46 protein-coding genes (2 of these 46 only partly in view) are annotated in these 56,874 nt (G+C 68.6%); 9 read left to right on the forward strand and 37 right to left on the reverse strand.

What is annotated here, in order from left to right; all coding sequences use genetic code 11:
* On the forward strand, window positions 1-165 hold the final stretch of the coding sequence (locus QSJ95_RS00795) for a HupE/UreJ family protein (RefSeq protein ID WP_285639171.1). It extends 408 nt beyond the left edge of the window; 165 of the gene's 573 nt are visible here — the last part of the coding sequence; the start codon falls outside the window, past its left edge; it ends in the stop codon at window positions 163-165.
* 278 nt (window positions 166-443) lie between these two features.
* Here QSJ95_RS00795 and QSJ95_RS00800 read toward each other — a convergent pair whose 3' ends face one another.
* The 5 genes from QSJ95_RS00800 to mdlC all read right to left on the reverse strand — a co-directional run bounded on the left by QSJ95_RS00800 (window position 444) and on the right by mdlC (window position 7,327).
* On the reverse strand, window positions 444-1,694 hold the full coding sequence (locus QSJ95_RS00800) for an OprD family porin (protein WP_285639172.1): 1,251 nt from the start codon (window positions 1,692-1,694) through the stop codon (window positions 444-446).
* Window positions 1,695-1,791: 97 nt separating this feature from the next.
* Complete coding sequence (locus QSJ95_RS00805; protein ID WP_285639173.1) at window positions 1,792-3,267, reverse strand: aldehyde dehydrogenase family protein; 1,476 nt, start codon at window positions 3,265-3,267, stop codon at window positions 1,792-1,794.
* A gap of 25 nt (window positions 3,268-3,292) precedes the next feature.
* Window positions 3,293-4,261, reverse strand: coding sequence for a ketopantoate reductase family protein (locus QSJ95_RS00810; protein WP_069862400.1), 969 nt, complete (start codon window positions 4,259-4,261; stop codon window positions 3,293-3,295).
* A gap of 28 nt (window positions 4,262-4,289) precedes the next feature.
* The gene (locus QSJ95_RS00815) at window positions 4,290-5,681 is read right to left on the reverse strand and encodes an MFS transporter (protein ID WP_276215517.1); all 1,392 of its coding nucleotides are present in this window, start codon (window positions 5,679-5,681) and stop codon (window positions 4,290-4,292) included.
* A 59-nt stretch (window positions 5,682-5,740) separates the two neighbouring features.
* Window positions 5,741-7,327 (reverse strand): benzoylformate decarboxylase, encoded by a 1,587-nt coding sequence (gene mdlC / locus QSJ95_RS00820; RefSeq protein WP_285639178.1) that lies wholly within the window; start codon window positions 7,325-7,327, stop codon window positions 5,741-5,743.
* 109 nt (window positions 7,328-7,436) lie between these two features.
* On the opposite strand from mdlC, the gene QSJ95_RS00825 reads away from it, so the two are divergent.
* Window positions 7,437-8,333, forward strand: coding sequence for a LysR family transcriptional regulator (locus QSJ95_RS00825; RefSeq protein ID WP_269962215.1), 897 nt, complete (start codon window positions 7,437-7,439; stop codon window positions 8,331-8,333).
* A gap of 7 nt (window positions 8,334-8,340) precedes the next feature.
* Here QSJ95_RS00825 and QSJ95_RS00830 read toward each other — a convergent pair whose 3' ends face one another.
* Window positions 8,341-9,666, reverse strand: a complete 1,326-nt coding sequence (locus QSJ95_RS00830) for an MFS transporter (protein ID WP_285639182.1) — start codon at window positions 9,664-9,666, stop codon at window positions 8,341-8,343.
* Between the two features lie 335 nt (window positions 9,667-10,001).
* Between QSJ95_RS00830 and QSJ95_RS00835 the strand changes: the two genes are divergently transcribed.
* Both QSJ95_RS00835 and QSJ95_RS00840 read left to right on the forward strand, forming a co-directional pair.
* Window positions 10,002-11,060: a Rieske 2Fe-2S domain-containing protein gene (locus tag QSJ95_RS00835; RefSeq protein ID WP_285639184.1), complete on the forward strand. Its 1,059-nt coding sequence runs from the start codon at window positions 10,002-10,004 to the stop codon at window positions 11,058-11,060.
* A gap of 51 nt (window positions 11,061-11,111) precedes the next feature.
* Complete coding sequence (locus QSJ95_RS00840; protein ID WP_285639186.1) at window positions 11,112-12,056, forward strand: PDR/VanB family oxidoreductase; 945 nt, start codon at window positions 11,112-11,114, stop codon at window positions 12,054-12,056.
* 206 nt (window positions 12,057-12,262) lie between these two features.
* Here QSJ95_RS00840 and QSJ95_RS00845 read toward each other — a convergent pair whose 3' ends face one another.
* The 10 genes from QSJ95_RS00845 to amaB form a co-directional block, all read right to left on the reverse strand.
* Window positions 12,263-12,991, reverse strand: a complete 729-nt coding sequence (locus QSJ95_RS00845; protein WP_269962211.1) for a GntR family transcriptional regulator — start codon at window positions 12,989-12,991, stop codon at window positions 12,263-12,265.
* A 384-nt stretch (window positions 12,992-13,375) separates the two neighbouring features.
* Window positions 13,376-14,137, reverse strand: a complete 762-nt coding sequence (locus QSJ95_RS00850) for an SDR family oxidoreductase (RefSeq protein ID WP_043268632.1) — start codon at window positions 14,135-14,137, stop codon at window positions 13,376-13,378.
* Between the two features lie 357 nt (window positions 14,138-14,494).
* Entirely contained in the window at window positions 14,495-15,427 is a 933-nt protein-coding gene (lhpI, locus tag QSJ95_RS00855; RefSeq protein ID WP_285639190.1) for a bifunctional Delta(1)-pyrroline-2-carboxylate/Delta(1)-piperideine-2-carboxylate reductase, read from the reverse strand.
* Window positions 15,428-15,514: 87 nt separating this feature from the next.
* Window positions 15,515-16,231: an ABC transporter ATP-binding protein gene (locus QSJ95_RS00860; protein WP_009613406.1), complete on the reverse strand. Its 717-nt coding sequence runs from the start codon at window positions 16,229-16,231 to the stop codon at window positions 15,515-15,517.
* On the reverse strand, window positions 16,228-17,100 hold the full coding sequence (locus QSJ95_RS00865) for an ATP-binding cassette domain-containing protein (RefSeq protein WP_009613407.1): 873 nt from the start codon (window positions 17,098-17,100) through the stop codon (window positions 16,228-16,230). The genes QSJ95_RS00860 and QSJ95_RS00865 overlap by 4 nt, the downstream gene beginning before the upstream one ends.
* Complete coding sequence (livM, locus tag QSJ95_RS00870; RefSeq protein WP_058488222.1) at window positions 17,097-18,386, reverse strand: high-affinity branched-chain amino acid ABC transporter permease LivM; 1,290 nt, start codon at window positions 18,384-18,386, stop codon at window positions 17,097-17,099. The genes QSJ95_RS00865 and livM overlap by 4 nt, the downstream gene beginning before the upstream one ends.
* 2 nt (window positions 18,387-18,388) lie before the next feature.
* On the reverse strand, window positions 18,389-19,303 hold the full coding sequence (locus tag QSJ95_RS00875) for an ABC transporter permease subunit (protein WP_285639195.1): 915 nt from the start codon (window positions 19,301-19,303) through the stop codon (window positions 18,389-18,391).
* A 143-nt stretch (window positions 19,304-19,446) separates the two neighbouring features.
* Window positions 19,447-20,583: a branched-chain amino acid ABC transporter substrate-binding protein gene (locus QSJ95_RS00880; RefSeq protein WP_009613410.1), complete on the reverse strand. Its 1,137-nt coding sequence runs from the start codon at window positions 20,581-20,583 to the stop codon at window positions 19,447-19,449.
* Between the two features lie 387 nt (window positions 20,584-20,970).
* Window positions 20,971-22,254 (reverse strand): L-pipecolate oxidase, encoded by a 1,284-nt coding sequence (gene amaA / locus QSJ95_RS00885; RefSeq protein ID WP_285639196.1) that lies wholly within the window; start codon window positions 22,252-22,254, stop codon window positions 20,971-20,973.
* Window positions 22,255-22,410: 156 nt separating this feature from the next.
* Entirely contained in the window at window positions 22,411-23,901 is a 1,491-nt protein-coding gene (gene amaB, locus QSJ95_RS00890; RefSeq protein ID WP_285639197.1) for an L-piperidine-6-carboxylate dehydrogenase, read from the reverse strand.
* A 170-nt stretch (window positions 23,902-24,071) separates the two neighbouring features.
* Here amaB and QSJ95_RS00895 point away from each other — a divergent pair, with 170 nt between their 5' ends.
* Both QSJ95_RS00895 and nadE read left to right on the forward strand, forming a co-directional pair.
* On the forward strand, window positions 24,072-24,968 hold the full coding sequence (locus QSJ95_RS00895) for a LysR family transcriptional regulator (protein ID WP_009613413.1): 897 nt from the start codon (window positions 24,072-24,074) through the stop codon (window positions 24,966-24,968).
* 99 nt (window positions 24,969-25,067) lie between these two features.
* Window positions 25,068-25,895, forward strand: a complete 828-nt coding sequence (gene nadE, locus QSJ95_RS00900) for an NAD(+) synthase (RefSeq protein WP_009613414.1) — start codon at window positions 25,068-25,070, stop codon at window positions 25,893-25,895.
* A gap of 1,013 nt (window positions 25,896-26,908) precedes the next feature.
* On the opposite strand, the gene trhA is transcribed toward nadE, so the two are convergent.
* Together trhA and azu are read right to left on the reverse strand one after the other, a co-directional pair.
* The gene (gene trhA, locus QSJ95_RS00905) at window positions 26,909-27,541 is read right to left on the reverse strand and encodes a PAQR family membrane homeostasis protein TrhA (protein ID WP_043268620.1); all 633 of its coding nucleotides are present in this window, start codon (window positions 27,539-27,541) and stop codon (window positions 26,909-26,911) included.
* A gap of 104 nt (window positions 27,542-27,645) precedes the next feature.
* The gene (gene azu / locus QSJ95_RS00910) at window positions 27,646-28,092 is read right to left on the reverse strand and encodes an azurin (RefSeq protein WP_009613416.1); all 447 of its coding nucleotides are present in this window, start codon (window positions 28,090-28,092) and stop codon (window positions 27,646-27,648) included.
* 374 nt (window positions 28,093-28,466) lie between these two features.
* Between azu and QSJ95_RS00915 the strand changes: the two genes are divergently transcribed.
* Window positions 28,467-29,054 carry a cytokinin riboside 5'-monophosphate phosphoribohydrolase gene (locus QSJ95_RS00915; RefSeq protein ID WP_009613417.1) on the forward strand — a complete coding sequence of 196 codons (588 nt, stop codon included), beginning with the start codon at window positions 28,467-28,469 and terminating at the stop codon, window positions 29,052-29,054.
* On the opposite strand, the gene QSJ95_RS00920 is transcribed toward QSJ95_RS00915, so the two are convergent.
* The 13 genes from QSJ95_RS00920 to QSJ95_RS00980 form a co-directional block, all read right to left on the reverse strand.
* Window positions 29,051-29,446 (reverse strand): type IV pilin protein, encoded by a 396-nt coding sequence (locus QSJ95_RS00920; RefSeq protein ID WP_043316851.1) that lies wholly within the window; start codon window positions 29,444-29,446, stop codon window positions 29,051-29,053. The genes QSJ95_RS00915 and QSJ95_RS00920 overlap by 4 nt on opposite strands.
* On the reverse strand, window positions 29,443-33,120 hold the full coding sequence (locus tag QSJ95_RS00925) for a pilus assembly protein (RefSeq protein ID WP_285639204.1): 3,678 nt from the start codon (window positions 33,118-33,120) through the stop codon (window positions 29,443-29,445). Before QSJ95_RS00925 ends, QSJ95_RS00920 begins: the two co-directional genes overlap by 4 nt.
* Before the next feature lie 9 nt (window positions 33,121-33,129).
* Window positions 33,130-33,714: a pilus assembly PilX family protein gene (locus tag QSJ95_RS00930; protein WP_285639206.1), complete on the reverse strand. Its 585-nt coding sequence runs from the start codon at window positions 33,712-33,714 to the stop codon at window positions 33,130-33,132.
* Window positions 33,711-34,469: a PilW family protein gene (locus tag QSJ95_RS00935; RefSeq protein WP_281686085.1), complete on the reverse strand. Its 759-nt coding sequence runs from the start codon at window positions 34,467-34,469 to the stop codon at window positions 33,711-33,713. Before QSJ95_RS00935 ends, QSJ95_RS00930 begins: the two co-directional genes overlap by 4 nt.
* A gap of 1 nt (window position 34,470) precedes the next feature.
* Entirely contained in the window at window positions 34,471-35,004 is a 534-nt protein-coding gene (gene pilV / locus QSJ95_RS00940) for a type IV pilus modification protein PilV (RefSeq protein WP_269962202.1), read from the reverse strand.
* Window positions 35,001-35,465, reverse strand: a complete 465-nt coding sequence (locus QSJ95_RS00945) for a GspH/FimT family pseudopilin (protein WP_051878584.1) — start codon at window positions 35,463-35,465, stop codon at window positions 35,001-35,003. The genes pilV and QSJ95_RS00945 overlap by 4 nt, the downstream gene beginning before the upstream one ends.
* Before the next feature lie 278 nt (window positions 35,466-35,743).
* The gene (locus tag QSJ95_RS00950) at window positions 35,744-36,595 is read right to left on the reverse strand and encodes a mechanosensitive ion channel family protein (RefSeq protein WP_043269128.1); all 852 of its coding nucleotides are present in this window, start codon (window positions 36,593-36,595) and stop codon (window positions 35,744-35,746) included.
* Window positions 36,596-37,506: 911 nt separating this feature from the next.
* Window positions 37,507-38,436: a transglutaminase family protein gene (locus QSJ95_RS00955; RefSeq protein WP_285639212.1), complete on the reverse strand. Its 930-nt coding sequence runs from the start codon at window positions 38,434-38,436 to the stop codon at window positions 37,507-37,509.
* Window positions 38,436-40,934, reverse strand: a complete 2,499-nt coding sequence (locus tag QSJ95_RS00960) for a circularly permuted type 2 ATP-grasp protein (RefSeq protein ID WP_285639213.1) — start codon at window positions 40,932-40,934, stop codon at window positions 38,436-38,438. Before QSJ95_RS00960 ends, QSJ95_RS00955 begins: the two co-directional genes overlap by 1 nt.
* Before the next feature lie 50 nt (window positions 40,935-40,984).
* Window positions 40,985-44,269: a transglutaminase family protein gene (locus QSJ95_RS00965; RefSeq protein ID WP_285639215.1), complete on the reverse strand. Its 3,285-nt coding sequence runs from the start codon at window positions 44,267-44,269 to the stop codon at window positions 40,985-40,987.
* A gap of 484 nt (window positions 44,270-44,753) precedes the next feature.
* Window positions 44,754-45,881 carry an SO2930 family diheme c-type cytochrome gene (locus tag QSJ95_RS00970; RefSeq protein ID WP_285639217.1) on the reverse strand — a complete coding sequence of 376 codons (1,128 nt, stop codon included), beginning with the start codon at window positions 45,879-45,881 and terminating at the stop codon, window positions 44,754-44,756.
* Complete coding sequence (locus QSJ95_RS00975) at window positions 45,878-47,125, reverse strand: parallel beta-helix domain-containing protein (RefSeq protein ID WP_285639219.1); 1,248 nt, start codon at window positions 47,123-47,125, stop codon at window positions 45,878-45,880. Before QSJ95_RS00975 ends, QSJ95_RS00970 begins: the two co-directional genes overlap by 4 nt.
* 416 nt (window positions 47,126-47,541) lie before the next feature.
* The gene (locus QSJ95_RS00980) at window positions 47,542-49,797 is read right to left on the reverse strand and encodes a YgiQ family radical SAM protein (protein ID WP_285639221.1); all 2,256 of its coding nucleotides are present in this window, start codon (window positions 49,795-49,797) and stop codon (window positions 47,542-47,544) included.
* A 223-nt stretch (window positions 49,798-50,020) separates the two neighbouring features.
* On the opposite strand from QSJ95_RS00980, the gene QSJ95_RS00985 reads away from it, so the two are divergent.
* Complete coding sequence (locus QSJ95_RS00985; RefSeq protein ID WP_285639223.1) at window positions 50,021-51,901, forward strand: GGDEF domain-containing protein; 1,881 nt, start codon at window positions 50,021-50,023, stop codon at window positions 51,899-51,901.
* A 14-nt stretch (window positions 51,902-51,915) separates the two neighbouring features.
* Window positions 51,916-52,233 (forward strand): hypothetical protein, encoded by a 318-nt coding sequence (locus QSJ95_RS00990; RefSeq protein WP_236695212.1) that lies wholly within the window; start codon window positions 51,916-51,918, stop codon window positions 52,231-52,233.
* A gap of 2 nt (window positions 52,234-52,235) precedes the next feature.
* On the opposite strand, the gene alr is transcribed toward QSJ95_RS00990, so the two are convergent.
* From alr to rpsF, 6 genes are all read right to left on the reverse strand, one after another.
* Window positions 52,236-53,309, reverse strand: a complete 1,074-nt coding sequence (gene alr / locus QSJ95_RS00995; RefSeq protein WP_285639229.1) for an alanine racemase — start codon at window positions 53,307-53,309, stop codon at window positions 52,236-52,238.
* A gap of 161 nt (window positions 53,310-53,470) precedes the next feature.
* Window positions 53,471-54,865, reverse strand: coding sequence for a replicative DNA helicase (gene dnaB, locus QSJ95_RS01000; RefSeq protein WP_009613453.1), 1,395 nt, complete (start codon window positions 54,863-54,865; stop codon window positions 53,471-53,473).
* 130 nt (window positions 54,866-54,995) lie between these two features.
* Window positions 54,996-55,442 (reverse strand): 50S ribosomal protein L9, encoded by a 447-nt coding sequence (rplI, locus tag QSJ95_RS01005; RefSeq protein ID WP_009613455.1) that lies wholly within the window; start codon window positions 55,440-55,442, stop codon window positions 54,996-54,998.
* Between the two features lie 21 nt (window positions 55,443-55,463).
* Window positions 55,464-56,333, reverse strand: coding sequence for a hypothetical protein (locus tag QSJ95_RS01010; protein ID WP_285639233.1), 870 nt, complete (start codon window positions 56,331-56,333; stop codon window positions 55,464-55,466).
* A gap of 35 nt (window positions 56,334-56,368) precedes the next feature.
* Window positions 56,369-56,599: a 30S ribosomal protein S18 gene (gene rpsR / locus QSJ95_RS01015; RefSeq protein ID WP_009613459.1), complete on the reverse strand. Its 231-nt coding sequence runs from the start codon at window positions 56,597-56,599 to the stop codon at window positions 56,369-56,371.
* A gap of 28 nt (window positions 56,600-56,627) precedes the next feature.
* Window positions 56,628-56,874, reverse strand: partial view of a 30S ribosomal protein S6 gene (gene rpsF / locus QSJ95_RS01020; protein WP_009613460.1) — the 3' portion only. 170 nt of this gene lie beyond the right edge of the window; the window shows 247 of its 417 coding nt (coding positions 171-417); the start codon falls outside the window, past its right edge; it ends in the stop codon at window positions 56,628-56,630.

Here is a 56,874-nt window from a genome sequence, read left to right on the forward strand (position 1 = left end):
CTGTCCAGCCCCTGGGCCTACGCCGCCGGCTTCGTCTGCGCTACCGCTGCGTTGCACGCCGCGGGTTATGCGCTGGTGCGCTTCCTGCCGCAGGCTGCGGCGCCGTTGGTGCGTGTGGCAGGCCTGGCCTCGGCGGGTGCCGGGGTGTGGTTGCTGGCGGGTTGATCGCGAATCCGGATTGAGAATCGCGGACGGAGTCCGCTCCTACGAGGGGAGGAATACCGTGCCTCCCAGCAACCTGTAGGAGCGGGCCCTGCCCGCGATTCGCGCGCAGGGCGCGCTCCTACATGGGAATGAGCATGGGACTGAGCCAAGGTGCTCTTCGTAGGATGGGTTGAGCTTGCGAAACCCATGCGGTCACGGTGATGGGTATCGCTTCGCTCAACGCCATCCTACGACGGCGCTGAGGCTCTTCGTAGGAGCGAGCCATACGCACCGCCCCGTCAGAGCGAAATGGGGTAGTTGAAGATCACCCGCGTCTGGTCGAAATCGCTGTTGAAGCTGCGCCGGTTGCTGCCATGGTTGACGCGCACGTTGAGCTTCTTCAGCGGCCCGCTCTGCACCGTGTAGCCCAGCTCCAGGTCACGCTCCCATTCCTTGCCGCCGCTGCCAGCCTTGGTGGTGGCGTTGTCGCCCTTGCCGTAGCGCACCATGCTCACCAGGCCGGGCACGCCCATCGCGGCGAAGTCGTAGTCGTAGCGCAGCTGCCAGGAGCGTTCGTCCTCGTTGGTGAAGTTGCCGTTGAACATGTCGTTGCCCATGGTCCTGCCGCTGCTGCCGTAGACCGACTGCCAGCCACCCTCGCCGCCGACCTTCTGCAGGCCGAGGTAGAGGGTATGCCCGCCATGGTTGGCCGAGAGCAGCGCGTAGGCGGTGTGGCTGTCGATGTCGCCGGCCAGGGCGCGGCCGTCGTCGCGGTCGAAGAACAGGCCGAGGTTGGCGCCCAGCACCCAGTCGCCCACCGGCTGCTTGTGCAGCAGGTTGAAGTAGCGCTGGGTGTAGATGTCCTCCAGTTGCGCGTACCAGGCGCCGACCAGGGTGTGCTGGTCGTTGAAGCGGTATTCGCCGCCGGCGTAGTTGAAGGCGTCGGATTTCGCCGTGGGCGCCGACCAGGACGACAGGTCCTGCATGTCCGCCGAATTGCGCAGGCTGACCTGGTCGTAGCGCCCGCCGTACAGGCTCGTCCCGGCCCACTCGCGGGACACCAGCACCGCGCCGCGGAAGGTCTGCGGCAGCAGGCGGCCGTCGTCGTAGCGCAGCACCGGCACGTCCGGCAGCATCTCGCCGATCTTCAGCTCGCTGGCCGACAGCCGCAGCTTGACCGCCACCGCCACGCGCCCGTATTCGTCGGCGGCCTTGCCGTCGTCATGTACCGGCAGCAGTTCGGAGCCGCTCTGCTCGCGGCTGCTGTTCAGCTTCACGCCATACAGGCCCATGGCATCCACGCCGAAGCCCAGCGGCCCGCGGGTGTAGCCGGAGCTGAACTTGAGGATGAAGCCCTGGGCCCATTCGTTGATCAGGCTCTTGCCGGCGCTGTGGTCGCGGAAGTCGCGGTTGAACGCGTAGTTGCGCAGCACCAGGTCGGTGCGCGAATCCTCGAAGAAGCCGCCCTCCTCGGCCAGCGCGGGCGCGCACAACAGCGGCAGGGCCACGCAGGCGAGGGACGGCAATACGGCGGTGTGACGGTTTTGCATTGTTATTGTTCTCCGTTTTTTTTCGGGGTGCAGCGGCCCGCGGCGCGTCCGTGTGAGCGCGCCCTGGGCGGGATTGGTGGCAGAACCGGCTAGGCGATCAGAACGGGTAGCGGCGCGCCTCCCGTTGCACGCTCACCCAGTGGTCGCAGGTGAATTCGTCTATCGCCCAGTCGCCGTTGAAGCGGCCCAGGCCGGAGTTCTTCTCGCCGCCGAAGGGCGCATTGGCCTCGTCGTTGACCGGGATGTCGTTCACGTGGGTCATGCCCGCGCGGACCTTGCGGGCGAAGGCCACGCCGCGTTCCAGGTCGCGGCTGAACACGGCGCTGGACAGGCCGTACTCGCTGGCGTTGGCCAGCTCCAGGGCGTGGGCTTCGTCACGGGCGCGCAGCAGGCCGATCAGCGGGCCGAAGATTTCGTCGCGGGCGATCTCCATGTCCGGGCCGACCTCGCCGTACACGTGGGGCGCCAGCAGTTGGCCCTGCACGCCGCCTTCGTACAGCGGCCTGGCGCCTTCGCGGCGGGCCAGGGCGACCTTCTCCAGCAGGCCTTCGAGCTGGCGGGCGTTGATGATCGGGCCGATGGCGGTGTCCATCGACTGCGGGTCGCCGACCTTCACCTGCTTCACGCGCTCGACGAAGCGTTCGGCGAAGGCGTCGTACAGCGCGTCGACCACGATGATGCGGTTGATCGCCATGCAGATCTGCCCCTGGTGCAGGAACTTGCCGAACACCGCGGCGTTCACCGCCTGCTCCAGGTCGGCGTCCTCCAGCACCACGAAGGGGCTGTTGCCGCCCAGCTCCAGGGCCACGTGCTTGAGGTGCGCGCCGCCGCTGGCGATGCGCCCGATGTTGCGCCCCATCGGGGTGGAGCCGGTGAAGGTCACCAGGCCCGGCACCGGGTGCTCGACGAAGGCGTCTCCGATCTCGCTGCCGGCGCCGACCACCACGCCGAGCACGCCGGCCGGCAAGCCGGCCTCCTCGAAGATGCGCGCCAGCAGCAGGCCGCCGCACACCGGGGTGTCGCTAGCCGGCTTGACCACCACCGCGTTGCCCAGCGCCAGGGCCGGGGCCAGCGAGCGCTGGGTGAGGTGCAGCGGGAAGTTCCACGGGCTGATGACGCCGACCACGCCGATGGCGCTGCGGTACACGCGGCTCTCCTTGCCGGGGATGTTGGAGTCGACGATGCGCCCGTGCACGCGGCTGGGGAAGGACGCCGACTCCAAGGTGATGCCCCGCGCCGCGCCCCATTCCAGGGTGGCCTTCAGGCGGGTGCTGCCGGACTCGCGGACGATCCAGTCGATGATCTCCTCGCGGCGCCGGTCGAACACCTCCACCACCCGGTAGAGCAGCGCGGCGCGTTCCGCCGGCGGCAGCGCGGCCCAGGCCGGCTGTGCCTCGGCGGCCTTGCGGTAGGTGGCATCCAGGTCCTCGCGGCTGGCCTGGGGGATTTCCGCCAGCAGGCTGCCGTCGTAGGGGTTGCTGTCGCGCAGCACCTTGCCGGCGCTGCCGGTGCGCCATTCGCCGGCGAGGGGTTGCAGGTGGAAGTCGGTGTAGGGGGTGTTGGCATCGCTCATGACAAAGCTCCTTGAAAGATGGGGTTCATACCAAGGGTCCGCTCGCGGCGGCGGCTTCGCGGGCGCGCGCCTCCACCAGGCGCAACAGCCCGAGCAGCATTTCCGTGCGCGGCACGGCGATGCCCGCCCGCCGCGCGCGAGCCACCACTTCGCCGTTGATCGAACCGATCTCCGTGGGCCGCCCCGCCAGCACGTCCTGCAGCATCGAGGGCTTGTGCGTGCGGTGCTGGGCGATGGCCTCGGCCACGCTCGCCAGGCAGTGCCGGGGGTCCACGGCAATGCCCTCGGCGCGGGCCACGGCCAGCACCTCCTGCGCCACGGCGCGGGCCAGTTCGGGGCCTTGCGGCACGGCCGCCAGTTGCCCCACCGCGCAACCGGTGACGGCGCACAGGCTGTTCAGCGCGGCGTTGAACGCGACCTTCTCCCAGATCGCCGCCCACACGTCCGCATCCGCCACGCAGCGCAGGCCCGCCGCATCCAGCACGGCCGCGACCTCCGCGCAGGCCGGGCGTTCGACACCGTCCGCCGAGAAGACCCGCACCACGCCGAGGCCGTGGGACTCGACATGGCCGGGGCCGTGCAGGTCTGCGGGCCAGGTGGTCATGCCGATCAACACCTGCTCCGGCGCGACGTGGCGGCACAGCGTCTCGGCGTTGCCCAGGCCGTTCTGCAGCGACAGCACCCGCGTGTGCCCGCCGATATGCTGCGCTACGCTGGCCAAGGCCTGCTCGGTGTGCAGGGTCTTGGTGAACACCAGCAACAGGTCCGGGTGCCCGCTGGCCTGTTCCGGGCGGCAGGCCGCCAGCCCTCGGATGCGCCGGTCGCCGCTGTCGGTGACCAGGCGCAGGCCCTGTTCGCGGATGGCCGCCAGGTGCGCATCGTTGATGTCCAGCAGGGTCACCCGCCGGCCGCTTTCGGCCAGCAGGCCGCCGAACAGCGAGCCCATGGCGCCGGCGCCAAGGATGCTGACGTGGGTAATGCTGCATTCGCTCATCGGATCGACCTCCCGCTCGTGAGCCGTTTCAAGACAGCCCCGGCGCGCGCCGGGGAATGTGCCGGCGCACCAGCATCAGGGCGATCATCGCCGCCACCATCACCGTGCCCAGCAGCGTCAGGTAGCCGTGCGCGCCGCTCAGGGTGATGACGCTGGCCCCGGCGAAGGCGCTGAGGATCGCGCCCAGGCGGCCGAAGGCCAGGGCCGAGGCGGTGCCGGTCGCCCGCACGCCGGTGGGGTAGATGAAGGCGCACAGGGCATAGAGCGTGGACTGCACGGCATTCACGAACAGGCCGTGCACGCCGAAGCCGAAGATCAGCAGGCTGGCATGCTGGTTCACGTCCACCAGTTGCATGGCGAAGGCGCTGGCGGCGCCGCCCAGGCAGCACAGCAGCAGCGGCCAGTAGGAACCCCAGCGGGTCATGGCCACGGCGCAGACCAGCGCGCCTATCACGCCGCCCAGGTTGTAGGCGGTCAGCCCGGAACCGGCCACGGCCAGCGACAGGCCTTCGGCCTGGAGCATGGTCGGCAGCCAGCTGAAGGCGCTGTAGACGGCGGTCAGGCACATGAAGAAGGCCACCCAGACGGCAACGGTGTCACGCCCGTAGCCGAGGTCGAACAGGGCTCGGAAGCCGGCGCGTTTCTCCCGTGCCTGTTCCAGCGAATCGGTGTAGCGCGCGCCCTCGGGCATGGGCCGCTGCATGCGCCCGAGCAGGCGGCCCAGTTCGCCCCAGCGCTGCGGCCGGCGCGCCAGGAAGCGCGGTGACTCCGGCAGCGTCGCCAGCAGCAGGAAGCCCAGCACCAGCGGCAGCGCGCCGCCGGCGAAGAACAGCGTGCGCCAGCCGTACAGCGGCAGGATGTGCGAAGCGAAGAAGCCCGCCAGCATGCCGCCCAGGGGTACGCAGACGATGGTCGCGGTCACCGCCAGGGTGCGCCGCCGCGCCGGGGTGAATTCGGCGGTCATGGTGGTGGCGCTGGGCAGCGCGCCGCCGATGCCCAGCCCGGCGACGAAGCGCAGCAGCGCCACCGTCAGGGCATCCGGGGCCAGGCCGATGGCGCAGGTCGCCGAGCCGAACACGAAGACGCTGGCGATGACTGCCATGCGCCGCCCGAAGCGGTCGGCGAACAGGCCGGCGCAGGCGCTGCCGATGCCCATGCCGATCAGCCCGGCGGCCACCGCCGGGGCGAAGGCCTCGCGGCTGATGCCCCACTCGGCGATCATCATCGGGATGGCGAAGCCGATGAGCTGGCCGTCGAAGCCGTCCAGCACGATGGACAGCGCGGCCAGCAGCACCACGACCTTCTGCATCCGGGTGAAGGGGCCTTCGTCCAGCAGGGTACCGATGTCGGCGCTGGCCGCAGGGCGGCTCGAGTGCTGGCCGGCAGCCTCCAGCGTCTCACTGACGGTAGTCGTATTCATATCCACCTCGTTCTTATTGTTGTGGCGTGGCCGCGAGCTGCGGTCGGTAAGTCGGGCCCTCAGGGCTCGATGGTCAGGGTGGGCACCTCGATCAGCACCGGCTCGTCGCCGGCCAGGGCGCGGGCCAGTTCCACGCGCAGGCTGGCGGCGTCGGCCGCCTGCACCGAGCGCACGCCGTAGCCGCGGCCGAGCTGGCAGAAGTCCAGGCCGGGCACGTCCAGGCCGGGGGCGTCGGGCACGTCGAGCACCCCGGCGAACCAGCGCAGCGCGCCGTAGGTACCGTTCTTGAGGATGATGAACACCGCCGGGATGCGGTATTGCGCGGCGGTCCAGAGCGCGGTGATGCCGTAGTTGGCCGAGCCGTCGCCGATGATGCCGATCACCCTGCGCTGCGGTTGCGCCAGCTGCACGCCGACCGCCGCCGGCAGGCCGAAGCCCAGGCCGCCGGCGGCCGGGAAGAAGTAGCTGCCCGGCTCGCGCATCCGCACGCGCTGCCAGAAGGCGGTCACGGTGGAGGTGGATTCCTTGACGAAGATGGCGTCGTCCGGAGCCAGTTCGTCGATCACGTCGAACACGGTTTCCGGGTGCAGCGGGCCCGCTTCGGCGGCGCGCGGCGCCGGGCGCGGCAGGGCTTCGGGCATCGGCCGCGCGCTGGGGCGAACGGCTTCCACCAGGGCTTCGAGGGTGAGGAAGATGTCGCCGACCAGGGCATCGCCCATGGGCGCGCGGGCGGCCTCGCCGGGGTCGCAGGTGATGTGCACCAGCTCGGCGCCGGCGGGCAGGTAGTCGCCCGGGGCGAACTGGTGGTAGCGGAACACCGGGGCGCCGACCACCAGGATCAGGTCGTGCCCGGCGAGCCGTTGCGAGATGCCGGCGATGGCCGCCGGCAGCACGCCGCGGAAGCACGGGTGGCGCGTGGGGAACGGGCAGCGCGAGGCCGAGGGCGCGACCCAGGCCGGCATGCGCAGCTTCTCCGCCAGTTGCACGGCCAGCGGGTTGGCGCGGGCACCGTCGACGTCCGGGCCCAGCACCAGCACCGGGTTGTGCGCCCGCGACAGGCGCCCGGCCAGCTCGCCCAGTTGCGCCGGCGAAGGCAGCCCGGCGCTGGCCACGTTGCGCGCGGCCAGGTGCTCGACGCCGGCCGGCGCCGGCTGCGCCCAGTCGTCGTAGGGAATCGACAGGTACACCGGGGCCTTGGGCGCCAGGTTCGCCATGTGGATGGCCTGGCTCAGCGCGCGCGGCACGTCCTGGGCGCAGGCCGGCTCGGCGCTCCACTTCACCAGCGGCTTGGGCAGCTGCGGCGCCTCGACGTTGGCCAGCATGGCCTCCACGCCGATCATCGAGCGCACCTGCTGGCCGGCGCTGATCACCAGCGGGCTGTGGCTGTACCAGGCGTTGGTCAGCGCGCCCATGCCGTTGCCGGTGCCGGCGGCGGCGTGCAGGTTGACGAAGGCCGGCCTGCCGCTGGCCAGGGCGAAGCCGTCGGCCATGCCGACCACCGCGCCTTCGTGCAGGCCGAGGATGTAGCGGAAGTCCGCGGGGAAGTCCTTGAGGAACGGCAGCTCGTTGGAACCGGGGTTGCCGAAGATGGTGGTCAGGCCGTGGCGACGGAGGATGTCGTAGGAGGCGCAATGGACGGTTTTCATGCTGGCCCTTCAGGCTCGTTCTTGGGTTTGCGCTACTCTCGCAGCGGCCTGATAATCGATCAAATCGATAGTCTTTCTATCGAAAATAAAAACCATCTATGTGACTGCCATGGCCCAGATCGACCTCAACCTGATCCGCACCTTCGTCACCCTCTACGAGGCCGGCAGCGTGACGGCCGCCGCCGAGCGCCTGTTCGTCACCCAGCCCTCGGTGAGCTACGCCCTGGCGCGGCTGCGCGAGCTGTTCGACGACCCGCTGTTCAGCCGCAGCCGCGACGGCATCCAGCCGACCTTCGTCGCCGAGCAGCTGTACGCCACCCTGCGCGAGGCGCTGACGCGCATCGAAGGCGCGGTGCAGAGCACCCGCCAGTTCGACCCGGCCACCACCGAGCGGCGCTTCCGCATCGCCCTGTCGGACCTGGGCGAGCTGGGCTTCCTGCCGCTGATCCTGGCGCGGCTGAACCGCGAGGCGCCGCTGGCCGAGGTGGAAGTGCTGCCGCTGCAGGTGGACGAGGTGGGCGACTGGCTGGCCAGCGGCAAGGTGGACACCGCCATCTGCCGCCAGGCGGTGCCCGGCAGCCGCAGCCGGGTGCTGATCCAGGAGCGCTACGTGTGCCTGCTCAGCGCCGACCACCCGCGCATCGGCGAACGCCTGGAGTTGCCCGGCTACCTCGCCGAACGCCATGTGGTGGTGACGCGCACCTCCGGCCACGGCATCGCCGAGGACGTGCTCCAGGCGATGAAGCTGGAGCGCCGCATCGCCCTGCGCGTGCCGCACTTCTCGGTGCTGCCGAAGATCATCCCCGGCACCGACCTGCTGACCATCCTGCCGGCGCAGATCGCCCGCATGTTCGTCGCCGAGGGCGGGCTGAAGATGCTCGAACTGCCCTTCGCCGTGCCGGCGTTCGAGGTGTCCCTGCACTGGCGCGCGAGCAGCGAGCAGTCGGCGGCGCTGGAGTGGTTCCGCAACGCCATCGCCGACGCGATCCTCCAAGGGCAGCATTGAGGCGCCCTCAGTGCGCGGCCAGCGGCTCGCCGGCCGGCGCCGCCGGGCGCAGGCCCAGCAGCACCAGGGCGGCGGCGACGAAGACCACGGCGAACACGCCGTACAGGTGCAGCGGTTGCCAGCCGTCGTCCAGCAGCAGCCCGGCCACGGTGGGCGAGAGGATGGCACCCAGTCGGCCGACGCCGATCGCCCAGCCCACCCCGGTGGCGCGCACGCCGGCCGGGTAGATCAGCGGCGACAGCGCGTAGAGCCCGGCGATGCAGCCGTTGGCGAACAGCCCGATGAGCAGCCCCAGGCCGAGCGCGGCGGCCAGTGACGAGGCCGAGCCGAGGAACAGCACCAGCAGCGCCGCGGTGACCAGCATGAAGCCCTGCAGCACTCGCGCCAGCGGCACGCGCGCCGAGAGCGCGCCGACCAGGGCGGCGCCGAAGATGCCGCCGATGCTCAGCAGCACGCCGCCGGTGATGCCCTGCTGCGCAGTGAGGCCGGCGGCGGTGAGCAGCTTGGGCGTCCAGCTCATGATGAAGTAGAAGCCGAACATGGCGAGGAAGAACAGCAGCCAGATCAGCAGCGTCGAGCGCCGCAGCGCGGGCGCCAGCAGCTGCAGCATCGCCACGCCGGAGGCCTCGCGCGAGCGGGCTTCGGGCAGCGCATCCAGGCTCTGCAGGCCCAGGCGCCGGGCCAGGCCGTTGACCCGCGCCAGGGCGTTGGCCGGGCGGCGGGCGAGGAGGAAGTCCAGGGATTCGGGCAGGCCCGCCAGCACCAGCGGGATGGCCGCCAGGGAGATCAGGCCGCCGGCCAGGAACACCGAGCGCCAGCCCCAGTGGCCGATCAGCCACACCGCCAGCAGGCCGCCGAAGGTGGCGCCCAGGGCGTAGCCAGTGGACTGCAGGCTGACCGCCAGGGGGCGCCAGCGGCGGTTGGCGTATTCGGCGGCGATCACGTTGCTGCTGGCGAGGATGCCGCCGATGCCAAGGCCGGTGAAGCCGCGCAGCAGGGCCAGTTGCGTCGGGCTCTGGGCCAGGGCCGAGCACAGCATGCCGAGGCCGCACAGCAGCAGGCAGAAGAGGATCAGCGGGCGGCGCCCGAAGCGGTCGGCGCGCGGGGCGATGAACAACGAGCCGGCGGCCATGCCGAACAGCCCGGAGCTGAGCAGCAGGCCGACCTGGGCGCCGTTCAGGCTCCACTCGGCGGAGACCGAGGCGGCGGTGAAGGCCATCACCAGCACGTCGAAGCCGTCGATCATGTTGAGCAGGATGCAGATGCCGATGGCCGTCCACTGGAAGCGGTTCATCGGGCCCTGGTCGAGGGCATGGCGCAGGTCACGATTCATGGGCGCACCTCCGGCGGACGGAGGTTCGGGGCTGGGCGCACGGCATGGCGGGTTCCTCTTGTTCTTGTTGTGGAGGCTTGGTTGGCGCACACCCTGGCAGCGGTGGATCCCGAGCACAAGCCCCATTGGATCCCAAAATCACGGAATGGGCTGACGGAAACCACAGATCCCACAGCCTTTACGACGCCAAGATCCAGATTTTACGGAGCCTTCAGCTTGGAGCTGAAATTTGTTCGGTTATCGAACTGATTATTTTTCGACCACCACGGTTGACAGGCTTTCCGCTCGAAGCCAACCATTGGATCCAATAAAAACCACAAGATGAGGATCGCCCCATGTTCCCGAAGAACGCCTGGTACGTCGCCTGCACCCCCGACGAGATCGCCGGGAAGCCCCTGGGCCGGCAGGTCTGCGGCGAAAAGATGGTCTTCTATCGCGGCCCCGAAGGCCGCGTGGCGGCACTGGAGGACTTCTGCCCGCACCGCGGCGCGCCGCTGTCGCTGGGCTTCGTCGAGGACGGCAAGCTGATCTGCGGCTACCACGGCCTGGCCATGGGCTGCGAAGGCCACACCGAGTCCATGCCCGGCCAGCGCGTGCGCGGCTTCCCGGCGATCCGCAAGTTCGCCGTGGAAGAGCGCTACGGCTTCATCTGGGTGTGGCCGGGCGATGCCGCGCAGGCCGACCCGGCGCTGATCCACCACCTGGAATGGGCCGACAACCCGGACTGGGCCTACGGCGGCGGCCTGTACCACATCCAGTGCGACTACCGGCTGATGATCGACAACCTCATGGACCTCACCCACGAGACCTACGTGCACGCCAACAGCATCGGCCAGAAGGAGATCGACGAAGCCGCGCCGAAAACCCGCGTGGAAGGCGAGGAAGTGATCACCGAGCGGCATATGCAGAACGTCATGGCTCCGCCCTTCTGGCGCCTGGCCCTGCGCGGCAACGGCCTGGCCGACGACGTGCCGGTGGACCGCTGGCAGATCTGCCGCTTCACCCCGCCCAGCCACGTGCTGATCGAAGTGGGCGTGGCCCACGCCGGCCACGGCGGCTACCACGCCCCGGCGCAGCACAAGGCGGCGAGCATCGTGGTCGACTTCATCACTCCCGAGACAGAGACCTCCATCTGGTACTTCTGGGGCATGGCGCGCAACTTCCAGCCGCAGGATGAGGCGCTCACCGCGACCATCCGCGAGGGCCAGGGGAAGATCTTCGGCGAGGACCTGGAGATGCTCGAACAGCAGCAGCAGAACCTGCTGCGCCATCCGCAGCGGCAGTTGCTGAAGCTGAACATCGACGCCGGCGGCGTGCAGTCGCGGCGCATCCTCGAACGCCTCTGCGCGGCCGAGCAACAGCAACCTGCCGCCACGCTGATCGCCAGCGCCTGAGCCCCATCCCAGAGCCGGCCCGCGAGGCCGGCCAAGCGTGAGACCGCCACCGTGCTAGACGTCGTCATCACCCGCGTGCAGCGGGAAACCCCGGACATCCTCAGCCTAGAACTGGCCCGCCCCGACGCCGGCCCCCTGCCCGCCTTCAGCGCCGGCGCGCACATCGACCTGCACCTGCCGGGCGGGCTGGTGCGCCAGTACTCGCTGTGCAACGCGCCGGAGGAAACCCACCGCTACCGCATCGCCGTGCTGCGCTGCGCCGACTCGCGCGGCGGCTCCCGCGCGGTGCACGAACTGCAGGCCGGGCAGCCGCTGCGCATCGGCGAACCACGCAACCTCTTCCCCCTCGCAGAAGGCCCGGGGCGGCGCCTGCTGCTGGCCGGCGGCATCGGCATCACCCCGCTGCTGAGCATGGCCGAGCAGCTTTCGCGCAGCGGCGCCGACTTCGAACTGCACTACTGCGCGCGCTCGGCGCAGCAGGCGGCCTTCGTCGAGTACCTGACGCAGTCCGCCTTCGCCACCCGCGTGCATTGCCACTTCGACAACGGCGAGCCGGCGCGGCGCCTGGACGTGGCCGCGCTGCTGGCAGCGCAGGCGGGCGATGCGCAGCTGTACACCTGCGGCCCGACGGGCTTCATGGCGCATGTGCTGGACAGTGCGCGGGCCCTGGGCTGGGACGAGTCGCGCCTGCATCGCGAGTACTTCGGCGCCGAGCCGGACGTGGGCGGGGAAGCCTTCGAGGTGCAGTTGGCGAGCAGCGGGCAGGTGGTGCGCGTGGAGGATGGGCAGAGTGTGGTGGAAGCGCTGCGGTGCGTCGGGGTAGAGGTGCAGGTGGCGTGCGAGCAGGGTATCTGCGGGACTTGTCTGACGCGGGTGCTGGAGGGTGTGCCGGAGCATCGTGACCAGTACCTGACCGAGGATGAGCAGGCTGCCAATGATCAGTTCACGCCTTGTTGCTCGCGGTCGCGGAGTGCGCGGTTGGTGTTGGATCTGTAGGGATGGGATTGCTTGGGGAGTTTCCCGTGTAGGAGCGCGCCCTGCGCGCGATTCGCGGGCAGGGCCCGCTCCTACACCCTCCGGCAAACACACCGCCCCGTAGGATGGGTTGAGCGAAGCGATACCCATCACCGCGACCGCATGGGTTTCGCAGGCTCAACCCATCCTACGCAGAGCACCTCGGCGCGGCCGGCAGAACCATGCCCCTACGACCGGTCTTTTTCCGCAGCAGTGGGCTTCTTCAACACCGCCACACCCTCCCGCGGCGGATGAAAATACTCGGCGTAGCGCAGGGTGGCATTGGCATGCTCACGCATGATCGCCTCGGCGCGCGCGCCCTGGCCGTTGACCAGGGCGTCGTAGGCGGCGTGGTGCTGCATGTGGGCGAAGTTGAAGCGCTGGTATTCGCGGGGCAGGTTGTCGCGGTCCACCGCCAGCGAGCTGACCGAGGCGAACGGCAGGTGGTCGTTGCGCGCCAGGGCCTCGGCGATGGCGCGGTTGCCGCTGGCCTCGATGATCGCCTGGTGGAAGCGCATGTTGAGGCTGTGATACGCCTCCAGGTCCTCGGGCAGTACATGGCCCTTTGCGAAAATGCGGTCGCCTTCGTCCAGGCACTGCTGGAGCTGCGCCCGCGTCTCTTCGGAAATTCCCCGCTCAGCCGCCTGGCGCGCCGCCAGCCCCTCCAGCACGCCGCGGACCTCCACGGCGCCGGCGATATCGTCCTCGGTGACTTCGCGCACCGTATAGCCACGGTTGCCGGCCTTGACCAGCAGCCCTTCCTGCTCCAGCACGCGCAACGCCATGCGCACCGGCATGCGCGAAACCTGCAGGCGCTCGGCGGTGGGAATCTCGACGATGCGCTCGCCGGCGGCCAGCTCGCCGGAGGCAATCATCTTGCGCAGTTCAGCCAGCACGCGTTGGCCTGGTTTGCTCATCGAGGGGGCTCTTGTGGCGGGGAGTTGGCGGATGATAACGCGGAGTGGCGCTTTTCGTAGGAGCGAGCTTGCTCGCGAATGGCGTTACCCGGCAGCTCCGCAGTTGGCCCCAACCCCGGTCCCCTCTCCCCAGCCCTCGGCTGCGCGCCCCGCCCTGAAGGGAGAGGGGGCTTGTCCGTGCCAGCTGAAAGCAAGGCTTCAGCCGGGCGTCACAGCATCCGGCGAACTCCAGAGCATCCAGGCACGCCGAACGGTCCCCTCTCCCTTCAGGGAGAGGGTTAGGGAGAGGGAGCGGAGTCAAACCAACGCAGAGAAATCGCCGGGAAACTCCGTTCGCGAGCAAGAACTAGGCGTCCCCCTCGCTCCTACAAGAGCCCGCGCTCCTCACCCCTTGCGATGCACCGAGAACCCCGCCCAGGCCTGGCTCACCGGCATGATCTCCAGGCTGTTGATGTTGATGTGCGGCGGCTGGTTGACGATCCAGTGGATGGTCTCGGCGATGTCTTCGGGCTGCAGCGCCTCGGTGCCGGCGTAGGTCTTGTCGTAGCGCGCCTGGTCGCCGCCGAAGCGCACCAGGGAGAACTCGCTTTCGCACAGGCCCGGCTCCAGGTTGCTGACGCGCACGCCGGTGCCCTGCAGATCGCAGCGCAGGCTCAGGGAGAACTGTTCGACGAAGGCCTTGGTGGCGCCGTACACGTGGCTGCCCGGGTACGGCCACTGGCCGGCCACCGAGCCGAGGTTGAGGATGCTGGCGCCGCGGCCGTGGGCGATCAGCCGGGGCAGCAGCAGGCGGGTGCAGTACATCAGGCCCTTGATGTTGGTGTCGACCATGGTGTCCCAGTCGTCCAGGTCGCACTCCTGCGCCGGGTCCGCGCCCAGGGCCAGGCCGGCGTTGTTGATCAGCGCGCGCAGCTTGTCGAAGCCGGCCGGCAGGTTGTCCACGGCGCGGGCCACGGCGGCGCGGTCGCGCACGTCGAGGGTGATAGGCAGCACTTCGGCCTGGGCGGACAGCTCCTTGGCCAGGGCCTGCAGGCGGTCTTCGCGGCGGCCGGTGATCACCAGCGACCAGCCGTCGCGGGCAAAACGGCGGGCGCAGGCTTCGCCGAAGCCGGAGGTGGCGCCGGTAATGAACAGGGTGGGAGTCATGGGCCAATTCCTCTGCTGGCGGTTTTTCTGTCGGACTTCGCAGGATAGCAGCCCCGCCCCGCCAGCCAGCGCTACAGCGGCCGTCCACAATGGCCGAACAGTTCGGCAGGCGCCCAGGGGCGCGGGACGGAGAGGTTTTCCCCCAGGTTTTCCACAGGCTGCTCCACAGCCGGCAGCGGTTTTCCCGAATGTCTGGCGAGCGCCTGCCACGGGCGCAGCAGCTCAGGCGTTTCGCGGCTTGCGCCATGCCCTTGGTCAGTATTCAGGCAGTGCTGCGCAACCCACGGCGTGCCTGGGCCGGGAGCAGCTTTCCCAAGCTTATCCACAGCTTGCCCAACAGATTCCGTGGACAACCCGCTAGCCGCCCTGCTCCACCAGCAGGCGCGCGGCGATCAGGTCTTCCAGGGCGTAGCCGACCGATTTGAACAGGGTGATTTCCTGGTCGTCGCGGCGCAGCCCACGGCCCTGCAGCAGGTCGCCGAGCTGGGTGTGGATGGCCGATTCGGCGATGGCGCCTTCGGCCAGGGGGATCAGCAGGTCGCCGGCTTCCTCCAGCGCGCCTTCGCGGGTGTCGACGACGATGCGCGCGCGGCGCACGGCTTCGCTGTCGGTCTCGCGCATGCTCGGCAGGAAGGCGCCGACCAGGTCGAGGTGGGTGCCGGGGCTCAGCCACTCGCCGCGCACCAGCGGCTCGCGGGAGGTGGTCACGCAGCTGATGGTGTCGGCCGCGGCCACGCCTGCGGCGAGGTCTTCGCAGGCGCGCACCGGGTAGCCTTCGCCGGCCAGGCGCTCGACCAGCGCGGCGACCTTGGACGGGTGCCGGCCCCAGATGGCGACGTCGGTGTAGTCACGCACCGCGCAATGGGCGCGCACCATGTGCGGCGCCAGGGTGCCGCTGCCGACGATGAGCAGGCGCTCGGCGTCGCGCCGGGCCAGGTGGTCCGCCGCCAGGGCCGAGGTACAGGCGGTGCGCCGGGCGGTCAGCTCGGAGGCTTCGAGCAGCGCCAGCGGGCGGCCGTCGACGCCGTCGAACAGGCAGAACAGCGCCGCCACCGCCGGCAGGCCGCGCGCGCCGTTGCCGGGGAACACGGTGACCAGCTTGACGCCGATGTCCTGCCCCGGGCGCCACACCGGCATGGTCAGCAGCGTGGAGTTATCGGGCAGCGCATGGCAGCCGCGCACCGGCGCCTCGCAGGTGCCGGCCAGGCCCTGGCGCAGGGCCTCGATCAGTTGTGGATAAGCCAGGCGCTCGGCGACGTCGGCGTTGGTGAGGAAGCGAACGTTTTGCATGGAGATCCTCCGGATCAGCTACAAGCCGCAAGCTACAAGCCGCAAACGGCGCTTGCCGCTTACAGCTTGTCGCTTGCAACTGGCACGTCAGTGCCCACCCAGATAGGCGTCGCGCACCTCCTGGTTGCCCAGCAGTTCCGCGCCCGTGCCGCTCATGCGGATCTCGCCGTTGACCATCACGTAACCGCGGTCGGAGAGCCTGAGGGCGTGGTTGGCGTTCTGCTCGACGAGGAACAGCGTCATGCCGGTCTGCGCCAGTTCGCGCAGGGTCTGGAAGATCTGCTTGACCACGATGGGCGCCAGGCCCAGGGAGGGTTCGTCGAGCAGCAGCAGCTTGGGCCGGCTCATCAGCGCGCGGGCGATGGCAAGCATCTGCTGCTCGCCGCCGGACATGGTCATGGCGCGCTGGTTGCGCCGCTCCTTCAGCCGCGGGAACAGCTCGAACATGCGCTGCATGTCTTCCTGGGCATGGTCCATGCCGATGGGGATGGTGCCCATCAGCAGGTTCTCCTCCACGCTCATGTCGGGGAACACCCGGCGCCCTTCCGGCGACTGCGCGATGCCGTTGGAGGCCACGTAGTGCGCCGAGCGCCGGGCGATGTCCTGGCCGCGGTAGAGAATCTGCCCGGCGGCCGCGCGCGGCTGGCCGAAGATGGACATCAGCAGGGTGGACTTGCCGGCGCCGTTGGCGCCGATCAGCGCCACCGTCTCGCCTTCGCCCACGGTCAGGGAAACCTTCTTCAGCGCCTGGATCGGCCCGTAGAACACATCCACATCACGGAATTCCAGAATCGGCGCCGTCATGCGACCTCCTCTTCGTCTGCGCCCAGGTAGGCGGCGATCACCTTGTCGTTGCTGCGGATCTCCGCCGGCAGGCCGCGGGCGATCACGTCGCCGTGGTCGAGCACGATGATGTGGTCGGAGATGTTCATCACCATGCCCATGTCGTGCTCGATGAGCAGCACGGTGATGCCGTGGTGGTCGCGCAGGAAGCGGATGATCCGGCTCAGGGCCTGGGTCTCGGCCGGGTTGAGACCGGCGGCCGGTTCGTCCAGGCAGATGATCTCCGGGCGCGTACACATGGCCCGGGCGATCTCCAGGCGGCGCTGCTGGCCGTAGGACATCTCGCCGGCCAGGCGGTTGGCGCAGTCCACCAGGTCGACCACTTCCAGCCAGTAGAAGGCGTGGTCCAGCGCGTCGCTTTCCGCGCGGCGGTAGCCGGGGGTATTGAGGATGCCGGAAACCAGGTTGCGGTTGACGTACATGTGCTGCGCCACCAGCAGGTTCTCCACCACCGACATTTCGCGGAACAGGCGGATGTTCTGGAAGGTGCGCGCCAGCCCCGCGCGGTTCACCAGGTGGGTGCCGCCGAACATCTTGTAGTACACGCGGCTGCCGAACTGCGCCGGGTTGACGAAGTCGCCGGCCTGGAACGGCTGACCGAGGATCTTGATGACGTCGGTGGTAGTGCCCTGGGTGTTGAGCAGGATCTTCCCGCCGGTGGCCTTGTAGAAGCCGGTCAGGCAGTTGAACACGGTGGTCTTGCCGGCGCCGTTGGGGCCGATCAGCGCGGTGATGGAGCCGCGCTCCACGTCCAGGTTGACGTCGTTGAGCGCCTTGATGCCGCCGAAGTGCATCATCAGGTGCTCGACGCTGAGAATCTTGTCGCTCATGGCGCCACCCCCTTGCGCTTGGCGAAGCCCCGGCGGTTGATGCGGATCAGCCCGCGCGGGCGCCAGATCATCATCAGCACCATGAGCATGCCGAACAGCAGCACGCGGTAGTCGGCGAAGCTGCGCAGCAGTTCCGGCGTCACCGTCAGCACGAAGGCGGCGATCACCACCCCGAGGGTCGAGCCCATGCCGCCGAGCACGACGATGGCGAGGATCAGCGCCGACTCGAAGAAGTTGAACGAGGTGGGATTGACGAAGCCCTGCTGGCTGGCGAAGAACACCCCGGCCAGGCCGGCGGTAGAGGCGCCGAGCATGAACGCCGAGAGCTTCACCAACACGTGGTTCAGGCCCAGAGAGCGGCAGGCGATCTCGTCCTCGCGTAGCGCTTCCCAGGCGCGTCCGACCGGCATGCGCGTCAGCCGGTGCTTGATGTATAGCACCAGGATGACAACCAGGCAGAGCACGATGTAGAGGAACAGGGACTTGAAGTTAGCGCTGTACTGGATGCCAAGGAATTCGTTGATGGGTATCCCCCCCTCCTTGGCCCGCTTGCCGAACTCCAGGCCGAAAAAGGTCGGCGCCGGCACCTGCATGCCGTTCGGGCCGCCGGTGAAGGACAGCCAGTTGTTGAGCACCAGGCGAATGATCTCGCCGAAGCCCAGGGTCACGATGGCCAGGTAGTCGCCGTGCATGCGCAGCACCGGGAAGCCCAGCAGCGCCCCGGCCATCGCCGCGATCAACGGCGCCAGCACCAGCAGGGTCCAGAAGCCTAGACCGAGGTACTGGTAGCCCAGCGCCAGGCCGTAGGCGCCGATGGCGTAGAAGGCCACGTAGCCCAGGTCGAGCAGCCCGGCGAGGCCCACCACTATGTTCAGGCCCAGGCCCAGCAGCACGTAGATCAGCCCGAGGATGATCACGCCATACAGGTACTTGGTGGCGAAGAACGGGAAGGCCACGGCGACCACCACCAGCAGCGGGATGATCCAGCGCAGGCGCGTCTTGTAGCCCGGCGGCAGCACCTGGATGCCGGAGTCGGAGCCCTCGAAGCGGTCGAGCACGCGGCTGCCGACGGCGGTCTGCAGGAACAGGCTGAGCACCAGGCGCCCGGCCATGACCGCGCCGACCATCCAGGCCAGGCGCACCGGTTGCAGGTTGAAGCTGTAGCCGTCGAGCACGATGCCGACGATGGGGCCGAACACGATGAGGGCGACCAGGCCGGCCAGGACGGTGTCCACCAGGCTCTGCTTGAGGTCGATGCGCGGGGCGGAAGCGGTTGCGGTAGCCATGCTCACACCTTCGATACCTGGGGCCGGCCCAGGAGTCCTTGCGGTCGGAAGATGAGGATGGTCACCAGCAGCGCGAAGGCGAACACGTCCTTGTAGTCGGTGTTGACCATGCCGGAGAACTGCGCCTCGGCCACGCCCAGGATGAGGCCGCCGAGCATGGCCCCGGGCAGAGAGCCGATGCCGCCGAGCACCGCGGCGGTGAACGCCTTGATGCCGATGATGAAGCCGGCGTAGAAGTCGAAGGTGCCGTAGTTCATGGTGATCAGCACGCCGGCCAGCGCGGCCATGGCGGCGCCGATGACGAACACGTAGGAGATCACCCGGTCGGTGTTGATGCCCAGGATCGAGGCCATCTTGCGGTCCTGCTGGGTGGCGCGGCACATGCGCCCGAGCTTGGTGTACTGGATCACGTAGGTGAGCACGGCCATGCCGGCGAAGGAGGCCAGCAGGATGAACAGCTTGGTGTAGGTCAGTTGCACCCAGCCGTCGCCGATGTGCAGCTTGAAGGCGCCTTCGAGCAGCGTCGGCACGCCCTGCTGGCGCGGGCCCTGGGCCAGTTGCACGTAGTTCTGCAGGATCAGCGACATGCCGATGGCGCTGATCAGCGGCGCCAGGCGCGTGGAGTTGCGCAGCGGCTTGTAGGCGATGCGCTCGATCACCCAGCCGTACACGCCGGTGACCAGGATGGTGAAGATCAGCGTGCCGAGGATCAGCAGCGGGAAGGAATGCAGGCCGAAGAAGGCCAGCAGCGCCAGGCCGATGGCGGAAAGGTAGGCCGAGACCATGTAAACCTCGCCGTGGGCGAAGTTGATCATGCCGATGATGCCGTAGACCATCGTGTAACCGATGGCGATCAGGCCGTAGACCGACCCGAGGGTCAGCCCGTTGATCATTTGCTGGAGAAAGATGCCGTCCACGATTGGATACTCACGCAAGCGGGGCAGGAAAAGGCTGACGCAGCGCGCCTGATGCGGCTCGTGACCGCCAGCGGGCGACGTCGACCTGCGGGGATGCCGGCGCCGCTCGTGGCGGCGCCGGCAGGCGGCGCGTCAGGCCGGGATCACTTCTTGAAAGCGTCCAGCTGGTGGTACTTGCCCTTGTCGTCCCACTCGTAGACCACGTAGTCGGAGACTTTCAGGTCGCCCTTCTGGTCCCACTCCTTCTTGCCCATCACGGTCTGTACCGGGTGCGACTTCAGCCACTTGGCAGCGGCCGCCGGGTCGGTCTTGCCGGCGCCGTTGAAGCCGGCCGCCAGGGCCTGCACCGAGGCGTAGGCGTAGAGGGTGTAGCCCTCGGGCTCGAAGCCGCCGGCGCGGAACTTCTCGACCACCGCCTTGCCGTCGGGGATCAGCCGCGGGTCGGCGCCGAAGGTCATCAGCACGCCCTTGACGTACTGCGGGCCGCCGGCGGTGGTGACCAGTTCGTCGGTGACGATGCCGTCGTCGGACATGAACTTGGCGGTCAGGCCCTGTTCGCGCATCTGCCGCACCAGCGGGCCGGCCTCGGGGTGCAGGCCGCCGAAGTAGACGACCTCGGCGCCGGAAGCGCGGATCTTGGTGACCAGGGCGTTGAAGTCCTTCTCGCCGCGGGTCAGGCCTTCGTACAGGACTTCCTTCACGCCGCGTTTGTTCAGCTGCGCGCGGGTGGCGTCGGCCAGGCCCTGGCCGTAGGTGTCCTTGTCGTGGATGACCGCGACCTTCTTGGCCTTGAGCACGTCGACGATGTAGTCGCCGGCGACGATGCCCTGCTGGTCGTCGCGGCCGCACATGCGGAACATGCCGGAGAGGCCGCGCTCGGTGACCTGCGGGTTGGTCGAGCCGGGGGTGATGGCGATGATGCCGGCCTCGTCGTAGACCTCGGAGGCGGGGATGGTGGAGGAGGAGCAGAAGTGGCCGACCACCGCCACCGCCTTGTCTTCGTCGACCAGGCGGTTGGCCACGGCCACGGCCTGTTTCGGTTCGCAGGCGTCGTCCGCCTTCACCAGCTTGATCTTCTCGCCGTTGACGCCGCCGGCGGCGTTGATGTCCTCGGCGGCCTGGGTCGCTCCGCGCCAGTATTGCTCGCCGAAGGAGGCGTTGGCCCCGGTGTGCGGGCCGGCAACGCCGATCACGACGTCGGCCTGGGCGAGAGAAGTCATGCCCATCGCGGCGGTTACCGCCAGGGCCAGAAAGCCTTTTCTGAAAATCTTCTGCGACATGGAGTTTTGCTCCTGAGGTTTTTGTGGTGACGCGCGAAACAACAGATGTTGGCGATTAGCCAACAGCAAGCCGCGTGCCATCCGTTTTTGTTATTCGAAAAGTCGGACAGCAGAACCGGCCAGGGCCGGCAGAAAACAGCTTTTGGCGTGTGCAACCCCCAAAAACAAAAGGTGCAACCCAAACATCCGATGGGCGCAACCGTCCATCCCGCGAGCTGGCACAACCAGCAGCCAACGGGCGCAACCCGAGCGGTAACCATCGCTGTCACCTAACTGCACATTCTCGGTGCGCGCCCATCGAGGTAACGCACCAAAAAGGCTAGACCAAAGTGCAGAAGGGGCCAGACGAGGCGGACGGGGCCGGGCGCCCCCGTCCAGGGCGCGCCGCTAGATCACCACGCGCAGGCACTGCCCGGCGTGGTAGAGCGAGAAGCCCGCCTCGTACAGGCAGCTGCGCAGGCCCGCCGCGGAAACCTCCTCCAGCGGCCGCAGGGGCATGGGCAGGGCGCTGGCCTCGCCGCGCAGCAGGAAGTCGGCGAAGGCCTTGCCCACCACGGTGCCGGTGGTCACCCCGCGGCCGTTGTAGCCGCTCATGGCGAGCAGCCCCGGCGCCGGCTCGAACAGGCGCATCAGGTGGTCGGGGGTGAAGTCGATGCAGCCGGTCCAGGTGAATTCCCAGTCCACCTTGCCCAGCCGCGGGAAGTAGTGCTGCTGGATACGGTCGGCCCAGCTGCGGATGAACCATTCCGGCTTGCCGGTGCCCTTGCCCAGGCTACCGAGCAGCAGGCGGCTGTCGGCGTCGCGGCGGATGCTGCTGAGCACCTGGCGGGTGTCCCAGGAGCCCTGGCCGCCGGGCAGGATGCGCGCGGCCTCGGCGCCCTCCAGCGGGCGCGAGGCGACCTGGTAGTAGTAGCCGGGGAAGAAGGTGCGGCGCAGTTGCGTCCACTCGCCCTCGGTGTAGGCGCTGGAGGCGATCACCACCTTCTGCGCCAGCACGCTGCCCTCGCCTGTGATGACGCGCCAAGCGGCGCCCTCGCGCTCCAGCGCGGTCACCGCCGAGTTGTGGTACAGCCCGCCGCCCAGCTCGACCACGGCGCGGGCCAGGCCGCTGACGTAGGCCATGGGGTTGAGGGTGCCGGCGCGGCGGTCGAGCAGCGCGCCGGCGATTCTTTCAGTGCCGCAGGCTTCGGCACAGGCCGCCCCGGTGAGCAACTCGACCGGGGCGCCGCGGCGCTGCCATTGCTCGCAGCGGCTGCGCAGGTCGTCCAGGCCGCGCTGGTTGTGGGCCATGTGCAGGGTGCCCTCGCGGCGCGCCTGGCAGTCGATGGCGTACTTGTCGATCAGCGAGAAGACCAGCGAGGGCGCCGCGCCGAGCATGCGGTTGAGGCGCGAGCCGACCTCCTGGCCCATGCCCGCCTCGATCTCGTCCGGCGGAATCCACAGGCCGGCATTGACCAGCCCGACGTTGCGCCCGGCGCCGCCATGGCCGGTGCGATGGGCCTCCAGCACACAGACGCTGCGCCCCGCCTCCAGCAGGTGCAGGGCCGCGGAGAGCCCGGTGAAGCCGGCGCCGACGACGCACACGTCGGCCTCGTGTTCCCCCAGCAGCGACGGCGCCTGCGGCCGCTCGGGGGTCAGGTGTTCCCACAGACACTCTTGGCGAAGCGACATCCGCTGATCCTTGTACAAGGAGCTGCAAGCGGCAAGCGGCAAGCTCCAAGAAAGAGCCTGCCGCCCCACCCACAGCTAGAAGTCACACCCTGGTCTTGCGCTTTCAGCTTGCAGCTTGCAGCTTGCAGCTTGCAGCTTGCAGCTTGCAGCTTGCAGCTAATCGAACACTATGCCCTGGGCCAACGGCAACTCCCGCGACCAGTTCACGGTGTTGGTCTGCCGGCGCATGTAGGCCTTCCAGGCGTCGGAGCCGGATTCGCGGCCGCCGCCGGTTTCCTTCTCGCCACCGAAGGCGCCGCCGATTTCCGCGCCGCTGGGGCCGATGTTGACGTTGGCGATGCCGCAGTCGCTGCCGATCGCCGACATGAAGGCTTCCGCCTCGCGCAGGTCGGTGGTGAACACGCAGGACGACAGGCCCTGGGGCACGGCGTTGTTCAGCGCCACCGCCTCATCGAAGTCCTTGTAGGGGATCACGTAGAGGATCGGGGCGAAGGTCTCGCTGCGCACCACGTCGCTCTGCTCGGGCATCTCGACGATGGCCGGGGAGACGTAGAAGGCGTCGGGGAACTGCTGTTGCAGCTGGCGCTCGCCGCCGAACACCACGCCGCCCTCGCCGCGCGCCTGCTCCAGCGCGCCCTGCATGGCCAGGAAGCTGCGTTCGTCGATCAGCGGGCCGACCAGGTTGCCCTGCAGCGGGTGGCCGATGCGCACTTTCGAATACGCAGCCTTCAGGCGCGCGACTATCTCGTCCTTCACCGACTCGTGGGCGATCAGCCGGCGCAGCGTGGTGCAGCGCTGCCCGGCGGTGCCCACGGCGCTGAACAGGATGGCGCGCACGGCCATGTCCAGGTCGGCGCTGGGAGCCAGGATCATGGCGTTGTTGCCGCCCAGTTCGAGGATGCTGCGGCCGAAGCGGGCGGCGACGCGCGGGCCCACTTCGCGGCCCATGCGGGTGCTGCCGGTGGCGCTGACCAGGGCCAGGCGCGGGTCGTCCACCAGGGCCTCGCCGGCGGCGCGGTCGCCGATCACCACCTGGCTGAGGCAGGCCGGGGCGTCGCCGAACTGCGCCAGGGCCTTGTCGAACAGCGCCTGGCAGGCCAGCGCGGTGAGCGGCGTCTTCTCCGACGGCTTCCACACCACCGGGTTGCCGCACACCAGGGCCAGCGCGGTGTTCCACGACCACACGGCGACCGGGAAGTTGAAGGCGCTGATGACGCCGACCACGCCCAGCGGCTGCCAGGTCTCGCGCATGTGGTGGCCGGGGCGCTCGGAGGCGATGGTCAGGCCGTAGAGCTGGCGCGACAGGCCGACGGCGAAGTCGCAGATGTCGATCATCTCCTGCACTTCGCCCTGGCCTTCCTGGGTGATCTTGCCGGCCTCCCAGGACACCAGCTCGCCCAGCTCGGCCTTGTGCGCGCGCAGCTGCTCGCCGAACAGCCGCACCAGTTCGCCGCGACGCGGCGCCGGCACCGCGCGCCAGGCAGCGAAGGCCTGGGCCGCGCGGCCGATCTTCTGCTCCACTTCGGCGGCGCTTTCCAGGCGCACGGCGCCCAGGCGGCTACCGTCGATGGGGCTGTGGATGACATGGTCGCCGTTGGAGTAGAGGGAGGAATCGACTCCCAGTTTCTCGAGCAGTGCGGAAATCATCGCGTCTCCTGAGCCAGTCGGTTAAGCCATTGGAATGCAAGCAGTAATAACCGGCTTGCAGGCGGCCAACAAACGACGTTTCCTATGCACATCATTCCGTAAATTCATGCCAGGGGTGGCTGCGCGTCGGCGGAGCCGCCCTACCGGCATTCACAGAGCCGATCACGACGATGCTCAACAAACGCCACCTGCCCTCCATGACCGCCCTGCAGTGCTTCGAGGCCGTGGCCCGGCACCTGAGCTTCACCCGCGCCTCGGAGGAGCTGGCGCTGACCCAGAGCGCGGTGAGCAAGCAGGTGGCGCAACTGGAGGAGATGCTCCAGCACCTGCTGTTCCGCCGCGTGCGCCGGCGCCTGCAACTGACCCCGGCGGGCGAGCTATACCTGCAGGAGGTGCGCAAGATCCTCAGCCAGGTGGAGCTGTCCACCCGCTACCTGCTGTCCTACGGCGGCGAGACCGAGGTGCTGCGCGTGTCCACCCCGCCCACTTTCGGTGCGCGCTGGCTGATCCCGCTGCTCAACGGCTGGCGTCACCGCCACCCGAACATCCACCTGGACCTGCGCCAGGAACTGGAGCCCGACGACCTGCTGCATTCGCGCTGCGACGTGGCCTTCTTCTTCGGCCCCGGCACCCTGCCCGGCGCCGAGTGCCTGCACCTGTTCGGCGAGGAAATGCTGCCGGTGTGCTCGCCGGCGCTCCTCCCGGCGCAGCCGCTGGACGACCCGCTGCAGCTGGACGAACTGGTGCTGCTGCAGAACGCCACCCGCCCGGAGGCCTGGCACGAGTGGTTCGCCAGCCTCGACCGGCGCAGCGAGCACAGCTTCCACGGGCCGCGCTTCGACACCTTCTACATGTGCATCCGCGCCGCCCAGGCCGGCTGCGGCGTGGCCCTGCTGCCGCGCTTCCTGGTGGAGGAGGAGCTGGCCGAAGGCAAGCTGGTGGTCGCCTGGCCGCACAGCCTGCAGAGCCGCAGCGCCTACTACCTGGCCTACCCCGAGCAAGCCGCGGCGGTGCCCAAGGTGCGCGCCTTCGTCGAGTGGATCGGCGAGCACCTGCAACAGCCCTGAAGCGCCCGCGACCATCCGGGCATCGCCCGGCACGCCGCGTGCTGGTATTTTTTCCGCATCCGACGGGCCGCGCCCGTCCACAACCGGACAGAGAAGCCCATGAAAACCATCCAAGACGACATCGCCAAGGACCTCAACGTGCAGCGGCCCTTCGCCACCGAGGCCGACGTGCAGGCGGAAATCCAGCGCCGCATCCGCTTCATCCAGGACTGCCTGCGCGAGTCGGGCACCAGGACCCTGGTGCTGGGCATCAGCGGCGGTGTCGACTCCCTCACCGCCGGCATGCTCTGCCAGCGCGCCGTGGAAGGCCTGCGCGAGGAAACCGGCAACCCGGACTACCGCTTCATCGCCGTGCGCCTGCCGTACAACGTGCAGGGCGACGAGTCCGACGCCCAGGCGGCGGTGGACTGCATCGCCCCGGACGAGCGCCACACGGTGAACATCGGCCCGGCGGTCCAGGCCCTGGCCGAGCAGACCCGCGCCCTCGACGGCCTGCCCGCCGCCACCGTGGACTTCGCCCTGGGCAACACCAAGGCGCGCATGCGCATGGTCGCCCAGTACACCATCGCCAACGCCCGCCAGGGCCTGGTGGTGGGCACCGACCACGCCGCCGAGGCGGTGATGGGCTTCTTCACCAAGTTCGGCGACGGCGCCTGCGACATCGCCCCGCTGACCGGCCTGGTGAAGCACCAGGTGCGCACCATCGCCCGCACCCTGGGCGCCCCGGAATTCCTCGTGGAAAAAGTGCCCACCGCCGACCTCGAAGACCTGGCCCCGGGCAAGCCGGACGAACACGCCCACGGCGTGACCTACCAGGAGATCGACGCCTTCCTGCACGGCCAGCCGGTCAGCCCGGAGGCCTTCGAGATCATCAAGCGCACCTACGAGAAGACCCACCACAAGCGGCAGCTGCCGAAGGCGCCGTAAGCGCGCCCTGCGCCATCTCCTGTTGGAGCAACTGTCTTGCAAGCCGCGCTGGGGCGCTTTTCGTAGGATGGGTTGAGCTTGCGAAACCCATCGGGCCATGCTGATGGGTATCGCTTCGCTCAACACCATCCTACGGGTCTCGTGCTTGCCGGAGGGGGTAGCGGACCTTGTCCGCGATGGGCCGGAACCTCCGGCGCGATTCGCGGATGAGATCCGCTCCTACGCCGCCCCACTCGCGCCATTCCATGTAGGAGCGCGCCCTGCGCGCGATTTCGCGGGCAGGGCCCGCTCCTACAGGTTGCCGGGAGGCACAGTATTCCTCCCCCCGTAGGAGCGGACCTTGTCCGCGATTAGCCGGAACCTCCGGCGCGATTCGCGGATGAGATCCGCTCCTACGCAGCCCCACCCGCGCCATTCCATGTAGGAGCGCGCCCTGCCCGCGAAATCGCGGACAGAGTCCGCTCCTACAGGTTGCCGGGGGACACGGTATTCCTCCCCCCGTAGGAGCGGACCTTGTCCGCGATAGCCGAAACCTCCGGCGCGATTCGCGGATGAGATCCACTCCTACGCTGCCCCACCCACGCCATTCCATGTAGGAGCGCGCCCTGCCCGCGAAATCGCGGGCAGGGCCCGCTCCTACAGGTTGCCGAAAGGCACGGTATTCCTCCCCCCGTAGGAGCGGACCTTGTCCGCGATTAGCCGGAACCTCCGGCGCGATTCGCGGATGAGATCCGCTTACGCTGCCCCACCCGCGCCATTTCATGTAGGAGCGCGCCCTGCGCGCGATTTCGCGGGCAGGGCCCGCTCCTACAGATTGCCGGGAGGCACGGTATTCCTCCCCCCGTAGGAGCGGACCTTGTCCGCGATAGCCGGAACCTCCGGCGCGATTCGCGGATGAGATCCGCTCCTACGCCGCCCCACCCGCGCCATTCCATGTAGGAGCGCGCGCCCTGCGCGCGATTTCGCGGGCAGGGCCCGCTCCTACAGGTGCCGGGGGACACGGTATTCCGCTTCTACGCCACCCGCGCCGGCAGCACGTACTGCCACACCGCGATGAAGTGCAGCAGGCTGCCGGCGATCACGAACAGGTGCCAGATGCCGTGCCAGTGGCGGAAGCGCTCGTCGTAGGCGAAGAACAGGATGCCGATGGTGTAGCTGGCCCCGCCGGCCACCAGCCAGGCCAGGCCGCCCGGGCCGAGGGCGCGGTACAGCGGGCCCAGGGCGATCAGCACGATCCAGCCCATCACCGCGTAGATGACGATGGACAGCACCCGCGCCTCGGAGCGCGGCTTGAGTTCCTGCAGCATGCCCAGCACCGCCAGGCTCCAGACGATGCCGAACAGCGTCCAGCCCCAGGCGCCCTTGAGGCTCACCAGGCAGAAGGGCGTGTAGCTGCCGGCGATCAGCAGGTAGATCGACAGGTGGTCGAGCTTGCGCAGGATCGCCTTGGCCCGCCCGCGCACGCTGTGGTAGGTGGTGGAGACGCTGTAGAGCAGTAGCAGGCTGCCGCTGTAGACCGAGACGCCGACTATCTTCAGCGCATCGCCGAGCAGGCTGCTGGCGATCACCAGCCAGGTGCCGCCCACCAGCGCCGCCACGGCGCCGAGCAGGTGGGTCCAGGCATTGAATCGTTCACCGTGGTACACGTTCTTCCCCCCTGACGCGACCCAGGCACGGCGGGTCGCCTACCAGGATAAGTTAAAACGAAAAAGCCCGGCTGCAAGCCGGGCTTTCGTACGAAGCGACGAACTCACTTCAGAGCGAGGGTGCCCTTCATCATTGCCGAGTGGCCCGGGAAGCTGCAGAAGAACATGTACTGCTCGCCTTCCTTCAGCTTGGAGACGTCGAAGCTCACCGAGTCTTTCTCGCCGGAGCCGATGATCTTGGTGTGGGCGATCACGCGGGTGTCGCCGTCCTTCAGGTAGTTCTTGTCCAGGCCGGCGGCCATGCCGTCGGCGACCACGCCCTGCATGTCGGCGGCGGTGGTCAGCACCCAGTTGTGGCCCATGACGTTCTTCGGCAGGGCGCCAGGGTGGGACAGGTTCACGGTGAAGGTCTTGCAGCTCTTGTCCACGCTGATGGCGTTGGTGTTGAACTGCATCTGGTCGTTGCCTTGAATGTCCACCGAGCATTCGGCAGCCAGCAGCGGGGCGCTGAACAGACCGAGCAGGGTGACAGCAGCGAGTTTGTGGAACATACGAGCCTCCTGGGCAGGTTGGGCGGAGAATCCGGAACGGCAGACTGCCCGATAGTCGGGCGGCGCCTGCTGATCCAGGTCAATTCGGTGCGGGCGGCGCCATAGTCTTGCCAGCATGCAGTTCTATCAGGCTGATACGAACTTTCAACGAGGCAAATTAGCGCGCCCCGTCCAGCATAGACCGTCACGGATGCCTGACGGAGAGCGTCGCCATGCACGACAAATCGGATACAAACATGTATACAATTTTTCAGCAAGTCCTCGCGTGCTATGCCCAGGGCGCTTGCGGCGGCTAGGTCGGCCATGGCGGCTTGGAGCGCGGACACGCAGCAGTTACTCTGACGACCGTTTTGACGGTCACGGAGTTCCAGACAATGACCTTGCGTTCCATCTGCGTATTCTGCGGCGCCAGCCCCGGTGCCAGCCCCATTTACCGCGAAGCGGCCGAGAGCCTCGGCCGGCACATCGCCGAGCGCGGCCTGCGCCTGGTCTATGGCGGCGGCGCCGTGGGCCTGATGGGCATGGTGGCCGATGCCGCCCTGGCCGCCGGCGGCGAGGTGGTGGGGATCATCCCGCAGAGCCTGAAAGAGGCGGAAATCGGCCACAAGGGCCTGAGCCGCCTGGAAGTGGTCGACGGCATGCACGCGCGCAAGGCGCGCATGGCCGAGCTGAGCGACGCCTTCATCGCCCTGCCCGGCGGCCTGGGCACCCTGGAGGAACTCTTCGAGGTCTGGACCTGGGGCCAACTGGGCTACCACGCCAAGCCCCTGGGCCTGCTGGAAGTGAACGGCTTCTACGACCCGCTGCTGAGCTTCCTCGACCACCTGGTGCAGGAACGCTTCGTCCGTGCGGAACACCGCCAGATGCTGCAGCGCGGCGCCACCCCGGCCGAACTGATCGACGCCCTGCAGGCCTGGAAGCCCCTGGCCGCGCCCAAGTGGGTCGACCGCGCGCCGACCTAGCGCCAGCACTCGGCGGTGGCCGGGCTACGCTGCCCCAGGGCGTTGAGCGTCAGGGGGCCGCAGCGGGGGTCGTTGCGCTTTGGCGTGACCTTCAGCAGGTAGCCACCATCGCCATCTTCGCCGGCCGACAGCGTCAGGACGTAGCGCCCATTGCGCGAGGTCGCCTGCAGGCCGAGAGAGGCGATTTTTTTATTGTCCACCATATAGCGACGGTTCTGCGCGAAGAATCGTTCCTGGCGCGCCGCCGCCTCCATCAGCAGGGCCTGGCCTTCGGCGCGGTCGGAGCGCCGCGCGTATTCCACGTAGCTGGGATAGGCGACGCTGGCCAGGATGCCGACGATGACCACGGCGATCATCAGCTCCAGCAGGCTGAAACCCCGCTGCCCGCTCATTCCGATGCCTCCATCTGGCGCCAGCTCTGCCGGCCCGGGCGGATGCCGTCGTAGAAGCGCACCGCCCCTTCGCTGCCGTGGGCGACACCCAGGCCGCTGGACAGGTCGAAGCCGAGGGACGCCCCGCCCAGGCCGCCGGGGAGCAGCACACCGGCGACCTTGTTGCCGTCGTCACGGTCCCGCGCATCGACCACGCCGTCGTTGTTGTAGTCCAGCGCGTCCGTCAGCGGCGCCCCGCCAGTCAGGGGGTTGAGCGCCAGCAGCCAGGTGCTGACGCCATCCTGGCAGGGGTCGGCGTTCGGCGTCAGGGTGGCGAACAAGGCCAGCCGGCCGCTGCTGGCCGGGTCGGCGACGACCTGCTCGCCGGTCTTCGGCAGGTCCAGCAGCCAGCCATGCACGCCGTTGCCGCCCGCGCCGGGCTTCTGCGCAACGGGCGCCCAGGCCAGCGGGTTGCTGCTGAGGCTTCGGTAGCTGTCGGCGATCTTGGTGAACTCCTGGGCCTGGAGCCTGCTGCGCGTCACCGTCGAGTCGTTGCCGCCCTGCTCTCCCGCGACCAGCCTGTCCCAGATGCCGTAGAGGCTCATCGCCCGGCTGGTGTCGGCCTCGGCGTCGTGGACCTCGAAGTATTTGCCGGTGCCCAGCAGCGCCAGCACGCCCTGGCCCGAGGGATGGCGGACCAGCCAGGGCGCCGCGGTGATGGGCTGTACCTCGCCCTCTTTGCCCGGAGCAAGAGGGGCAAGGCGGGCGCGGAACAGCGGCCGGCCGGCCAGCCCGACCCGGTAGTCGGAGGCGCTGGCGGAGTCGGGGCCGCCATATCCGCCCTGGCTGGTGGCCTTGTAGAGGTCGAAGCGCCAGAGGTTGCCGAGCAGGTCGCCGGCGTAGGCGTGGTCGACGATGCCGTCGCCGTCCATGTCCGCGGCGCGGGGGCTGGACAGGCCGTTGGCGGCATCGCCGCCCTGGCTCACGTTGAGTTCGCGCAGCAGCGAGCCGGTGGCGATGTCGATCAGGTAGAGCACCGCCATGTCCTGCAGGCCGTCGTAGCCGTTGGCCGCCAGCACCGCCCACTGGCCGCTGTGCAGGCGGGTGATGACCGGGCGCGCCAGGGTATGGCCGAGGCGTGCGAACGGGCCGGCGCCGCCTTCGATCTCCCAGAGCAGCTTCGGCTGCTGCGGGTCGGTGACGTCCAGGGCGAAGAGCGCGCGGCCGCCGGCGCCGAGGCCGCCGACCAGCACGGTGCGCCAGGCGCCGTCGAAGAACACGTCTTCGGCGACCAGGGGGCCGTCCACCAGGTAGCGATGCTCCGCAATGGTGTAGCGCGGATCGGTCAACCGGTACATGCCGGCCAGGGCGGGACGGGGCACGAAGGCGAAGACCTCTTCGCCGGTCTCGGCGTCGAAGGCGTGCAGCATGCCATCGTTGGCGCCGACGTAGATCATGCTGCGCCGCGAGGCCTGCGCCGCCTTGAATTCGCTGTAGGCGTCGTCCCTGCTGCTCAGGCCGTCATTGTCGGGGCTTTCCAGGCGGTCGCGCGGCAGCGCCGGGCGGGACGGCGCCGTCACCAGCAGCGGCGCCGAGTTGACGATGTCGCCGAGCAGCCCGCCGCGCACGCGGAACTCGCTCCCTTCGAGGTCGCGCTTGCCGGCCAGGTACTGTACGCGTGCTTCGCCGCGGGAGTCCTGGTCGCCGGAGAGCGTCTGGTTGAAGACGCGCCGCTGCCCGCTGTCGAGGTTGCTCCAGGCGAAGTCCACCAGGCTCTTGCCCTTGCCCATGAGTACCCGCCGCGGGTTCTTGCGCGCGTCGAGCAGCGCCTTGGCGCTCCACAGCTGCTGCCGGCCGGCGTTCGCCGGTTGCAGGTACTTGACCAGGTCGCCGCTCCAGTCCTCGCTGGAGAAGGAGGCGACGTAGACATGCGCCTGGTCCTTCACCTCGCCGGCCGCCACCGCCGGCCGCGCCGCCGAGGCCGCACGGTTGACGATGCGCGAGAGGATGCTGGCGAAGGCGTCGACCATCTGCTGCGGGTCCTCGGCGCTGAAGAACTCGCCGCGGGAGTTGATCGCCGCGTGCCAGAGGTCGTAGACGTTGTTTTCATGATCGGAGCTCGCTGGCGGCCAGGCGATGCTGCCATTGGCCAGGCCCTGGTAGCCGGCCCCCTCGAAGGTGCCGCCGGACCATTGCGGGCTGAGCAGCGAGTGCCCCAGGCCCAGGCCCATGGTGAAAGTCACCAGGTGCTGCCAGGTCGCCGGGTTGTTGCGCGGGTCCCAGTATTGCAGGGTGGCATCCGCCTGGGCGAAGGGAACGTAGGGCTTCAGCTCGTTGGCAAGGTCCGTGCGCGCATCGGTGGCCCAGTAGTGGAAGGCCAGGTCGGCCAGGGTGTTCTTCGCCCCGTCCTTGAAGGGCGAGCGGGCCGCATAGTGAGCGCCGTCCGGCAACGTCCTGCCACTACCATCGACGTTGCCGCCCACCGAGCCCGCCCTGCCGTTCCACAGCCCATCGGTCATCATCAGGTGATAGCTGGGGCGACAGGTGAATTTCGGCTCTTTCTTGCCGCCGGGCTCGAAGTCGTAGGCTGGGCCGTCCTCGTCGGCGATGAATTTGCCGGCCCGGTCCAGCGCCTGACGCAGAGGCGTACCGCCGCTGAACCTGACGCTCGACAGCCAGTGGAAGAAATCCGCGCGGTGCTTCTTGGCGAATGGACGAAACGGGTTGCCACCGCTGTAGCTGATGCCGTTGCACCCCCACTGCCCGTCGAGCTGGCTGCAGCCGTTCAAATCCTGCCAGGTCAGCCGGATGGACTCGGGCAGGCTGTTGAAGGCCAGGTTGGCGGCGCTCTGGGTGGCCAGGGCGCGGTTGCGGTAGAAGGCGTACCAGATGGCGAAGTTCTCCCGTTCGTCCTCGCCGTTCGGGCCGGAGTTCGCGCCGACCTTGACCAGTTTGTAGCACTTGTCGTCGGTCGAGGACGCCGAGCAGCCGCTCAGGCTCGCGTCGAACCTGTAGTAGTAGGCCGGCACACCATGCTGGGTAAGGTCCACCGTGGAGGTGCCTGCGAGCACATTGTAACTACAGGGAACCCACCTGCCGTTGAGATGCCCATCGCACGCGAACCACTCCGTGCGCTTGATCTCCAGCCTAAGGCCGGGAGCGAGGTCACCATCCCAGGTCTGCCCGGTGGACAGCGAAGCGCTGCGCTTGAAGTCCCTTTCGGGATTCTTCGTCTGCTCGAGATCGCTCGACGAATCCGGAGAATAACGCCAGGTCACCCGGTACTCATTGGCCAGGTCGATCGTCTCGCGTCTTTCATCGAAGCCGTTACGCCTGACCCGGGTGAAATCGAAGCCACCGCCCTGGCTGACGGGGTATTCGCGCACCGTCAGTCGACCGTTGCTGAAGGTGACCTGCTTCGGCACCCGGTAGGTCAGTTGGGGGTTGTAGTACATCGGGTTGTAGCTGGCCGCCTTGGCCCGACGACTATCGGCGTGCTTACCGATGGCATCGGGAACGTAAGCCATGTGCATGCTGCCGGAACTGTCCATCGTCAGGATCAGGTTCGGCGCCACCGTCTGGCTGAGGAACAGCGGCTGCTGGCTGATGTGCAGCTTATCGGCGCTCGCCGGCATGGCCAGCCAGGCCGCTGCCAGGCCGAGGAAGAGACGGGGGTAGTGGCGGCGAAGGCTCATCGGTTTTCCTCAGTTCACGTAGCGCCGGGCGAAGACCGATTGCAGGAGCACCGGCGTGCGCCCGTCATCGCTCCCCGCGTAGGCGCCGGCGTAGTAGTAGTCGGTGCGCAGCTGCGGCTCGTCGAGGTTGCCCAGGTTCAGGCCGTCGCCATCGCTGGCGAAGTAGACTGCGTGCTGGCGCAGCGTCCGGTCGAAGCCGCTCTGGCCGTCGGCGCCGCGGTAGTCGATGGCGTTCTGCGCCTTTCCCCACCACGCACCCGGATCGCTGCTCCAGCTCCACTGCCAGGCGCCCTGCTCGTCGACGCGCCGCACGCTGTCCACCTGCAGCACGCAGAGGCCCTGGCGCCCGGCGCAACTGGCGCCGCGCAGGTCGTCGCCGCCGGCGATATCCGCCAGGCGCCGCTCGACGTTGCGCAAGGCCGATTCGGCCGCGTTGAAGGCGCGCACCTGTTCCGCGCGGTTGCCGGCCAGGCGGAACTCCAACTGGCTGGCGGAGATGCCGGACAGGGCCAGCACGGTCATCAGCAGCAGCATGACCAGCGCCACGACGAGCACGGCGCCGCCCTGGGCCGTTGTGCTTGCACGGACATTCATGGCTTCAGGTTCCTCTGGGCGATGGCGGCGAAGGCGATCTGCAACGGACGGGTGTCGCTGGCGGCGATGGCGGGGGCTCGGCCACTCAGCGCCTGCCAGTCGTTGCGCACCCCGCTGACGATGCCGTCGCCCTGGCCGCCCTTGCCGGCGAACAGCAGGTACAGGCCGACCTGCTGTACTTGCTCGGTGCTGTCGGCCAGCGGCTGGAAGCTGAAATCCACCATGTCCTCGACCAGCACGCTGGCGGAACCGGGGCCGCTTCCCCCTTCGACGAAGGAAGTGCAAGTCAGCTTTCCGGCGTTGCTGTCCAGCGCCAGGTGGGCGACCACGTTGAGCGGTTTCGTCGAGAAAGGCAGCGACGCGCCGCTGCAGTCCGCCTCTTGCGCCTCCAGGCCACGCTGGTAGCGCACGCACAAGGCCGCGCTCCTGTTGCCCTGGGCCAGGGCCAGCGTCTGCCCGGCGGCGAAAGCCGGACAGCCATGGACGGCTCCCCGTGCCGGGAAGGCTTCCTCGGCTATTTGCGCCTGGGGCCTGGCCCGGTAGCCGGCGCGTGCCACCAGGCGCTCGATGGCGTGGGTGGCGAAACGGGCATTGCCCTGGTTGGCCAGTTGGCCGAACTGGAACTGGGCGTGGCGCTTCTGGTCGAGGAACAACTGGGTGACACCGATGATCAGCACGCTGCCGAGCAGCAGCGCCACCATCAGTTCGACCAGCGACAGGCCCCGCTGGCCATGCTGCAGATGGGAGGCCCTCATTTCACAGCTCCGCGCGCAGCACGTAGCTGCACACGCCCCCGTCGCACATTTTCGAACGCTTGTCGGCCCAGGCGACGCGGATCATCACCAGGGAACCGGCGTCGGAACAGGCTTCGCCCGAAGCGCTGCGGCAGACCGCGAACTCCTTCGTCAGGAGGTCCTCGGTCACCGGCAGCAAGCGCTCGATCCGGCCACGCCAGCAGCCGAGGTCGGCGGTCGCGACGCCGTCGCCACCGCTACCGCGCTGCCGTGTCCCGCAGTTGTCTGGTATGGCTGGAAAGACGGACTTCTCGGCCTTGAAATACTTCGACTCGCCGTTCAACTGCCCCGTCGCGTCGAGCACCGCGTCGCGGTTGCTGCGCATCATCTCCAGCAGGTCGTGGGCGAGCATCACCGCGTTGCCCTGCAGGGTGGCCGCCTGGGTGTTCTGCACCGCCTGCGACTGCAGGGCGAGCATGCCCAGGCTGCCCACCGTCAGCACCAGCAGCGCCACCAGCACCTCGATCAGGCCGACGCCTGCGCATGCGGCCCTCATGAGCAGCCTCCGCTGGCCGGCAAGGCTATCTGCCCGCTGGCGAGGATGCGGATGCGCTGGCAGGTCGCGCCGTCCACGGCCGGGCAGATGCTGATGCAGGTCGCGTTGCCGCCCAGGCGCCCATCGGCGCGGAAGACGATGCTGTTAGCAGCGCTGGCCAGGACGACGGCGTCACGCAGCGTCACCTGCCGCAGGCTGGTGCTGCCGGCCGTCACCGCCAGAGTCCCGCGCCAGGTACTGCCCTGGGCCGGCTTCAGTGTGACGGAGCGCCCGCGGCTGGCCGCCTCGCTGCGGGTATAGAGCAGCAGCGCATACAGCTCCTGGGCGGCGCCCTGCACCTGCTGGCTGCGTACCAGTTGGGTGAAGCCGGGTACCGCGATGGCGAGGGTGATGGCCAGCACGGCCAGGGTGACGAGCAGCTCGATCAGGCTGAAAGCGGCGAAACGGGAATGGCGTGGCATCGGGCCCCCGGGCGATGAAGACGGCGACCGGCGCGGGAAGCGTCGGTCGAGGTCCACCCAGGGTGCGCTTGTCGACGGGGGGAATATGCAGGATGAATCGCCAGCTTCGGCGGGGCCTCCCCACTCGCGGGAAGGTGAAATTTCCTATGGCGGCAGGAAAGCTCCTGCGCACTCACCGGCTGTCGAGGATTGACGACCGCCCATCCCCAACGGCGTAGGAAAACGCATTCGGAAGCACCAGGGGCACCCTTGCGGTGCCCCTGTGTGTGGCGCGGCGATCAGTTGGCGGATTGCTGCTGCACGATGATGGTCTGCGCCGGCATCGGCGCCGGGAAGCCGGTGCCCAGGGCTTCCTTGATGGTGCGGTTGGTGTCGAAGTAGACCTGCCAGTAGTTGTCGTTGTGGCAGTACGGGCGCACCGCCAGCACCGGGCCGACCAGGTTGAACTCGAGGATCTCCACCTCCACCGGCGGCTCGTCGAGCACGTTGGGGATCTGCGCGATGCGCTCCTTGAGCAGGGCCGTGGCGGCCGCGTAGTCGGCGGCGCCGGACAACTGGGCCTTGAGTTCGACGCGGCGGAAGGGGTTGTGGCTGTAGTTCTGGATGGTGTCGCCGAAGACCTTGTTGTTGCCCACCAGGGTCAGCACGTTGTCCGGGGTGTTGATGGCGGTGGAGAACAGGCCGATCTCCTTGACCGTGCCGGTGACGCCGGCGGCGGTGATGAAATCGCCGACCTTGAACGGCCGCAGGACGATGATGAAGCCGCCGGCGGCGAGGTTGGCCAGCAGCCCCGACCAGGCCATGCCGATGGCCACGCCGGCCGCGGCGATCAGCGCCGCCAGGCTGGTGGTCTGCACGCCGAAGTAGCCGAGGATGCCGATCACCAGGACGATGTTGAGGGTCACGGTGATGAAGGAGCCGACGTAGCGCAGCAGCGTCGGGTCGACGCTCTGCCGGGCCAGGGCTCGCTCGACCATGCCCACCGCCAGGCCGATCAGCCAGCGGCCGATCACCCAGAAGGCGATGGCGGCGAGGATCTTGATGCCGAAGGCCAGGGCGTACTGCTGCACCAGCGACCAGATTTCGTTGAACTTCTCCGTACCCACGTTGACGATGTTCGTGTCGCCCATGGCCTGGCCCATCCGTTGATTGGGAAATGACCAGGGAAAAGCTAGCACGCCGTTCGCGGCTTGCCCGGCGGGCGGGGTTGTCAGGAGCAACTAACTTGCCGGCTGCGCAGAGGCGCTTTTCGTAGGATGGGTTGAGCTTGCGAAACCCATGCGGCCTTGGTGATGGGTATCGCTTCGCTCAACCCATCCTACGACGGCGTTTCTCCTGCACCACCCTCACCCCAACCCTCTCCCGCAAGCGGGAGAGGGGGCTGTCCTGAGCGGGTGGGGAATCCGGGGTCGTCCTGGTACACCTGGCTACGAACAGCGCTTGCCCGTAGGGCGCAAGATCGTAGCGGACCTTGTCCGCGATAGCCGGAACCACCGGCGCGATTCGCGGATGAGATCCGCTCCTACGCTGCCCCACCCACGCCATTCCCCTGCGCGCGTTTCGCGGGCAGGGCCCGCTCCTACAGGCTGACGCCGAAACTCCAGCCCACGCCGAACGGCCCCCTCTCCCTCCGGGAGAGGGCTGGGGTGAGGGAGCGGAGTCAACCGGACACATAGCAGCCACCCGCAAGCACCGTTCGCGAGCAGGCTCGCTCCTACAGGCTGACGTCGAAACTCCAGCCCACGCCGAACGGCCCCTCTCCCTCCGGGAGAGGGCTGGGGTGAGGGAGCGGAGTCAACCGGACACACAGCAGCCACCCGCAAGCACCGTTCGCGAGCAAGCTCGCTCCTACAGGCTGACGTCGAAACTCCAGCCCACGCCGAACGGCCCCCTCTCCCTCCGGGAGAGGGCTGGGGTGAGGGAGCGGAGTCAACCGGACACGCAGCAGCCACCCGCAAGCACCGTTCGCGAGCAAGCTCGCTCCTACGAAGAGCACTCCGGCGCAGTCGGCAAGGCAGTGGACCTGGCCTTGGCCGCTCTGCTACACCGCCAATTCCCAATGCGGCATCACCGTCACCCGCACTTCCGGGTCGTGGCTGCCGCCGCCGAGGATCACCCCGCGCAGCGGCGAGACGTCGGCGAAGTCGCGGCCCCAGGCCAGGGTGATGTGTTCCAGAGCCGGGAGGATGTTGTTGGTGGGGTCGAAGTCTACCCAGCCGTTGGCCGGGCAGTACAGCGAGACCCAGGCGTGGGAGGCGTCGGCGCCGATCAGGCGGGGCTGGCCGGGTGGCGGGCGGGTCAGCAGGTAGCCGCTGACGTAGCGGGCCGCCAGGCCGCGCGAGCGCAGGCAGGCGAGCATCAGGTGGGCGAAGTCCTGGCACACGCCGCGGCGGCGCTCCAGCACTTCGGTCAGCGGCGTCGCCACCTGGGTGGCTTCGGCGTCGAAGGCGAATTCGTCGAAGATTTTCTGCATCAGCGCCGCGGCGCCTTCCAGCAGCGGCCGGCCGGCGGGGAAGCAGTCGGCGGCGAATTCGGCGAACTGGCGCTTGATGCGCACGTAGGGCGATTCCATGCGGAAGCGGCAGGCTTCCAGTTCCTGCGCCGACAGGGCGCGGCCGCGGAAGGCCAGGTCGGCGGCCACCTGTTCCCAGGCCGGCGAGGCGTGCAGCGGCAGGCGCGGCAGCACTTCGATCTGCAGGCGGGCGTTCACCTGCAGTTCGTCATGGGGCCGTTCGAAGGCCAGGCGCGTCAGCGGGTTGCCGAACACGTCGAAGCCGTCGCTGCGCTGGGTGGGCACGGGTTCGATTTGCAGTTCGCGGCCCAGGCAGCGCTGCCGGGGACAGTCGCGCGGCCACAGGTGCAGCAGTTGCTGCGACAGCGACACCGGCGCGGCATAGCGGTAGCGGGTGTCGTGGAACACCTGGTAGCGCGCCACCGGCGCGGACGTTGGGGAAAGCTGGGTTTCGGCCATCAGGTGGATACCGTGCGCTGGCTGACGTCGTCGACGTGGGCGAAGTAGCGCAGGCCGAGGCGGTCGGATGCCTGGCCGGCGCCCTGCGCCAGTTCGCGCAGCAGGCGCGCCAGGCCGGCGAGCACTTCGTCCTGCCCGGCGCTGCCGAACAGCGGGTTCTCCAGGGTGGCGAAGTCGAAGGCCAGCAGGCGCGCGGTGAGCAGCGCCAGTTCCTGCTCGCGGGGCATGCCGAATTCCTGGTGCAGGCGTTCCAGGGAGCGCTCCAGGGCCTGCAACTGGAAGTACAGGGCGTGGGGATTCTGCTCGTGCAGCAACAGCAGGTCGAGCACCGGGATCAGCTGCGGCCCGGCGAGGTAGCGCGAGCGGTAGGTGATGGTGCTGTTGCCCAGCTCCAGCAGCCATTCCAGGGCGCCCGGGTCCCAGGCCGCGCCGCCGTCGAGGAAGCCGGCGATGGCGTCGGCGAAGAACTGGATGCGCTCGATGCGCCGGCCGATCATCAGGAAGCGCCAGCCGTCGTCTCGGGTCATGTCGTCGAGGGCGAAGCCGGACAGCGCGGCCAGGGACATCAGCAGGCGGTTGAGGAAGTCCAGGGCGTCGCCCAGTTCGGTGTCGCGCGCGTCCAGCGCCTGTAGGTCGCGCTGCAGCTCCATCAGCGCCAGCCAGTTCTCCCGCGACAGCCGCCCGCGCACCTGGGCGGCGGCCCAGTGCAGGCGGCGCAGGTTGGCGCAGAGGCTGTTGCTCCAGTGCTCGTCCAGCAGGGCCGCCAGCAGGCGCTGCTCCAGTGGCGCCTCGCCCCGGGGGATCAGGCCCATGGCGCCGGCCAGGTCCAGCGCGCTGCGCAGGGCCTGCTCGTCGCCGTCGGCATCGACGTAGCGCGACAGCACCACGCGCAGCAGCCGGGCGTTGTCGTCGCAGCGCTCGGCGTAGCGGCCGAACCAGTAGAGGTTTTCCACCACCCGCGAGGGCAGGTACGGGTCCTGCCGGATCAGGTCGCGCGCGCCTATGTTGCGCGGCCGCAGCGGCTCGCCGTGGACCGGGCGGTCGGCCAGCACCCAGGTGTCCTTGCTGGCCCCGCCGCGCTGCATGGAGACCACTTCGGCGTCCGCCGCCGAGGCCACCCGCGTCAGGCCGCCGGGCATCACCCAGTAGCGGCCGTCGCTGGCGGCCACGGCGAACACGCGCATGCCGATGGCGCGCGATTGCAGCTCGCCGCGCGCCCCGACCTGCTGCCACACCGGCGCCTGGGACAGCTGCGCCTGGCGCTGCGCCACGTAGGCGTGGGGCTGCGCGCGCAGGCGCTGGCACAGCTCGGTGCGGGCCGCCGGGCCCAGGGTGTGGCCGAACAGCGGCTCGAAGCTCTGCGAGGGGAAGGCCGGCTTGATGACCAGGCGCTCCAGCTCGCCCAGCGCCATGTCCAGGGCGCCCGGTTCGCCGCACCAGCGCGTCTGCACCGCCGGCAGCAGCAGGTCTTCGCCGAACAGCCGGCGGCTGGCCGCCGGCAGGAAGCCCAGCAGCCCCGGCGACTCCAGCACGCCGCTGCCCAGGGCGTTGGCCACCAGCACGCGGCCGCGGCGCACGGCGTCGAGCAGGCCGGGCACGCCGAGGGCGGAGTCGGTGCGCAGTTCCAGCGGGTCGCAGAAGTCGTCGTCCAGGCGCCGCAGCACCGCATGGACGCGCTTCAGGCCGCCGAGGGTCTTCAGGTAGAGGGTGGCGTCGCGCACCGTCAGGTCGTGGCCTTCCACCAGCGGGAAGCCGAGCTGGCGCGCCAGGTACAGGTGCTCGAAGTAGGTTTCGTTGAAGCGCCCCGGGGTCAGCAGCACCACCAGCGGTGTCTCGCCGTCGGCCGGGGCGCAGTGCGCGAGGGTTTCCTGCAGGGTGCGGAAGTAGCCGGCCAGGTACTGCACGCGCAGTTCGCGGTACAGCTCCGGCAGGGCGCGGGAGATGATCTGCCGGTTCTCCAGAGCGTAGCCGGCGCCGGAGGGCGCCTGGGTGCGGTCGGCGAGCACGTGCCAGCGGCCGTCGGCGTCGCGCGCCAGGTCCACGGCATAGCTGTGCAGGTAGATGCCGCCGGGCACCGGCAGGCCGCCGCAGGGCCAGAGGAAGTTGGGGTGGCCGTAGACCAGTTCGGTCGGCAGCACACCCTCGGCGAGCAGGCGCTGCTCGCCGTAGAGGTCGGCCAGCACCGCGTTGAGCAGCCGCCCGCGCTGCGCCACGCCAGCGGCGATGCCGGCCCATTCCTCAGCGGACAGCAGGTTGGGCAGCAGGTCCAGCTCCCAGGGGCGGTCGGCGCCCTTGGGGTCGGCGTAGACGTTGTAGGTCACGCCGTTTTCCTGGATCTGCCGCGCCAGCAGGGCCTGGCGCTGCTCCAGCTGCGCGGCGCTGGCGCGTTCCAGGCGCTGGACCAGGCGTTGCCAGTGCGGGCGCACGCCGCCCGCGGCGTCCAGCAGTTCGTGGTACGCCGTGGCGGACAGCGGGTAGTGGGCGAGCAACTCGGACATCAGGGACTCGGCGTGCAAGGCGGCCTGTTCACTTTAGCGGGCGGCGGCGCTCATGTCCGCCGCAGGTCGAGGGTCATCGGCAGTTCGGCGTCGGCGCGCGGCGCCTCCACGTTCAGCTTGCCGGGTGTGTGGCCGTGGCGGAAGAAGCGCGCCAGGCGCCGGCTCTCGGCTTCGTAGGCGTTCACCGGGAAGCTGTCGTAGCTGCGCCCGCCGGGGTGGCTGACGTGGTACTGGCAACCGCCGAGGGAGCGCTGCATCCAGGTGTCGACGATGTCGAAGACCAGCGGCGCCTGCACACCGATGGTCGGCTGCAGGCAGGACGCCGGCTGCCAGGCGCGGTAGCGCACCGCGGCGACATATTCGCCGACCTGGCCGGTGGGCCGCAGCGGCACCGGGCGGCCGTTGCAGGTGACCACGTAGCGGTCCGGGGCCATGCCGCTCAGCTTCAGCTGCACGCGCTCCAGGGACGAGTCCACGTAGCGCACGGCGCCGCCGGGGGCGCCCTCCTCGCCCAGCACGTGCCAGGGCTCCAGGGCCTGGCGCAGTTCCAGGTCGATGCCCTTCACCGCGTAGTCGCCGTATTTCGGGAAGCGGAATTCGAAGTGCGGGGCGAACCAGTCGCTGCGCAGCGGGTAGCCGAAGGCGTTGAGTTCGTGGACCACGTCGGCGAAGTCCTGCTCGACGAAGTGCGGCAGCAGGAAGCGGTCGTGCAGCTCGGTGCCCCAGCGCACCAGCTTCGACGGCGTGTAGGGCTCGGCCCAGAAGCGCGCCACCAGGGCCCGCAGCAGCAGTTGCTGGGCCAGGCTCATGCGCGCGTGGGGCGGCATTTCGAAGGCGCGCAGTTCCAGCAGGCCGAGGCGGCCGCTGGCGCTGTCCGGCGAGTACAGCTTGTCGATGCAGAATTCGGCGCGGTGGGTGTTGCCGCTGACGTCCACCAGCAGGTTGCGCAGCAGGCGGTCGACCAGCCAGGGCGGGCAGTCGGCGCCCGGCTCGGGCATCTGCGCGAAGGCGATCTCCAGTTCGTAGAGCGCGTCGTTGCGCGCCTCGTCCACCCGCGGCGCCTGGGAGGTCGGGCCGATGAACAGGCCGGAGAACAGGTAGGACAGCGAGGGGTGGTTGTGCCAGTAGCTGATCAGGCTGCGCAGCAGGTCCGGGCGGCGCAGGAAGGGCGAGTCCGCCGGGGTGGCGCCGCCGAGGACGAAGTGGTTGCCGCCGCCGGTTCCGACGTGGCGGCCGTCGACCATGAACTTCTCGCTGGACAGCCGCGACTGGCGCGCCGCCTCGTAGAGGAATTCGGTGCGCTCGACCAGTTCGTCCCAGTTCGCCGAGGGGTGGATGTTCACTTCGATCACGCCCGGGTCGGGGGTGACGCGGAAGTTGCTCAGGCGCGGGTCGGCCGGCGGCTCGTAGCCTTCCAGCAGCACCGGGCAGCCCAGTTCGCCGGCGGTGGCCTCGATGGCGGCGACCAGCTCCAGGTAGGCCTCCAGCTCCGCCAGCGGCGGCATGAACAGGTACAGCCGGCCTTCGCGCGGCTCGGCGCACAGCGCGGTGCGGGTGATCCAGCCGGCGGACTGGTGCAGCAGCGGCTGGCGCGTGGCGTCCGGGCCGCCGGGCATGCGCTCGCGTACCTGTTGCAGTTGCGCGGCGCGGCGCAGCGGTGGGCGCGGCTGGCTGGGGTCGGCCGGGTTGACGTAGGGGTAGTCGGCCTCGCTGGCCCAGGGCTGCGAGTCCAGCGGCAGGCGGTAGCCCAGCGCCGAGTCGCCGGGGACCAGCCGGCAGTGCTCGCCACGGAGGAACCAGCGGCTGCTTTCCCAGGCGTCGCCGGCGGCGCTGCGCGCCAGCGGCAGCACATGGCCGACCTCCTCGCCCAGGCCGCGCTCGAACACCCGGCACAGGCGTTCGCGCTCCAGCGGGTCGGCCAGGCGCGGGTCTTCCGGGGTGACGTTGCTGGGTAGCCGGCGCTCGCGCCAGAGGTAGTAGAACCAGTCTTCGTAGGCGGCGAACAGGGTGTCGCCGACCAGGCCCAGGCGCCCGGCGAGGCGGCGCAGGAAGCGTGCGGCCAGGGCGGCGTCGGCGCCGTAGCTGCGGCCCTCCTCGGCGTAGAGCATGGGGTTGTTCCACAGCGGCTCGCCGTCGCGCCGCCAGTAGCAGTTGAGCGACCAGCGCGGCAGTTGCTCGCCCGGATACCACTTGCCCTGGCCGAAGTGCACCAGGCCCTTGGGCGCGTAGTGGCGGCGCAGGCGGTGGAACAGCTCGGCGGCCAGGCGGCGCTTGTTCGGGCCCAGGGCGGCGGTGTTCCACTCGGGGTCGTCGGGGTAGTCGATGGCGATGAAGGTCGGCTCGCCGCCCATGGTCAGGCGCACGTCCTGTTCGGCGAGGTCGGCGTCGATGCGCGAACCCAGCTCGCGGATCGCCTGCCACTGTTCCTCGCTGTAGGGCTTGGTCACCCGCGGCGCTTCCCAGACGCGCTCCACGCGCATCTGGTGGCTGAACTGCACCTCGCATTCCTCCAGCGCGCCGGTGATCGGCGCCGCCGAGGACGGCTCGGGGCTGCAGGCCAGGGGGATGTGGCCCTCGCCGGCGAACAGCCCGGAGGTCGGGTCCAGCCCCACCCAGCCGGCGCCGGGCAGGTAGACCTCGGCCCAGGCATGCAGGTCGGTGAAGTCCACTTCGGTGCCGCTGGGGCCGTCCAGGGCCTTCTGGTCGGCGCTGAGCTGGATCAGGTAGCCGGAGACGAAGCGCGCCGCCAGGCCCAGGTGGCGCGCCAGCTGCACCAGCAGCCAGGCCGAGTCGCGGCAGGAGCCGGAGGCCAGCTCCAGGGTCTGCTCGGGCGTCTGCACGCCGGGCTCCATGCGGATGAGGTAGCGCACGTCGCCGGCCAGGCGCTGGTTCAGCGCGACCAGGAAGTCCACGGTGGGGCTGGCGTCGCGCGGCACCGCGGCGAGGTATTCGGCGAACCGCAGGCTGGCCGGCTGGCGCGCGAGGTAGGGCGCCAGCTCGCGCTGCTCGTCGGCGCCGTAGGCGAAGGGAAACTGCTCGGCGTAGGGCTCGAGGAAGAAGTCGAAGGGGTTGAACACCGCCATCTCGGCGACCAGATCCACCTCCACCCGCAGTTCCTCGGTCTTCTCCGGGAACACCAGGCGCGCCAGGTAGTTGCCCTGCGGGTCCTGCTGCCAGTTGATGAAGTGCTTGCCCGGGGCGACCTTCAGCGAATAGCCGAGGATGCGCGTGCGGCTGTGCGGCGCCGGGCGCAGGCGCACCAGTTGCGGGCCGAGGTTCACGGCGCGGTCGTAGCGGTAGTGGGTGACGTGCTGCAAGGCGACATGGATCGACACAGCGGGCCTCCTGCGGGCCTGGGTGACACAGCTTCCGCGCAAGTCCCGTGCCAGCCGCCAGGGGCCGTGGAACGGGCTGCGCACGGGCGCCGGGCACCATCGCGGGGCCAGGGGGCGCATGCCGGGCATGGGGGCGCACGGAAATGGGGCGCCGGTGGGAATAGCCTAGACGGTGGGGTGTGACAGGGGGAGAAGGTTTGTGGTGGTTGGGTGGTCTTTCGTTGGGGCGAGGTTGCTCGCTAAGGGAGGGTGGCTGGGGTTTTGGTGTTGGGTTCTAGAGCGCCCTCTCCCCAGCCCTCTCCCTGAAGGGAGAGGGGGCTTGTCCGTGCCGAGAAAGGATTTGGTGTTAGCCGGGTAATCGGTACAAGCCGGCTAACGCCGAAACATCAGCACGCTCCGAACGGTCCCCTCTCCCTTCAGGGAGAGGGTTAGGGAGAGGGAACGGAGTCCCCCCACGCACCGAAGTCGAAGGAAAACTCCAACCTCAACTACACCCCCCCGCCAACCCCGCAATCCACCGCTCCAGCACCTCCAACCCCTCCTTGTGCACCAACGCCCGCCCCAGCTCCGGCATCATCTCCCCGGGCTTGTCGCTTCCCACTCGGTAGGTCAGCACCGACAGCTCCGGATGCCCCGGATGGATATCCTCGCGACGCCCGCCAGTACCATTGCCCGCCGCCACCGGCTGCTTGCAGAACCCGTAGTTCACGCCCAACTCGGCACTGGCATCGATATACAGCCCCGAGGTGCGCGCCGCCCCCTTCGGGTTATGGCAATGACCGCAGTTGGCGTCCAGATAGCTGCGCGCCTGCTTCTCCAGGCTCTCGCCTGCCCGCGGGTGGCCCCACAGGGCGTTCTGCGGCACCTGCGCCAGCGCCGGCAACCCCTGCAGGAAGCCGCGCGCCTGCCAGTGGCGCAACTGGTTGTCGCTGCCGTCTGCGTAGGCGAAGTCCTTGTTCAGGTGGCGGGCCTTGGGGCCCAGCGGGGCAATGCCGGCGCCCTTGGTCTCGGCGTGGCATTCGGAGCACTGGTTGGCGTCCGGCACCATGTAGGTAAAGGCCACCTTCTGCCCGGCCGCATCCTGCAGCTCCAGGGCCTGGCTGTCGCCGGCCAGTTCCAGGTGCGCTTCCTTCTGCTCGGCGTCCCACACGTAGGGCAGCGCCGTCCAGCCGTCCTTCTGCTTCACCAGCACGCGGGTCTCGACCAGGCGCACCCTGGCCAGGTCCAGGCCCTGCCGCGGGTCGCGGTCGTCCTGCGCGTTCTCCAGCAGTTGGCCCTTGCCGTCGGTGGGGTAGTAGAAGGTCTTGGTCAGCACCGTGCCCAGCGGATAGTCGAAGTGGTCCTCGGCGTACTTCGCCGCCTGCCCTTCAGGCATCCACACCGTGCGCAGCTTGTGCGCGTAGTCGGTGAACAGCAGCGTGTTGAGGTCGTAGGGCAGCACCTCGGGCGCAGGCGCGAGGTGGCCGTCGCCCAGGCGCAGCATGCCCCAGCCGCTCAAGGTCTGCGGGTAGTCGTCGCCCTCGGGCTGGTAGCGCGGCTTCGCCTGCTGCCCGCACCCGGCCAGCGCCACGGCCAGGGCGAGCGACAACCAGGCGCAGGCGGCTCGCGTCATGCCTTGCCTCCCTTCTCGCCCAGGCCGGCCTGTTCGATCTTCGGCAGCGGCTTGAGCTTGCAACGGTGGCCGCTCATGTCGGTGCTGATGTTCTTGTAGCCGTTGGGGCCGTCGACGTTGACGATGCCGGCCTCGCCGTTGTCGATGCAGATGGCCAGCTCCTCCGGCAGCTTGCCGTCGACCAGTTTCTTCTGGTTCACGTAGCCGTCCCAGAGGATGTCCGGCAGGCGTCCGTTGAGGCCGAACTTGGCGATCTTCAGCGCCTTCAGCTCCAGGTGGTCGGGGCTGTCGCCGCCGGGCCCGAAGGTGTTGCCGTGGATGTAGATGCCCTCGGGGTAGGGATCGAAGTTCGGCTGCGTCGCCTTGTCCGAGTAGTTGGTGCTGTAGTAGCTGCTGATGATGACGTTGGCGGTCTTGTGGTCGCCGATCCTGTTGTCGAAGATTTCCACGTCGTCGTTGGAGTTGACCACCACCCCGGAACCGGCCGGGACGCTGGCCACCGGCGTGCCCTTGTGGCCGAAGTTGTCGTGGTTGTTGCCCTGCACTTCGTTGTTGTAGACGCGGGAGCCACGCCCCGGCTGCTGCAGGTTGGGCATGTTGAAGACGAGGATGCCGCCGGTGTTGCCGGTGGCGACGTTGTCGTACACGTCGGCGCCGATGGTGTTCTCGATCTCGATGCCGGCGACGTTGCGCTCGGCGCGGTTGTTGCGCACCACCACGTTGCGCGACTGGCCGACGTAGATGCCCGCGTCCGAGGCGCCGATGGCCACGTTGCCCTCCAGCAGCACGTTCTCGGTCTGCACCGGGTACAGGCCGTAGGCGCCGTTCTCGGTGGCCGGGCCGTTGGTCCATTCGGTGCGCACGTTGCGGATCACGATGTTCTTGCCGCCCAGCACCTTGAGGGCGTCGCCCTTGCTGTCCTCGATGGCCAGGTTCTCGATGGTGAAGTCCGAGGCGTCCACCAGCAGGCCTTCGGCGCCGGCCTTCTGGTTCTTGAAGCTGAGGATGGTCTTGTCCATGCCGTCGCCGCGGAGGGTCACGCCATCGACCTTGAGGCTGAGGCCGCGGTCGAGGTGGTAGGTGCCGGCGGGGATCGCGATGACCTCACCGGGCTTGGCCTTGATCAGCCGGGCCTGCAGGTCTTTCTGGAAGTCCGCGCTGACCGCGGCGGTGGGTTTGTCCTGCTCGCCGCAGGCGGCCAGGAGCACGGCGAGGCTGAGAAGGGACAGGGCGGCGCGACGCATGGCGGGGTCTCCGGTCTTGTTTTTATGATTTTGGAACTATAGTACCAAGATTTTTCCGTGGATAGCCCGGACGCGGCTTCCTTCCTGTAGGAGCGAGCTTGCTCGCGAACCGTGCCTCCCGGGGCTTTGGGGATTGGGCTGTAGAGCGCCCTCTCCCTGAAGGGAGAGGGGACCGTTCGGTGCGCGTTGGTATTCCTGAGTCAACTGGCTAGCGCAGAGATTGCCAGCTGAAACCAGGCCATTTCTCGGCACGGACAAGCCCCCTCTCCCTTCAGGGAGAGGGCTGGGGAGAGGGTGCGGAGGTCGGTCTGATGCCGGCGTATCCGGGAAACTCTGTTCGCGAGCAAGCTCGCTCCTACAAAAGCAGCCCCGGAAACGAAAACGGGGCCTCACGGCCCCGTCATCGGTCATACAGCTCAGCGCGGTATATTCGGCTGGCGCTTGGTGGTGCGCTTCTTGCCCTTGGCGTAGCCCGCGGCCTTGCCCTCCTCGCCCTTGTTCCACGGGCGCGAGCCGTCGCTGGCGCGCGGCGGCAGGCCGGTGTGCTGGGTCAGCAGCGGCTTGCCGGCCTTCTTGCTGCCCACCGGGGTGGAGTTCTTGCGCCGGGCGCTCTGGTAGCTGCCGTCGGCGTCGGGCTGGTGGGTGGGGATCAGCTGGTGCTTGCCGTTGCCGATCAGGTCGGCGCGGCCCATGTCCTTGAGCGCCTCGCGCAGCATCGGCCAGTTGTTCGGGTCGTGCCAGCGCAGGAAGGCCTTGTGCAGGCGGCGATGGCGCTCGCCCTTGACGATGGTCACCGCGTCGCTCTTGTAGGTGACCTTGCGCAGCGGGTTCTTGCCCGAGTGGTACATGGCCGTGGCGGTGGCCATCGGCGAAGGATAGAAGGCCTGCACCTGGTCGGCGCGGAAGCCGTTGCGCTTGAGCCACAGGGCGAGGTTCATCATGTCCTCGTCGGTGGTGCCCGGGTGCGCGGCGATGAAGTACGGGATCAGGTACTGCTCCTTGCCCGCCTCCTTGGAGAACTTCTCGAACATCTGCTTGAAGCGGTCGTAGCTGCCGATGCCCGGCTTCATCATCTTCGACAGCGGGCCCTGCTCGGTGTGCTCCGGGGCGATCTTCAGATAGCCGCCGACGTGGTGCGTCACCAGCTCGCGGACGTACTCCGGCGACTCCACCGCCAGGTCGTAGCGCAGGCCCGAGGCGATGAGGATCTTCTTCACCCCCGGCAGGTCGCGGGCGCGGCGGTACAGCTGGATCAGCGAGGAATGGTCGGTGTTGAGGTTCTCGCAGATGCCCGGGAACACGCACGACGGCTTGCGGCAGTGCTTCTCGATCTCCGGGTCCTTGCAGGCGATGCGGTACATGTTGGCGGTCGGCCCGCCGAGGTCGGAGATCACCCCGGTGAAGCCCGGCACCTTGTCGCGGATCTCCTCGATCTCGCGGATGATCGAGTCTTCCGAGCGGTTCTGGATGATCCGCCCTTCGTGCTCGGTGATCGAGCAGAAGGTGCAGCCGCCGAAGCAGCCACGCATGATGTTCACCGAGAAGCGGATCATCTCGTAGGCCGGGATCTTCTCGCCGCCGTAGGCCGGGTGCGGCACGCGGGCGTAGGGCAGGCCGAAGACGTAGTCCATCTCCTCGGTGCTCAGCGGGATGGGCGGCGGGTTGAACCACACGTCGGTCTCGCCGTGGCGCTGGACCATGGCCCGGGCGTTGCCGGGGTTGGTCTCCAGGTGCAGCACGCGGTTGGCGTGGGCGTAGAGCACCGGGTCGTTCTTCACCTTCTCGAAGGACGGCAGGCGGATGACGGTGCGCTCGCGGGTCAGCTTCGGGTTGGGCAGCAGTTGCACCACCTTGGCTTCGTTGGGGTCTTCCTGCGGGCCCTTGTCCTGCTCGATGGCGCAGGCGGCGGTGTCCTGGGTGTTGACGTAGGGGTTGATGATCTTGTCGATCCTGCCCGGGCGGTCGATGCGCGTGGAGTCCAGCTCGAACCAGCCCTCGGGGGTGTCGCGACGGACGAAGGCGGTGCCGCGCACGTCGGTGATCGACTCGATCGGCTCGCCGGCGGACAGGCGCTGGGCCACCTCGACCACGGCGCGCTCGGCGTTGCCGAACAGCAGGAGGTCGGCCTTGGCGTCCATCAGGATCGAGTGGCGGACCTTGTCCTGCCAGTAGTCGTAGTGGGCGATGCGGCGCAGCGAGGCCTCGATGCCGCCGAGCACGATCGGCACGCCCTTGTAGGCCTCGCGGCAGCGCTGGCTGTAGACCATGCTGGCGCGGTCCGGACGCTTGCCGGCGTTACCGCCGGGGGTGTAGGCGTCGTCGGAGCGGATCTTCCGGTCGGCGGTGTAGCGGTTGATCATCGAGTCCATGTTGCCGGCGGCCACGCCGAAGAACAGGTTCGGCTTGCCCAGCTTCATGAAGTCGTCCTTCGACTGCCAGTCCGGCTGGGCGATGATGCCCACGCGGAAGCCCTGGGCTTCCAGCAGGCGGCCGATGATGGCCATGCCGAAGGACGGATGGTCGACGTAGGCATCGCCGGTGACGATGATGATGTCGCAGGAATCCCAGCCCAGTTGATCCATCTCTTCCCGGCTCATCGGCAGGAACGGCGCCGGGCCGAAACACTCGGCCCAGAACTTGGGATAGTCGAACAGCGGCTTGGCGGCTTGCATCACGGGCACCGGGGGCATCTCTAGGAATAGGGTCGCGAAATCGCGGGCGCGGAATATAGCACAAAAAGTGAACAATTCCGACCGGGATGCTGGGGTTTTTCCCGGCGCCGGGCGACCGCCGGACGGGGACGATTGGCGGCGCCGCCGCAGTGGCAACTGGCTATACTCGCTCCACCGTCTCAACAGGCTTGGCCACAGCGGCCGGGAACAGGGAGTGTCAACCGTGCGTCATCTGTGGTGTCTGTTGTTCCTCCTGCTCGGTTGCGCCAGCGCCGTGGCCCAGCCCCTGGTGCTCGACGAACGGGCCAGCGGGCGCTGGTTGAACGACGGCCTGATGCTGCTGGAAGACCCGGGCGCGCGCCTGGACCTGCAACAGGCACGCGAGCAGGACGCCGCCTTCGTGCCCGCCAAGGGCCGTACCAGCGTCGGCCAGAGCCCCAACCCCTGGTGGCTGCGCCTGGACCTGGAACGCCGGACTACCCCGCCCGGCGGCTGGTGGCTGGAGGTGGACGCGGTGAACCTGCTCGACCTGCGCCTGTACCTGCCCGACGGCCAGGGCGGCTACCGCGAGCTGCGTTCGGGCGAGGCGGTGCCCTTCGCCGAAGGCCGCGACCGCAGCTACCGCCGCCCGGTGTTCCACCTGCCCGCCGGCGAAGGCCCGCTGCGCCTGTACCTGCGCAGCCTGGACCCGGCCGGCAACTCCTTCCCGCTGCGCATCTGGTCGCAGGACGACCTGCAGGACCACCGCGCCGAGACCAACCTGTTCCTCGGCGGCGTCTACGGGCTGATCGCCGCGCTGCTGCTGTACAACCTGTTCATCCTGGTCAGCCTGCGCGACCGCGCCTACTTCTGGTACGTGCTCACCACCGGCTTCGCCCTGCTGTTCAGCATGGGCATGACCGGCCATGCCTTCGAACTGCTCTGGCCCGGCGACGCAGTGCCCTGGTGGCTGAACCGCATCACCCTGCCCTCGCTGTGGGGCCTGTGCGTCACCCGCTTCACCCAGACGCTGCTGCAGACCCGCCGCAACGTGCCCTGGGCGCACCACATGCTGACGCTGAACTGCCTGCTGTACGTCGCCTCGGTGCTGCTCAACGTCTTCGTCGGCCGCTCCGAGGCCGGCTGGGTGCTGGCCACCACCACCTTCATCGGCATCCCGGCGGCGCTCGGCGCGGCCATCACCCGCTCGCTGCAGGGCTCGCTGCCGGCGCGCCTGTACCTGGTGGGCTTCGGCCTGGTGCTGTCCAGCGTGAGCATTTCGGTGATGCGCGCCCTGGGCGTGGTGCAGCCCTCGCCCACCACCGCCTACCTGTTCCCGGTGTCGGTGGCCATGGAGTCCATCCTGTTCTCCTTCGCCCTGACCTCGCGCATCCAGGAGCTCAAGCGCGAGAAGGCCCAGGCCCTGGAGCAGGCCAACCGCGAGAAGAGCGCGCGCATGACCCTGCTGCAGAGCGCGCAGAACGACCTGGCGCAGGCCGTGGCGGCGCGCACCGCCGAGCTGACGCAGAGCAACCGCCTGCTGCTCGAACGCGAGGCCCAGCTGCGCCATGCCGCGCACAACGACCCGCTCACCGGGCTGCCCAACCGCCGCTACCTGGTGGAGCACGCCGAGCAGGCGCTGCAGCAAGCCCAGCAGAACGGCGAGAGCCTGGCGCTGATGCTGATCGACCTCGACCACTTCAAGCCGATCAACGACACCCACGGCCACGACGCCGGCGACTTCATGCTCCAGCACGTCGGCCACCGCCTGCGCCAGTGCGTGCGTTCCAGCGACTGCGTGGCGCGCCTGGGCGGCGACGAATTCGCCGCGCTGGTGTCCGGCCCCGACGCCGAAGGCCACGCCCGGGAGATCGCGGTGCGCCTGCTCAGCGAACTGTCGCGGCCGGTGCACTTCGACCGTCTGGAGCTGAGCATCACCCCGAGCATCGGCGTGGCCATCTACCCGCGCCACGCACTGCAGTTCGCCAAGCTGTACAAGGCCGCCGACCAGGCGCTGTACCAGGTCAAGGGCAGCGGCCGGGCCAGCTACGCGCTGGCCGGGGAGGACGCTGGCAATGGCGACTTCTGGCTGGAGACGCTGAAGACTTCGGACCGGTTGGTCTAAGGCAGCAGCCCACGATGAGCAGAGAAGTGATGCACACCGAAACCCTGAAAGCCAAGGCCCGGGCATTGCGGGCCAACCTGCAGCAGCACCTGGCGCGCGACCCGGCCGCAGGGCAATTGCTGCGTGAACTCGACGATCTGCTCGGCCGTGCCGAGGCCGGCAGCCTGGATGCGCCGGTGCAGTGGCGCGACATTCCCGGGCGCTATCTGTTCACCGAGCAGGGCCTGCAGCAATACCGCGAACTGGAACAGGCCTACGCCGAGTTCTGCATCGAGGCCACCGGCGGCGAGTCGCCGGCGCTGCGCAAGTTGCGCGAGCGCATGGGCGGCTGAAACTAACGGTAGCGCCGCGGCACCCGCGCGGTGACCTTGGTCAGCAGCTCGTAGCCGATGGTGCCGGCGTGGGCGGCCACTTCGTCCACCGGCAGCTGCGCGCCCCAGAGTTCCACCGGGGCGCCGACGGTGGCTTCGGGCAGGTCGGTGAGGTCCACCGCCAGCATGTCCATGGAGACCCGGCCGGCCAGCGGCGCGCGCTGGCCGGCGACCAACACTGGCGTGCCGCTGGGCGCGTGGCGTGGGTAGCCGTCGGCGTAGCCACAACTGACGGTGCCGATGCGCGACGGCCGTTCGGCCACCCAGGTGGCGCCGTAGCCGACGCTCTCGCCCACCGCCACTTCGCGAATGGACATCACCTGCGCGTGCAGGCTCATGGCCGGGCGCAGGCCCATCTCGGCCGCGCCCAAGTCGGCGAAGGGCGAGGCGCCGTAGAGCATGATGCCGGGGCGGATCCAGTCCATGTGCGCCGCCGGGATGCTCAGCACGGCGGCGGAGTTGGCCAGCGAGCGCTGGTCGAAGTCCAGGTCGAGCAGGCCGAGGAAGCATTCCAGCTGGTCCTCGGTGAGCGTATGGCCGCGCTCGTCGGCGCAGGCGAAGTGGCTCATCAGGTTCAGCTCGGCGACCTGCGGGGCGCCGCGCAGACTCGGGAAGACCGCGCGCAGGGCCTCGGCGGAGAAGCCCAGGCGATGCATGCCCGAATCCAGCTTGAGCCAGACATTGAGCGGCTGCGGCAGGTTGCTGGCCAACAGCGTCGCCAGTTGCTCCGGGCCCTGCACGGCGATGTCCAGGCGCAGCTGCGAGGCCACCAGGAACTCGCTCGGCTCGAAGCAGCCCTCCAGCAGCAGGATGCGCGCGGTGCCGTGCAGCGCGCGGACCTCGGCGGCCTCTTCCAGGCAGGCCACGGCGAAGCCATCGGCCTCGTCACGCAGCGCGGTCACCACCTCGCGCACGCCATGCCCGTAGGCGTTGGCCTTGACCACGGCGAACGCCTCGCGGCCCGGCGCGCAGCGCTTGGCCAGGGCGTAGTTGTGCTGGATGGCGGAGAGGTCGATATGGGCGATAAGGGGGCGCATGGGGGTCCAGGCTGAAGGCTGAAGGCTGAAGGCTGAAGGCTGAAGGCTGAAGGCTGAAGGCTGAAGGCTGAAGGCTGAAGGCTGAAGGCTGAAGGCAAACAGCATAACCCCCGGCCACTGCGCATCAAGCTCTTACGTACAGCCTCCAGCCTTACTCGTCTTTATTCGTCTTCGAAGTTGTACATGCCCGGGGCGAGGTTCTCGAAGCGGGTGAAGCGGCCGAGGAAGGCCAGGCGCACGGTGCCGATGGGGCCGTTACGCTGCTTGCCGATGATGATTTCGGCCACGCCCTTGAACTCGGTTTCCGGGTGGTACACCTCGTCGCGGTAGACGAACATGATCACGTCGGCGTCCTGCTCGATCGCCCCGGATTCGCGAAGGTCGGAGTTCACCGGGCGCTTGTTCGGGCGCTGTTCCAGGGAGCGGTTGAGCTGCGACAGCGCCACCACCGGGCAGTTGAATTCCTTGGCCAGGGCCTTGAGCGAGCGGGAGATCTCGGAGATCTCGTTGGTGCGGTTGTCGCCGGAGGAACCGGGGATCTGCATCAGCTGCAGGTAGTCCACCATGATCAGGGCGATCTCGCCGTGCTCGCGGGCCAGGCGCCGGGTGCGCGCGCGCATTTCCGAGGGCGAGATGCCGGCGGTGTCGTCGATGAACAGCTTGCGCTCGTTGAGCAGGTTGACCGCCGAGGTCAGGCGCGGCCAGTCGTCGTCTTCCAGCTTGCCCGAACGCACCTTGGTCTGGTCGATGCGGCCCAGGGACGAGAGCATACGCATCACGATCGAGTCCGAGGGCATCTCCAGGGAGTACACCAGCACCACCTTGTCGGTGCGCAGCACGGCGTTCTCCACCAGGTTCATGGCGAAGGTGGTCTTGCCCATGGACGGACGGCCGGCGACGATGATCAGGTCGGCCGGCTGCAGGCCGCTGGTCTTCTCGTCGAGGTCGGTGAAGCCGGTGGAGATGCCGGTGAAGGCGTCGTTGGTGTTGAACAGGTGGTCGATCCGGTCGATCGTCTTCACCAGGATGTCGCCGATGCCCACCGGGCCGCCGGTCTTCGGCCGCGCCTCGGCGATCTCGAAGATGCGCCGCTCGGCCTCGTCGAGCACCTCGTTGGCGCTGCGGCCCTCGGGGTTGAAAGCGCTGTCGGCGATGTCGCTGCTGATGCCGATCAGTTGGCGCAGGGTGGCGCGCTCGCGGATGATCTGCGCGTAGGCCTTGATGTTCGCCACCGAGGGGGTGTTCTTCGCCAGCTCGGCCAGGTAGGCCAGGCCGCCGACCTGCGACAGCTGGCCTTCGCGCTCCAGCAGCTCGGAGAGGGTCACCACGTCGATCGGCTGGTTGCCTTCGGCGAGCTTGTACACCGCGCGGAAGATCAGGCGGTGGTCATGGCGGTAGAAGTCGCCGTCGGACACCGCGTCCGACACGCGCTCCCAGGCGTTGTTGTCGAGCATCAGACCACCCAGCACCGCCTGTTCGGCTTCGATCGAATGCGGCGGCACCTTGAGGGTGGCCGTTTGCAGGTCGTATTGCTCGGGGACGGTGATGTCGTTCATGGGCTCGGCGCAGGAAACTCGGATGGATGCAGAAAAACAAAGGGCACGGACCGCTAGGCGGTACCGTGCCCGATGTTAGCGAACTGCCGCGTCCACGCAAGGTGTCCACGGCGTCGCAGCGACGGATCGCTTACTCGGCGACGACGACCACGTGCAGGGTCGCTTCGACGTCGGTGTGCAGCTGCACTTCGATGTCGTATTCGCCGACGGTGCGCAGGGCACCGTTGGGCAGGCGCACTTCGGCCTTTTCCAGCGGGTAGCCGGCAGCGGAGACCGCTTCGGCGATGTCGCGGGTGCCGATCGAACCGAACAGCTTGCCTTCGTCGCCGGCGTGGGCGCCGATGGTGACGATCAGTTCGGCCAGTTGGGCGGCGCGAGCTTCGGCGTCAGCCTTCTTCGCGGCGGCAGCCTTTTCCAGCTCGGCGCGGCGCTCTTCGAAAGCAGCGACGTTGGCCGGGGTGGCAGCGGTGGCCTTGCCCTGCGGCAGCAGGTAGTTACGGGCGTAGCCGCCCTTGACGTTCAGTTTGTCGCCCAGGTTGCCCAGTTTGGCGATCTTTTCCAGCAGGATGACTTCCATTTGAGTCTTACCTCTTAACTTTTAACCTTCACCGTTCGTGGAGCCCTGGCGACGTACCAGGCGACCACGAAAATCAAACAGACTATCGACGACAGCAACCAGACAGATCACATTCCCCAGCATCAGCGCCAGGCCGTACAACAGCACCAGCCAGAACCCCGGCAGGCGTTTCAGCGCGACCAGCCCATGGCCGAGCGCGAGCCCGGCGAACAGCAGCGGCACGGCGCACAACGGCGCCACCACGGCGAACTGCGGGCCCAGCAGCGGCACCACCAGCACGCCCAGCAGCAGCGCGATGGCCACCGCCGGCGCCAGGCGCAGCGCGCGGAACTCGCGGCCGAACCCTTGCGGGTTGTACAGCGCCGCTTGCCAGTAGCGCGCCAGCATCAGGCACAGCAGGCTGATGACCTGCAGCGAGGCGGCCAGCAGGCCGGTAACGGCCGGCACCAGCCCCGCTTGCAGCTCGGCCTGCTGGTCCGCCGAAAGCTTCGCTTCCGACAGCACCTGCGGCAGCACCTTGCCAAACGCCTCCGCCAGACCTTGAACCAGCCCGGCGGATACCGTGCTCAACAGCAGCACGTAGAACACGCCCAACACCACACTGGCCAGCATGACCCGATTCCAGGACATGCTGGAGCGCAACACCTGCGCCAGGACCGCCGAACCCAGCATCACCAGGGTGACCGTAGGGTCGCCCAGGTACCACCAGGTCAGGGCCGGGAGCAGCGCCCAGGCCAGGATGCCAATGGCATCGCCGGTTCCTCGGCGCAGCAGCACCAGGCTGCCGGCGGCGGCACCGAGCCAGAAGAACGGCTGCAGTACCGCGGCTGCGACGACCACCAGGGTCGCCTGCATGCGGCCTCGCATGACGAATTCAGCCAATGCGCGCATGCGATCTATCCATCAAGGCTACGTCGACTGCCCGATCAACGGCCGTGGCTGTCGGTGTAGGGAAGCAGGGCCAGGTAGCGAGCGCGCTTGATGGCGGTCGACAGCTGACGCTGGTACTTGGCCTTGGTGCCGGTGATGCGGCTCGGAACGATCTTGCCGGTTTCGGAAACGTAGGCCTTCAGGGTGTTGAGATCTTTGTAATCGATCTCCTTGACGCCTTCAGCGGTGAAACGGCAGAACTTACGACGACGGAAGAAACGTGCCATGTTATCGGCTCCTCAATACTGTCCGGGATTACTCGTCGGCGCTGTCGCGGCTGTCTTCGCCGTCAGCGGACTCGTTTTCGTTGGAGTCAGGACGCTCACGGCGCTCGCGGCGCTCGTTGCGGCTCTCTTCGGCCTTCAGCATTTCGGACTGGCCGGTAACGGCTTCGTCGCGACGGATCACCAGGTTACGGATGACGGCGTCGTTGTAGCGGAAGTTGTCTTCCAGTTCGGCCAGGGCCTTGGCGCTGCACTCGACGTTCAGCAGAACGTAGTGA

It is taken from the genome of Pseudomonas sp. NBRC 100443 (genome assembly GCF_030268185.1).
GTDB classification, from domain to species: Bacteria; Pseudomonadota; Gammaproteobacteria; order Pseudomonadales; family Pseudomonadaceae; genus Pseudomonas; species Pseudomonas citronellolis.

Excerpts from the sequence above, each read along its gene's own strand:
- livM (WP_058488222.1), bottom strand. The coding sequence starts at position 18,386 with ATGGCTACCGCAACCGCTTCCGCCCCGCGCATCGACCTCAAGCAGAGC.
- QSJ95_RS00955 (WP_285639212.1), bottom strand. The coding sequence starts at position 38,436 with ATGGCCGAAACCCAGCTTTCCCCAACGTCCGCGCCGGTGGCGCGCTAC.
- QSJ95_RS00850 (WP_043268632.1), bottom strand. The coding sequence starts at position 14,137 with ATGACTCCCACCCTGTTCATTACCGGCGCCACCTCCGGCTTCGGCGAA.
- QSJ95_RS00865 (WP_009613407.1), bottom strand. The coding sequence starts at position 17,100 with ATGAGCGACAAGATTCTCAGCGTCGAGCACCTGATGATGCACTTCGGC.
- QSJ95_RS00805 (WP_285639173.1), bottom strand. The coding sequence starts at position 3,267 with ATGAGCGATGCCAACACCCCCTACACCGACTTCCACCTGCAACCCCTC.
- mdlC (WP_285639178.1), bottom strand. The coding sequence starts at position 7,327 with ATGAAAACCGTCCATTGCGCCTCCTACGACATCCTCCGTCGCCACGGC.
- azu (WP_009613416.1), bottom strand. The coding sequence starts at position 28,092 with ATGTTCCACAAACTCGCTGCTGTCACCCTGCTCGGTCTGTTCAGCGCC.
- lhpI (WP_285639190.1), bottom strand. The coding sequence starts at position 15,427 with ATGCAAAACGTTCGCTTCCTCACCAACGCCGACGTCGCCGAGCGCCTG.
- QSJ95_RS00950 (WP_043269128.1), bottom strand. The coding sequence starts at position 36,595 with ATGGGCGACACGAACATCGTCAACGTGGGTACGGAGAAGTTCAACGAA.
- rpsR (WP_009613459.1), bottom strand. The coding sequence starts at position 56,599 with ATGGCACGTTTCTTCCGTCGTCGTAAGTTCTGCCGTTTCACCGCTGAA.
- dnaB (WP_009613453.1), bottom strand. The coding sequence starts at position 54,865 with ATGAACGACATCACCGTCCCCGAGCAATACGACCTGCAAACGGCCACC.
- QSJ95_RS00990 (WP_236695212.1), top strand. The coding sequence starts at position 51,916 with ATGAGCAGAGAAGTGATGCACACCGAAACCCTGAAAGCCAAGGCCCGG.
- amaB (WP_285639197.1), bottom strand. The coding sequence starts at position 23,901 with ATGATTTCCGCACTGCTCGAGAAACTGGGAGTCGATTCCTCCCTCTAC.
- alr (WP_285639229.1), bottom strand. The coding sequence starts at position 53,309 with ATGCGCCCCCTTATCGCCCATATCGACCTCTCCGCCATCCAGCACAAC.
- QSJ95_RS00800 (WP_285639172.1), bottom strand. The coding sequence starts at position 1,694 with ATGCAAAACCGTCACACCGCCGTATTGCCGTCCCTCGCCTGCGTGGCC.
- QSJ95_RS00915 (WP_009613417.1), top strand. The coding sequence starts at position 28,467 with ATGACCTTGCGTTCCATCTGCGTATTCTGCGGCGCCAGCCCCGGTGCC.
- QSJ95_RS00920 (WP_043316851.1), bottom strand. The coding sequence starts at position 29,446 with ATGAGCGGGCAGCGGGGTTTCAGCCTGCTGGAGCTGATGATCGCCGTG.
- QSJ95_RS00930 (WP_285639206.1), bottom strand. The coding sequence starts at position 33,714 with ATGAATGTCCGTGCAAGCACAACGGCCCAGGGCGGCGCCGTGCTCGTC.
- QSJ95_RS00960 (WP_285639213.1), bottom strand. The coding sequence starts at position 40,934 with ATGTCCGAGTTGCTCGCCCACTACCCGCTGTCCGCCACGGCGTACCAC.
- QSJ95_RS01010 (WP_285639233.1), bottom strand. The coding sequence starts at position 56,333 with ATGCGCGCATTGGCTGAATTCGTCATGCGAGGCCGCATGCAGGCGACC.
- rplI (WP_009613455.1), bottom strand. The coding sequence starts at position 55,442 with ATGGAAGTCATCCTGCTGGAAAAGATCGCCAAACTGGGCAACCTGGGC.
- QSJ95_RS00810 (WP_069862400.1), bottom strand. The coding sequence starts at position 4,261 with ATGAGCGAATGCAGCATTACCCACGTCAGCATCCTTGGCGCCGGCGCC.
- QSJ95_RS00860 (WP_009613406.1), bottom strand. The coding sequence starts at position 16,231 with ATGACGGCGCCGATTCTGGAATTCCGTGATGTGGATGTGTTCTACGGG.
- QSJ95_RS00925 (WP_285639204.1), bottom strand. The coding sequence starts at position 33,120 with ATGAGCCTTCGCCGCCACTACCCCCGTCTCTTCCTCGGCCTGGCAGCG.
- QSJ95_RS00835 (WP_285639184.1), top strand. The coding sequence starts at position 10,002 with ATGTTCCCGAAGAACGCCTGGTACGTCGCCTGCACCCCCGACGAGATC.
- nadE (WP_009613414.1), top strand. The coding sequence starts at position 25,068 with ATGAAAACCATCCAAGACGACATCGCCAAGGACCTCAACGTGCAGCGG.
- QSJ95_RS00815 (WP_276215517.1), bottom strand. The coding sequence starts at position 5,681 with ATGAATACGACTACCGTCAGTGAGACGCTGGAGGCTGCCGGCCAGCAC.
- QSJ95_RS00880 (WP_009613410.1), bottom strand. The coding sequence starts at position 20,583 with ATGTCGCAGAAGATTTTCAGAAAAGGCTTTCTGGCCCTGGCGGTAACC.
- amaA (WP_285639196.1), bottom strand. The coding sequence starts at position 22,254 with ATGTCGCTTCGCCAAGAGTGTCTGTGGGAACACCTGACCCCCGAGCGG.
- QSJ95_RS00945 (WP_051878584.1), bottom strand. The coding sequence starts at position 35,465 with ATGCCACGCCATTCCCGTTTCGCCGCTTTCAGCCTGATCGAGCTGCTC.
- QSJ95_RS00935 (WP_281686085.1), bottom strand. The coding sequence starts at position 34,469 with ATGAGGGCCTCCCATCTGCAGCATGGCCAGCGGGGCCTGTCGCTGGTC.
- QSJ95_RS00845 (WP_269962211.1), bottom strand. The coding sequence starts at position 12,991 with ATGAGCAAACCAGGCCAACGCGTGCTGGCTGAACTGCGCAAGATGATT.
- QSJ95_RS00975 (WP_285639219.1), bottom strand. The coding sequence starts at position 47,125 with ATGCGTCGCGCCGCCCTGTCCCTTCTCAGCCTCGCCGTGCTCCTGGCC.
- QSJ95_RS00980 (WP_285639221.1), bottom strand. The coding sequence starts at position 49,797 with ATGCAAGCCGCCAAGCCGCTGTTCGACTATCCCAAGTTCTGGGCCGAG.
- pilV (WP_269962202.1), bottom strand. The coding sequence starts at position 35,004 with ATGAGGGCCGCATGCGCAGGCGTCGGCCTGATCGAGGTGCTGGTGGCG.
- QSJ95_RS00825 (WP_269962215.1), top strand. The coding sequence starts at position 7,437 with ATGGCCCAGATCGACCTCAACCTGATCCGCACCTTCGTCACCCTCTAC.
- QSJ95_RS00970 (WP_285639217.1), bottom strand. The coding sequence starts at position 45,881 with ATGACGCGAGCCGCCTGCGCCTGGTTGTCGCTCGCCCTGGCCGTGGCG.
- QSJ95_RS00830 (WP_285639182.1), bottom strand. The coding sequence starts at position 9,666 with ATGAATCGTGACCTGCGCCATGCCCTCGACCAGGGCCCGATGAACCGC.
- QSJ95_RS00895 (WP_009613413.1), top strand. The coding sequence starts at position 24,072 with ATGCTCAACAAACGCCACCTGCCCTCCATGACCGCCCTGCAGTGCTTC.